The 55,806-nt window shown below is 59.3% G+C and carries 57 protein-coding genes and 3 pseudogenes (1 of these 60 only partly in view); 19 read left to right on the top strand and 41 right to left on the bottom strand.

Translation table 11 applies throughout. From position 1 onward, the window contains the following. Positions 1 to 1,032: the 3' portion of an extracellular solute-binding protein gene (locus IE093_RS00290; RefSeq protein WP_189464742.1), read on the top strand. The gene continues 66 nt to the left of window position 1, outside the view; 1,032 of the gene's 1,098 nt are visible here — the last part of the coding sequence; its start codon lies off the left edge, out of view; the stop codon is at positions 1,030 to 1,032. A gap of 47 nt (positions 1,033 to 1,079) precedes the next feature. Here IE093_RS00290 and IE093_RS00285 read toward each other — a convergent pair whose 3' ends face one another. Both IE093_RS00285 and IE093_RS00280 read right to left on the bottom strand, forming a co-directional pair. After that, a complete protein-coding gene (locus IE093_RS00285; protein WP_189464739.1) occupies positions 1,080 to 2,207 on the bottom strand; it encodes a coiled-coil domain-containing protein in 1,128 nt (375 codons plus the stop codon). Positions 2,208 to 2,325: 118 nt separating this feature from the next. Further along, positions 2,326 to 3,513: a M24 family metallopeptidase gene (locus IE093_RS00280; RefSeq protein WP_189464737.1), complete on the bottom strand. Its 1,188-nt coding sequence runs from the start codon at positions 3,511 to 3,513 to the stop codon at positions 2,326 to 2,328. 150 nt (positions 3,514 to 3,663) lie between these two features. Between IE093_RS00280 and IE093_RS00275 the strand changes: the two genes are divergently transcribed. Together IE093_RS00275 and IE093_RS00270 are read left to right on the top strand one after the other, a co-directional pair. Next, entirely contained in the window at positions 3,664 to 5,049 is a 1,386-nt protein-coding gene (locus IE093_RS00275) for a glycine cleavage T C-terminal barrel domain-containing protein (protein ID WP_189464734.1), read from the top strand. Next, positions 5,036 to 5,980, top strand: a complete 945-nt coding sequence (locus IE093_RS00270; protein WP_189464732.1) for a methylenetetrahydrofolate reductase — start codon at positions 5,036 to 5,038, stop codon at positions 5,978 to 5,980. Before IE093_RS00275 ends, IE093_RS00270 begins: the two co-directional genes overlap by 14 nt. Here IE093_RS00270 and IE093_RS00265 read toward each other — a convergent pair. Genes IE093_RS00265 through IE093_RS00255 form a run of 3 tightly spaced genes read right to left on the bottom strand, consistent with a single transcriptional unit; the run spans position 5,964 to position 7,659 of the window. Beyond that, positions 5,964 to 6,602, bottom strand: a complete 639-nt coding sequence (locus tag IE093_RS00265; protein WP_189464729.1) for a hypothetical protein — start codon at positions 6,600 to 6,602, stop codon at positions 5,964 to 5,966. The genes IE093_RS00270 and IE093_RS00265 overlap by 17 nt on opposite strands. 43 nt (positions 6,603 to 6,645) lie before the next feature. Continuing rightward, the gene (locus IE093_RS00260) at positions 6,646 to 7,209 is read right to left on the bottom strand and encodes a YqhA family protein (protein ID WP_189464726.1); all 564 of its coding nucleotides are present in this window, start codon (positions 7,207 to 7,209) and stop codon (positions 6,646 to 6,648) included. A gap of 42 nt (positions 7,210 to 7,251) precedes the next feature. Beyond that, positions 7,252 to 7,659: a DCC1-like thiol-disulfide oxidoreductase family protein gene (locus IE093_RS00255; RefSeq protein WP_189464724.1), complete on the bottom strand. Its 408-nt coding sequence runs from the start codon at positions 7,657 to 7,659 to the stop codon at positions 7,252 to 7,254. A 126-nt stretch (positions 7,660 to 7,785) separates the two neighbouring features. Here IE093_RS00255 and IE093_RS00250 point away from each other — a divergent pair, with 126 nt between their 5' ends. Then, positions 7,786 to 8,700: a YihY/virulence factor BrkB family protein gene (locus IE093_RS00250; protein ID WP_189464723.1), complete on the top strand. Its 915-nt coding sequence runs from the start codon at positions 7,786 to 7,788 to the stop codon at positions 8,698 to 8,700. Here the strand turns inward: IE093_RS00250 and IE093_RS00245 are convergent. From IE093_RS00245 to IE093_RS00235, 3 genes are read right to left on the bottom strand one after another with little or no spacing between them, the layout of a single operon-like run. Continuing rightward, positions 8,684 to 8,893 (bottom strand): lipopolysaccharide assembly protein LapA domain-containing protein, encoded by a 210-nt coding sequence (locus IE093_RS00245; protein ID WP_189464720.1) that lies wholly within the window; start codon positions 8,891 to 8,893, stop codon positions 8,684 to 8,686. The genes IE093_RS00250 and IE093_RS00245 overlap by 17 nt on opposite strands. A 48-nt stretch (positions 8,894 to 8,941) precedes the next feature. Next, positions 8,942 to 9,541: an exopolysaccharide biosynthesis protein gene (locus IE093_RS00240; protein WP_189465806.1), complete on the bottom strand. Its 600-nt coding sequence runs from the start codon at positions 9,539 to 9,541 to the stop codon at positions 8,942 to 8,944. Next, positions 9,513 to 9,998: a tellurite resistance TerB family protein gene (locus IE093_RS00235; RefSeq protein ID WP_189464717.1), complete on the bottom strand. Its 486-nt coding sequence runs from the start codon at positions 9,996 to 9,998 to the stop codon at positions 9,513 to 9,515. The genes IE093_RS00240 and IE093_RS00235 overlap by 29 nt, the downstream gene beginning before the upstream one ends. 200 nt (positions 9,999 to 10,198) lie before the next feature. On the opposite strand from IE093_RS00235, the gene IE093_RS00230 reads away from it, so the two are divergent. Further along, positions 10,199 to 11,026 (top strand): CmcJ/NvfI family oxidoreductase, encoded by an 828-nt coding sequence (locus IE093_RS00230; RefSeq protein ID WP_229803114.1) that lies wholly within the window; start codon positions 10,199 to 10,201, stop codon positions 11,024 to 11,026. Positions 11,027 to 11,028: 2 nt separating this feature from the next. Here the strand turns inward: IE093_RS00230 and IE093_RS00225 are convergent, their stop codons facing one another. The 4 genes from IE093_RS00225 to IE093_RS00210 all read right to left on the bottom strand — a co-directional run bounded on the left by IE093_RS00225 (position 11,029) and on the right by IE093_RS00210 (position 14,816). Continuing rightward, positions 11,029 to 11,565 (bottom strand): DUF1269 domain-containing protein, encoded by a 537-nt coding sequence (locus tag IE093_RS00225; protein WP_189464715.1) that lies wholly within the window; start codon positions 11,563 to 11,565, stop codon positions 11,029 to 11,031. 210 nt (positions 11,566 to 11,775) lie between these two features. Further along, entirely contained in the window at positions 11,776 to 12,774 is a 999-nt protein-coding gene (gene yejK, locus IE093_RS00220; RefSeq protein WP_189464713.1) for a nucleoid-associated protein YejK, read from the bottom strand. Positions 12,775 to 13,044: 270 nt separating this feature from the next. Then, entirely contained in the window at positions 13,045 to 13,806 is a 762-nt protein-coding gene (locus IE093_RS00215; protein ID WP_189464711.1) for an ABC transporter permease, read from the bottom strand. Continuing rightward, positions 13,803 to 14,816 (bottom strand): ABC transporter ATP-binding protein, encoded by a 1,014-nt coding sequence (locus tag IE093_RS00210; protein ID WP_229803112.1) that lies wholly within the window; start codon positions 14,814 to 14,816, stop codon positions 13,803 to 13,805. Before IE093_RS00210 ends, IE093_RS00215 begins: the two co-directional genes overlap by 4 nt. Positions 14,817 to 14,902: 86 nt before the next feature. Between IE093_RS00210 and soxR the strand changes: the two genes are divergently transcribed. Continuing rightward, on the top strand, positions 14,903 to 15,364 hold the full coding sequence (soxR, locus tag IE093_RS00205) for a redox-sensitive transcriptional activator SoxR (RefSeq protein WP_189464709.1): 462 nt from the start codon (positions 14,903 to 14,905) through the stop codon (positions 15,362 to 15,364). A 19-nt stretch (positions 15,365 to 15,383) separates the two neighbouring features. Here the strand turns inward: soxR and IE093_RS00200 are convergent, their stop codons facing one another. From IE093_RS00200 to IE093_RS00180, 5 genes are all read right to left on the bottom strand, one after another. Then, on the bottom strand, positions 15,384 to 16,376 hold the full coding sequence (locus IE093_RS00200; protein ID WP_189464707.1) for a Vgb family protein: 993 nt from the start codon (positions 16,374 to 16,376) through the stop codon (positions 15,384 to 15,386). A 68-nt stretch (positions 16,377 to 16,444) separates the two neighbouring features. Beyond that, positions 16,445 to 16,651: a DUF6494 family protein gene (locus IE093_RS00195; RefSeq protein ID WP_189464705.1), complete on the bottom strand. Its 207-nt coding sequence runs from the start codon at positions 16,649 to 16,651 to the stop codon at positions 16,445 to 16,447. Positions 16,652 to 16,967: 316 nt separating this feature from the next. Continuing rightward, positions 16,968 to 18,020: a serine hydrolase gene (locus IE093_RS00190; protein WP_189464704.1), complete on the bottom strand. Its 1,053-nt coding sequence runs from the start codon at positions 18,018 to 18,020 to the stop codon at positions 16,968 to 16,970. Continuing rightward, entirely contained in the window at positions 18,017 to 19,156 is a 1,140-nt protein-coding gene (locus IE093_RS00185) for a heparan-alpha-glucosaminide N-acetyltransferase domain-containing protein (protein ID WP_189464702.1), read from the bottom strand. Before IE093_RS00185 ends, IE093_RS00190 begins: the two co-directional genes overlap by 4 nt. Before the next feature lie 121 nt (positions 19,157 to 19,277). Next, positions 19,278 to 19,517, bottom strand: coding sequence for a CDGSH iron-sulfur domain-containing protein (locus IE093_RS00180; RefSeq protein ID WP_189464700.1), 240 nt, complete (start codon positions 19,515 to 19,517; stop codon positions 19,278 to 19,280). Between the two features lie 181 nt (positions 19,518 to 19,698). Between IE093_RS00180 and IE093_RS00175 the strand changes: the two genes are divergently transcribed. From IE093_RS00175 to thiI, 4 genes are all read left to right on the top strand, one after another. Next, positions 19,699 to 20,121 carry a nuclear transport factor 2 family protein gene (locus IE093_RS00175; protein ID WP_189464698.1) on the top strand — a complete coding sequence of 141 codons (423 nt, stop codon included), beginning with the start codon at positions 19,699 to 19,701 and terminating at the stop codon, positions 20,119 to 20,121. A gap of 138 nt (positions 20,122 to 20,259) precedes the next feature. After that, a complete protein-coding gene (locus IE093_RS00170; RefSeq protein ID WP_189464695.1) occupies positions 20,260 to 23,373 on the top strand; it encodes a transglycosylase domain-containing protein in 3,114 nt (1,037 codons plus the stop codon). Between the two features lie 147 nt (positions 23,374 to 23,520). Next, entirely contained in the window at positions 23,521 to 23,991 is a 471-nt protein-coding gene (locus IE093_RS00165) for an aminoacyl-tRNA deacylase (protein ID WP_189464693.1), read from the top strand. 149 nt (positions 23,992 to 24,140) lie between these two features. Next, complete coding sequence (thiI, locus tag IE093_RS00160) at positions 24,141 to 25,634, top strand: tRNA uracil 4-sulfurtransferase ThiI (protein ID WP_189464691.1); 1,494 nt, start codon at positions 24,141 to 24,143, stop codon at positions 25,632 to 25,634. Between the two features lie 66 nt (positions 25,635 to 25,700). Here the strand turns inward: thiI and IE093_RS00155 are convergent, their stop codons facing one another. The 3 genes from IE093_RS00155 to IE093_RS00145 form a co-directional block, all read right to left on the bottom strand. Then, complete coding sequence (locus tag IE093_RS00155; protein WP_189464689.1) at positions 25,701 to 26,240, bottom strand: cytochrome P460 family protein; 540 nt, start codon at positions 26,238 to 26,240, stop codon at positions 25,701 to 25,703. A gap of 131 nt (positions 26,241 to 26,371) precedes the next feature. Beyond that, positions 26,372 to 27,370, bottom strand: coding sequence for an outer membrane protein assembly factor BamB family protein (locus tag IE093_RS00150; RefSeq protein WP_189464688.1), 999 nt, complete (start codon positions 27,368 to 27,370; stop codon positions 26,372 to 26,374). Positions 27,371 to 27,570: 200 nt separating this feature from the next. Continuing rightward, the gene (locus tag IE093_RS00145; RefSeq protein ID WP_189464686.1) at positions 27,571 to 28,986 is read right to left on the bottom strand and encodes an FAD-binding oxidoreductase; all 1,416 of its coding nucleotides are present in this window, start codon (positions 28,984 to 28,986) and stop codon (positions 27,571 to 27,573) included. Between the two features lie 224 nt (positions 28,987 to 29,210). Here IE093_RS00145 and IE093_RS00140 point away from each other — a divergent pair, with 224 nt between their 5' ends. Further along, the gene (locus tag IE093_RS00140) at positions 29,211 to 29,918 is read left to right on the top strand and encodes a winged helix-turn-helix transcriptional regulator (RefSeq protein ID WP_189464684.1); all 708 of its coding nucleotides are present in this window, start codon (positions 29,211 to 29,213) and stop codon (positions 29,916 to 29,918) included. A gap of 107 nt (positions 29,919 to 30,025) precedes the next feature. Here IE093_RS00140 and IE093_RS00135 read toward each other — a convergent pair whose 3' ends face one another. Continuing rightward, a complete protein-coding gene (locus IE093_RS00135) occupies positions 30,026 to 30,754 on the bottom strand; it encodes a hypothetical protein (RefSeq protein ID WP_189464682.1) in 729 nt (242 codons plus the stop codon). Positions 30,755 to 31,107: 353 nt separating this feature from the next. Between IE093_RS00135 and IE093_RS00130 the strand changes: the two genes are divergently transcribed. Continuing rightward, the gene (locus IE093_RS00130; protein ID WP_189464679.1) at positions 31,108 to 32,424 is read left to right on the top strand and encodes a glycerophosphodiester phosphodiesterase family protein; all 1,317 of its coding nucleotides are present in this window, start codon (positions 31,108 to 31,110) and stop codon (positions 32,422 to 32,424) included. Positions 32,425 to 32,488: 64 nt separating this feature from the next. On the opposite strand, the gene IE093_RS00125 is transcribed toward IE093_RS00130, so the two are convergent. Further along, positions 32,489 to 32,986 (bottom strand): VOC family protein, encoded by a 498-nt coding sequence (locus IE093_RS00125; protein WP_189464677.1) that lies wholly within the window; start codon positions 32,984 to 32,986, stop codon positions 32,489 to 32,491. Positions 32,987 to 33,091: 105 nt separating this feature from the next. After that, on the bottom strand, positions 33,092 to 35,104 hold the full coding sequence (locus IE093_RS00120; protein ID WP_189464675.1) for a CocE/NonD family hydrolase: 2,013 nt from the start codon (positions 35,102 to 35,104) through the stop codon (positions 33,092 to 33,094). A gap of 127 nt (positions 35,105 to 35,231) precedes the next feature. On the opposite strand from IE093_RS00120, the gene IE093_RS00115 reads away from it, so the two are divergent. Further along, on the top strand, positions 35,232 to 37,265 hold the full coding sequence (locus tag IE093_RS00115) for a CocE/NonD family hydrolase (RefSeq protein ID WP_189464673.1): 2,034 nt from the start codon (positions 35,232 to 35,234) through the stop codon (positions 37,263 to 37,265). A gap of 33 nt (positions 37,266 to 37,298) precedes the next feature. On the opposite strand, the gene IE093_RS00110 is transcribed toward IE093_RS00115, so the two are convergent. The 3 genes from IE093_RS00110 to IE093_RS00100 form a co-directional block, all read right to left on the bottom strand. Continuing rightward, a complete protein-coding gene (locus tag IE093_RS00110; protein WP_189464671.1) occupies positions 37,299 to 38,324 on the bottom strand; it encodes a D-alanine--D-alanine ligase family protein in 1,026 nt (341 codons plus the stop codon). Between the two features lie 84 nt (positions 38,325 to 38,408). After that, a complete protein-coding gene (locus IE093_RS00105; RefSeq protein WP_189464669.1) occupies positions 38,409 to 38,915 on the bottom strand; it encodes a GNAT family N-acetyltransferase in 507 nt (168 codons plus the stop codon). A gap of 14 nt (positions 38,916 to 38,929) precedes the next feature. Continuing rightward, on the bottom strand, positions 38,930 to 39,400 hold the full coding sequence (locus IE093_RS00100) for a DM13 domain-containing protein (protein WP_189464667.1): 471 nt from the start codon (positions 39,398 to 39,400) through the stop codon (positions 38,930 to 38,932). Positions 39,401 to 39,588: 188 nt separating this feature from the next. Between IE093_RS00100 and IE093_RS00095 the strand changes: the two genes are divergently transcribed. Further along, positions 39,589 to 40,908, top strand: a complete 1,320-nt coding sequence (locus tag IE093_RS00095) for a sialidase family protein (protein WP_189464665.1) — start codon at positions 39,589 to 39,591, stop codon at positions 40,906 to 40,908. A 151-nt stretch (positions 40,909 to 41,059) separates the two neighbouring features. On the opposite strand, the gene tsaA is transcribed toward IE093_RS00095, so the two are convergent. The 3 genes from tsaA to IE093_RS00080 all read right to left on the bottom strand — a co-directional run bounded on the left by tsaA (position 41,060) and on the right by IE093_RS00080 (position 42,516). Continuing rightward, positions 41,060 to 41,512, bottom strand: coding sequence for a tRNA (N6-threonylcarbamoyladenosine(37)-N6)-methyltransferase TrmO (gene tsaA / locus IE093_RS00090; RefSeq protein WP_229803107.1), 453 nt, complete (start codon positions 41,510 to 41,512; stop codon positions 41,060 to 41,062). Positions 41,513 to 41,528: 16 nt separating this feature from the next. Then, positions 41,529 to 41,957 carry an Sbal_3080 family lipoprotein gene (locus IE093_RS00085; protein WP_189464662.1) on the bottom strand — a complete coding sequence of 143 codons (429 nt, stop codon included), beginning with the start codon at positions 41,955 to 41,957 and terminating at the stop codon, positions 41,529 to 41,531. Positions 41,958 to 42,036: 79 nt separating this feature from the next. Further along, the gene (locus IE093_RS00080) at positions 42,037 to 42,516 is read right to left on the bottom strand and encodes a DUF6998 domain-containing protein (RefSeq protein ID WP_189464659.1); all 480 of its coding nucleotides are present in this window, start codon (positions 42,514 to 42,516) and stop codon (positions 42,037 to 42,039) included. A 120-nt stretch (positions 42,517 to 42,636) separates the two neighbouring features. Here IE093_RS00080 and IE093_RS22845 point away from each other — a divergent pair, with 120 nt between their 5' ends. Further along, complete coding sequence (locus IE093_RS22845) at positions 42,637 to 43,038, top strand: PACE efflux transporter (RefSeq protein ID WP_422730953.1); 402 nt, start codon at positions 42,637 to 42,639, stop codon at positions 43,036 to 43,038. A 72-nt stretch (positions 43,039 to 43,110) separates the two neighbouring features. Here IE093_RS22845 and IE093_RS00070 read toward each other — a convergent pair whose 3' ends face one another. Continuing rightward, entirely contained in the window at positions 43,111 to 44,175 is a 1,065-nt protein-coding gene (locus IE093_RS00070) for a calcium/sodium antiporter (protein ID WP_189464658.1), read from the bottom strand. 144 nt (positions 44,176 to 44,319) lie between these two features. Beyond that, positions 44,320 to 45,228 (bottom strand): AraC family transcriptional regulator, encoded by a 909-nt coding sequence (locus tag IE093_RS00065; RefSeq protein ID WP_189465797.1) that lies wholly within the window; start codon positions 45,226 to 45,228, stop codon positions 44,320 to 44,322. A gap of 194 nt (positions 45,229 to 45,422) precedes the next feature. Here IE093_RS00065 and IE093_RS00060 point away from each other — a divergent pair, with 194 nt between their 5' ends. After that, positions 45,423 to 46,487 carry an NAD(P)-dependent alcohol dehydrogenase gene (locus tag IE093_RS00060; RefSeq protein ID WP_189464651.1) on the top strand — a complete coding sequence of 355 codons (1,065 nt, stop codon included), beginning with the start codon at positions 45,423 to 45,425 and terminating at the stop codon, positions 46,485 to 46,487. Between the two features lie 130 nt (positions 46,488 to 46,617). On the opposite strand, the gene IE093_RS00055 is transcribed toward IE093_RS00060, so the two are convergent. From IE093_RS00055 to IE093_RS00020, 9 genes are all read right to left on the bottom strand, one after another. Continuing rightward, the gene (locus IE093_RS00055; RefSeq protein WP_189464649.1) at positions 46,618 to 47,001 is read right to left on the bottom strand and encodes a nuclear transport factor 2 family protein; all 384 of its coding nucleotides are present in this window, start codon (positions 46,999 to 47,001) and stop codon (positions 46,618 to 46,620) included. A 31-nt stretch (positions 47,002 to 47,032) separates the two neighbouring features. Beyond that, entirely contained in the window at positions 47,033 to 47,374 is a 342-nt protein-coding gene (locus IE093_RS00050; protein ID WP_189464648.1) for a YbjQ family protein, read from the bottom strand. 120 nt (positions 47,375 to 47,494) lie between these two features. Further along, positions 47,495 to 47,971, bottom strand: a complete 477-nt coding sequence (locus IE093_RS00045) for an NYN domain-containing protein (RefSeq protein WP_189464645.1) — start codon at positions 47,969 to 47,971, stop codon at positions 47,495 to 47,497. Between the two features lie 150 nt (positions 47,972 to 48,121). Then, the gene (locus IE093_RS22610; protein WP_268247371.1) at positions 48,122 to 48,244 is read right to left on the bottom strand and encodes a hypothetical protein; all 123 of its coding nucleotides are present in this window, start codon (positions 48,242 to 48,244) and stop codon (positions 48,122 to 48,124) included. Positions 48,245 to 48,257: 13 nt separating this feature from the next. Continuing rightward, complete coding sequence (locus tag IE093_RS00040; RefSeq protein WP_189464643.1) at positions 48,258 to 49,772, bottom strand: sodium-dependent transporter; 1,515 nt, start codon at positions 49,770 to 49,772, stop codon at positions 48,258 to 48,260. A gap of 715 nt (positions 49,773 to 50,487) precedes the next feature. Next, on the bottom strand, positions 50,488 to 51,111 hold the full coding sequence (locus IE093_RS00035) for an acyloxyacyl hydrolase (RefSeq protein ID WP_189464641.1): 624 nt from the start codon (positions 51,109 to 51,111) through the stop codon (positions 50,488 to 50,490). Between the two features lie 384 nt (positions 51,112 to 51,495). Continuing rightward, a complete protein-coding gene (locus IE093_RS00030) occupies positions 51,496 to 51,714 on the bottom strand; it encodes a hypothetical protein (RefSeq protein ID WP_189464639.1) in 219 nt (72 codons plus the stop codon). A gap of 188 nt (positions 51,715 to 51,902) precedes the next feature. Then, the gene (locus IE093_RS00025; RefSeq protein ID WP_189464637.1) at positions 51,903 to 52,739 is read right to left on the bottom strand and encodes a DUF3800 domain-containing protein; all 837 of its coding nucleotides are present in this window, start codon (positions 52,737 to 52,739) and stop codon (positions 51,903 to 51,905) included. A gap of 236 nt (positions 52,740 to 52,975) precedes the next feature. After that, positions 52,976 to 54,136 carry a peptidoglycan-binding domain-containing protein gene (locus tag IE093_RS00020; RefSeq protein WP_229803177.1) on the bottom strand — a complete coding sequence of 387 codons (1,161 nt, stop codon included), beginning with the start codon at positions 54,134 to 54,136 and terminating at the stop codon, positions 52,976 to 52,978. 106 nt (positions 54,137 to 54,242) lie between these two features. Between IE093_RS00020 and IE093_RS22840 the strand changes: the two are divergent. Continuing rightward, positions 54,243 to 54,374, top strand: a pseudogene (locus IE093_RS22840) (IS5/IS1182 family transposase); the annotation flags it as partial. 46 nt (positions 54,375 to 54,420) lie between these two features. Continuing rightward, positions 54,421 to 54,540 carry a helix-turn-helix domain-containing protein gene (locus IE093_RS00015; protein WP_229803105.1) on the top strand — a complete coding sequence of 40 codons (120 nt, stop codon included), beginning with the start codon at positions 54,421 to 54,423 and terminating at the stop codon, positions 54,538 to 54,540. Between the two features lie 228 nt (positions 54,541 to 54,768). Here the strand turns inward: IE093_RS00015 and IE093_RS00010 are convergent. Continuing rightward, a pseudogene (locus IE093_RS00010) lies at positions 54,769 to 55,302 on the bottom strand (transposase); the annotation flags it as partial. Positions 55,303 to 55,406: 104 nt separating this feature from the next. On the opposite strand from IE093_RS00010, the pseudogene IE093_RS00005 reads away from it, so the two are divergent. Continuing rightward, positions 55,407 to 55,806 (top strand): annotated as a pseudogene (locus IE093_RS00005) (helix-turn-helix domain-containing protein); the annotation flags it as partial.

Genomic DNA, 55,806 nt, shown 5'->3' with positions numbered 1-55,806 from the left:
GCCACAAGCAACGAGCCGGAAGACGGCCTGACCGTGCTGAGCTGGGGAGGCGCCTACGAACGGGCGCAACAACTGGCGCTATTCGCCCCTTTCAGCGAGGCCACGGGCAAAGTCGTACGGGTGGAACGCTACAATGGCGGGCTCGACGGCTTGCGCCACGCCATCGAAAGCGGTGAGGTTCCCTGGGATGTGATCGATATGACCCGCAGTGACGCCCTTGCCGCTTGCGATGAAGGGCTTCTACAACCCTTGTCCCCGACATTGGTGGACTCGGCACCGGATGGCACCCCGCCGGAGCAGGACTTCATTGACGGCGCCTTCGACCGTTGCAGCATCACGCATACCGTCTTCGCCACCGTAGTCGCCTACCGGCGCGACGCCTTTCCCGGCAAGCGTCCTACCTCGATCGGCGACCTCTTCGATCAGCAGCGCTTTCCCGGACCTCGAGCCTTGCAGCGAACACCGGAAGTGAATCTCGAATGGGCACTGCTCTCCTACCGTGTACCCCGCGAGGAACTCTATGGATTGCTCAGCACCCAGCGTGGCCTTCGCCTGGCACTGAAGCGACTGGATAGCCTCGACAATATCCATTGGTGGGAAGCGGGCGATGTTCCACCCCGGCTGCTCGCCGAGGGCGAAGTGGTGATGGCTTCGGGCTACAACGGCCGCTTCTTCGATGCCATTGTCAATCGCAACCTGCCCATCGAAATTCTGTGGGACGGTCAGGTCCAGGAGCATGAAACCTGGGTGGTGCCACAAGGCGCACCCCATCCCGAACTGGCAAGAAACTTCATCCGTTTCGCCACTACCACGGAGCGACTCGCCGCACTCGCCAGCCGCATTCCTTATGGCCCGGCGCGGCATTCCGCCGCCATGCAGGTCACCACCCATCCGGACAATGGCATGGACATGCGTCTGCACATCCCCACTCACCCACTCAATGCCGAGCGCGCCGTCACCAAGGATGACGATTGGTACGCTCGCACTTATCAGCGAATCAGGGAGCGCTTCGACGAGTGGCTATCGCCCTAGGCGAACCAGCCCACTGTCATACATATTCACAAAGAACGCCAAGAGGCTTATTGCCCCTCCTCGACATCGGCTCCTTCCATGGCAGCCTCACCGGTACCAGCCTCTTTCTCGTCACTGACCTCCATCGCACTCAGTTCATCGCGCCACTTGGTCAGTTGAACCTCGAGGCGATCGAGCTGCTCACGGCGTGCTTGCGTGCGATCGTCGAGCTCGGCCAATCGGGCTTCGGCAGTTTCCAGTTCCTGCTGAGTGGCTTCGTATTCGTTCAAGGCCTGTTCCAGACCATTCTCGACATGGTCGAAGCTGCGCTGGGCAGCCTCGATCTGCGCATCGAGCTCGTCCAGACGGGCCTCACGTTCCGCAATAGCCGCCTCGAGAGACTCGATACGCTCCTGGTAAGTCTCGATTTGCTTCTCCTGTTCCGCCAGGCGCTCCTCGGCTTGGGAGGTCGCTGCCTGAAGTTCATCGATAGAAGCCTGGGCTTCATCACGCGCCTCAACGACCTCACTGGCCTGCTGCTGGAGCGCCTCGAGCTCGGCCATCTGTTCTTCACGCTGCCGTTCGAGCGCCTGCAACTGCTCGCCCCCCTCGTCAAGTTGCGCCTGTTGTTCTTCGAGTTGGGCCTGCAGTTCCTCACGACGCTGGTTCAACTGCGCCTGTTGCTCCTCGTATTCAGTTGCCAGTGTCTCCTGACGCTGCTGGTATTCGCTCTCCAGAGACGCCAACCGCTCCTCGGCTTGCGTCGCTTCCTCATCGAGGTTGGCCAATTCACTCTCGAGCGCTTGCTTCCTCTCTTCCAACGCCTGCAGCTCGGCCTCTGCCTCCTCTATGGAGTCAAAACGCTCGCCCAGCGTCTGCACTTCTTCAGTGAGCGACTGATTCTCACTTCTCAGGGTCTCCACTTCCTCGGTCAGCGACTGATTCTCGCTTCTCAGGGCCTCCACTTCCTCGGTCAGCGACTGGTTCTCGCTCCCCAGAGCCTCCATTTCCTCGGTCAGCGACTGATTCTCGCTTTCCAAGGTCTCGACACGGGTTTGCAATTGGTCACGCTCCTCGCGGGCCGAATTGGCTCCCCCAGTGACGACCACGGCGTAAACGATCGCCACCACCGCAATGGCGCCGAGTACTCGGACACGGTTGTCCTTGGATAGCTCGGACATCGACAGATCTGACATGTGACGTTTCCCTTGCTCGGTTACGATTTGGCACAGCTACGTTTTCAGCATAGTCGGTTAACGAAAACCCGAAAGTTCGTTACAAAGTAGCCATGAATGAACAACCTGATGACATCAGTCATTGACTGCAGCCCAGGGTCCAGGGGTTGGCGGTGATCGGTTCTCCCCCCTGCTCGGTGACACGCACGGTGTCACTACAGCCGATGCCCCACTGGCCAGGCAGGCGTAGGCACAGCGGCAAGTGGAAGACCATGCCGACCTCGAAGCGTCGCATCTGCCCACGCGCGATGAATCCGGTCCCTTCGACCCATGAAGGAGGAAACTGGGCACCGACGGTATAACCGAACACACCGGAAAAGAACGCTTCCGTGGCTATGGGAGCCAGTACCTGTTCGCCAGCTTGCGCAGCATCGTCGAAACGGTGCCCCGGGCGCATCGCATCAAGCAGAGCTGCATATAGAAGGTGGCAGACATCGAATACGGCTTCCATCTTCGCCGAGGGGGCCCCGGCGATCACCGTTCGCATCATCGGCGCGGTATAACGCTTCCAGGCACTGCCGAACTCGAGAAATACCGGTTCACCCTCGGCAATGGTATGACGCTGATGATTGGCATGGATGATACTGCTGCGTCGCCCGACGGTGACGATCGGCTGCATACTCATGAATTCACTGCCGGCCTCGTGCATGACCCGTGCACCGATGGCAGCGATTTCGCTGTCGGTGATACCAGGGCGGACCGCTTGCGCGGCAGCCTCGATTCCCAGGCCAGTGATTCGGGCGCTCTCGGCCAGGCAATCCAGCTCAGCGGCACTCTTGACGATACGCACGCCATCCATCAATGGTCCGGCATCGAGAAAGCGATGCCCGGGCAGTCGCTCGGCCAGACCACTCATCACCCCATGTCGCAGAGAGCCATGCCAGAAGTCGACACCGATGCGCGGGCCGGCCTCGGCCAGCACCTTGGCCAACGGCATCAGCACTTCCTCGACCCCTTCCCAGCGATAGCCGAGGATCTCCTCGACGCGCGTGCAAGCCACCGCCGGACCGGTCTCGATGGAAGGTACCTGCAGCACCATGCGTCGCGGGGTGAAGACCAGCGCCGAATGCACCGACACCTCGAAGGTGTTGTAGCCGGTCAGGTAGTAGATATCCGATGGATCGGTAAGCAGCAGGGCGTCCAGAGACTCGGCCCGCATTGATTCATTGAGCGCCTCACGGCGTCGCTGGAATTCGGACTCCGGGAAAGGGCATTCGCTGCCGGCCGCTGTCTTCTGCAACATGACGCGATAGTCGTGATGGTTCATGGGACCTCCATTGATGTCCTGGCTCCCCACCCATAGTCGCTTTCTGAACATTCACGCCAGGAGAGACGTCGCAAACAGCATGGAGCACGGCAGCGTTCACTTCCACACTACAATCGAGAAAGGAATTCGCTGAGCAGGAGGGTCGCCCCCATGAGCTCCAAGCACCCCACTTCCTCTAACCGCGACAGTGTCATCCCGATGCCTGGTACCGATGCCATCGTGAAAGACTTCAGCACCCATCAATGCCCAACGGTCGGCCAACATGACCGCCGAGTTCCCATCAACCTTCGTCAATCCGGCCCCACGCCGGTAGAAATGCTGATCTCCACCCGGGTGCGCAAATCCCCCTTCTGGCATCTGTCGCACCAAGCGGGCTGCTGGCGGGCCACCGTCTATAACCGGATCTACCATCCGCGCGGCTACGTGAAGCCCGAAGACGGTGGCGCCATGGTCGAATACGACTCCCTGGTCCACGACGTCACGTTGTGGAACGTAGCAGTGGAGCGTCAGATCCAGGTCAAGGGTCCAGACGCCCAGGCCTTCGTCGACCGCGTCATCACCCGCAATGCCTCGGCGATCGCACCGATGCGTGGCAAGTACGTGATCCTGTGCAACGAGGAAGGTGGCATCATCAACGATCCAGTGTTGCTGCGCGTCGCCGAGGACGAGTTCTGGTTCTCGATTTCCGATAGCGATCTCGAACTGTGGCTCAAGGGCGTCAATGTCGGCTTGCGCTACAACGTCAGCATCGGTGAAATCGACGTCGCGCCGGTGCAGATCCAAGGCCCCAAGTCCGAGGCGCTGATGGTCGACCTGGTCGGTGACGCAGTACGGCAGATCCCCTATTACGGGCTGATGGAAGCCAAGATTGGCGGTCGAGACGTGATCGTGTCCCAAACCGGCTTCACCGGCGAAAAGGGCTACGAGATCTATCTCAAGAACGCCACGCTCTACCCCGACGACATGTGGAACGCAGTGCTGGCCGCTGGCGAGAAGCACAACTTGCGGGTCATTGCCCCGGCCCACCATCGGCGCATCGCCGCCGGCATCCTGTCCTGGGGCCAGGACATGGACCAGGAAACCCTGCCCTTCCAGTGCAACTTGGGATACCAGGTCCCTCGCCAGAAGGATGCCGATTACATTGGTCGCGCGGCACTTGAGCGTGTGCGTGCCGAGCTCGACCAGGGGCGATATCCGTTCCGCAACATCCTGGTCGGGATGGTGCTTGGCGGCAAGCCGATCGACGACTATGCGCCCGATTTCTGGCTGATCTCCGACGAAAATGCAGGCGATCCGGTGGGTTATGTGACCTCACCCTGGTACTCTCCCGAACTCGGCACCAATATCGCCATGGGCTATGTGCCGGTGGAACTCAAGGAGATCGGCACTCGGCTCAAGATCTGGCTGCCGGAACATTACGCCGAAACCCCGGGCGTGCCGGTCGATGCCACCGTGGTCGAGATGCCATTCCGTGCCTCGGTCAATCCCAATGCTCGTGAAGTCGCCAAGGCGAGGGGGTTGGATGCTTCAAGCTGATCATGCCACCGGTGAATCGTTCGAATCGCAGAGTGCCGGTTTCGACACGGATTCCCTCGAACGACGGATACAAGGCTTATGCCGTGGCTGGTCGCTGGAGGTCACGCCGAGGACCGCCATTCACCTCGCCAAGGCTGATCCGCCAGTGGCTACCGGCAGCCAGGTATATATCACCCATCTGCCCGGCCAGCCATTCGAGGACGTGATCGCCACCGCGGCCTGGCTCAGATCTCGAGGCTACGACCCCGTGCCCCACCTGGTGGCGCGCAGCGTGCCGAATCATGGCATGCTCGTCGACTGGCTCGAGCGACTGACGCAGGAGGCCAAGGTGGATGCCGTGCTGCTCATCGCGGGCAGCATGGCCACCCATCTCGGCCCCTATCCCGATACTCTGACGCTGCTCGAGGAGGTATCCCTGGCCGAGCATGGCATCCGCCGGCTGGCGGTCGCCGGTCACCCGGAAGGACACCCTCATGCCGACGATGAGGCCCTCGACCAGGCACTGGCGACCAAGCTGACCCACGCCGAACGCGATGGACTCGAGATGTGGCTGGTCACCCAGTTCCTGTTCAATGCCGAGCCGCTGCTCGACTGGCACCAACGACTGACACGTCAAGGCTTCGAATTGCCGATTCGAGTGGGATTACCAGGGCCAGCGAGCCTGGCCACGTTATGGAAGTATGCCATGTCTTGCGGCATTGGGGCGTCGGTGACCACGTTGCAACGGCAAGGCAGCCGCATGCTGCAACTGGCACGCCCCAAGCCGCCGTCGAGCCAGGTACTCGGGCTGGCCAGGCATGCCACTCCACGCCTGGCTCTGCACTTCTACCCGTTCGGCGGTATCGACAAGACATTGGCCTGGTGCCAGGCCCTGGAAGCAGGCCGATTCCGCCTCGATGCACAGCAACGCGAGATCATCGTGGACGGCTGAGGGACGTGCCTACGGGCTCGGGATCTTCCGTCGGCGTCTCGATATGCCAGTTCGATAGCCAGGGGATGCCCGCGACCTCGAATCCCAAACTTTCGAGCCACTGGGCAGTGACCAGGTTCGACTGATGTCCCAGCCAGTAGGGGCGGTGATAAGGTACGAACTCCAGGTCATAGCCTTCGTGGTAGTGCACTTGATCGCTACCAGCGTCGAACGCGCGGTCCAGTTCGCGCTGAAGCTGCTCCACTCGCGCCGCTTCCGCCTGCAAGGAAAACACCTCTTCGACGCCTTCCGGGGCGACCCAAGTGGGGAAAGGAGATATCGCGAGATCGGGAAAGATGCGCCGTCCCAGCGCCCCACGGGTCGGCCACAACATCGCTGACATCCCTGCCAGAGTGCCGCGTCGCCCCATCACGTACCAGCCCCATTCCCCGTAGGCATAACGCACCAGCCCCTGCCCACGTGGCAGAACCAGGCTGGAATGGCGCCCATGATCGACCAGGTAGACATCGACCGGCTCATGCAACACAACCGGAGGCGTCACTCGCCCGGCACAACCGGTGAGCAGCAGAAAAGCCAGCATGAAAACGACACCGTACCAAGCGGTGCCAGGAATCCTGTGCACATCCAACTCCTTCGACCAGCAGCAAGCTCAACAGTCAACGGGATCATTCGCCCCGATGGGCCAGACTCATCAGATAAAGCGCTGCAGCCAGGGCCAGTACGGAAAGGGCCAGGTAGATGGCATCCAAAGGGTTGGCGAAACTGATCCCCACCACCGCGCGGAAGAACTCGATGATCACGGCCAGAATCACCACCCGGGCGATCTTGTCCTTGAGCTGGTCGAGTGACTGGACATTGAAGGGATGCGGGGAATCGCGCTGTTCGGCCAGCTCGAGACGCGACACGAACAACTTGTAGACGCCCGTGCCGAAAATCATCAACACGATGGCGATCAGGTACATGTCCACCGCGACGATGACGTCTGTGACCACGGTATCGTGGATGTCCTCGCTGCCTCCCGCCACGTAATACACCCACGCATCGATCACCACCTCGAGAATGTCGAGGGTGGCGATGATGAACAGCGCCAATGCCCCCAACAGACTCGGTACCACCGCCAACAGCACCATGAACCGCGAGTACCAAAGAAATCGCTCGAAGCCTTCCTCCAGTCTTGTTTGCTTCCGTGATAGCGGATCGGAAGGATCCTGCTTTCGACTGTGTGGCATAAGCTCCCCGTCCATGATCCCCCACGTCACCGTCTGCGCCATTCAGAAGTGCGTGTTGTCCGGCCGTGAAAGGTTGTTGATTTTAGTCTTGCCTAATAGCTTTAGCAGAAAATTACGACAGCCGCGCAGCATCGGATACAACAACCGCGCACGTTTTGCCGAGCGGAAGGCCCAGAAATTCAGGCGATTGAAAACACTGGAACGACTACTCAACAGTGCCAGGACATGAATGGCATCGTCGCCGTAGTAAAGCCGACCATCCATCTTCAACACCATCCCCTGGTCGATATCGAGCCCGGCTTCGGTAATCTCGTCCATCACCTCGGTGTCTTCGCGAGCGTCGACCAAGATGAGCGAGCCCACGGACTCTCGCAGGCGCACCAATCGACAATAATGATCACAGAACGGACACTGCTTATCGTAGATCAGCATGATCTCTTGTCTGGACATCGGCCAAGAACTCCCTGAGAGATGCATTTGAGCCGACATGGTATCGCATCATGCCGCGGGCTTATCATCGTCAAGAATGCCACGCTTGGAGGAAAAGGCTATTAGGAAGACAGACGAGAAACGTCCATGAACAAGCACTACCAGCCACCCACCACGCTGACGGGGCGCACTCTGCATTTCACCTTCCGCGTGCTGGCGGCTTTCCTGCGCAATCGCGGCATCCTGCTGGCAGGCGGGCTAGGCTACAACATCCTGCTGTCGATCGTGCCGCTCTTCGCCCTCACCTGTGTGCTCCTGACCCACGTGGTCGACGAACACCAGTTGCTCTCGGTAATGGCAATTCAGGCACGGCACCTGGCACCGGCGCACGCTGACCTGTTGCTCGACGCGGTTCGCACCGTGCTGGAAACCCGCGATGTGATCGGTTTGGTCGGCACCCTCGTGCTGCTGGTATTCAGCTCGTTCGCCTTTCGCATGCTCGAAGACGCCATGGCGATCATCTTCCATCAACCCGACGACCCGGCCAGGCGTAGTATCTGGGTGTCGGCGCTGCTGCCCTATCTCTTCATGCTGGTACTGGCAACGGGGCTACTGACGCTGACGCTGCTGGTGTCGCTGGCCGGCGCCGCCAATGAGTTGGTCATCACGATCACTGGACGCAGCCTGCCCTTCGCCGGCGCCTCGACGGCGCTTCTCAACCTGATGAGTTTCATTGGCATGTTCGTGCTGTTCAGTGCCGTCTACAAGGTGTTGCCAGTCGTGAAGATCTCGTTGTGGCGCGCGCTGGTGGGAGGCTTCGTGGCAGCTCTCATGTGGGAGGTAGTACGGCTATTGCTGGTGGTCTATTTCGCCCATGTTTCCTTCGTCAACGCCGTCTACGGCTCGTTGGCGACCATCATCATCGTGCTGTTGAGTCTGGAAACCGGCGCCATCATCCTGTTGCTGGGCGGCCAGGTGATCGCCGAACTGGAACGCAACGCCCGAGCCGGTTTGCCCTGGTACATCGACCCACGACGCCAGCCGGTTACCCACGTCGACTAAGGAGTTGCCAAAGCGCCATCACCCCCCTTCCGCTGACCATGCCAAGCACGTAGATCACTATCAGCAATAGCGCCAATGGCAGCGACAAGCTCCAGACCAGAAAGTTGACTTCCACGACACGGATGTTCTGTACGAACAGAATCGCCACGACAAGGGCGATAACGATCTTAAGTCCCAGATAGACCTTGTCCATCGCTTGCTCTCCTTTCCCCATCGAGTCCCAAGAGGCGGTCAGGGCTGGTCAGAACAGATTGAACGCTACCACGGTGACAGTCGCATACGTCACCACCAAAGCCAGCAGGGCCATCAAGCCATCCTTGGCGATCAGTGCCAGACCGAAGCCCGTCAGTGCCAGGCCCGCACCATTGGCCGTAAACGGCACCAACTCCATGGGCGGCATGGCCAAGGCAATCAAGGCACACGAAACAGCGATAACCGATACGCCGACCTCGCCCATGAACAGGGAGAGTCTGGCTTGCAGCAGGCGATCGATATGGTGTGCAGGCTTGCGTAACCAGTCGATGGCCTTGTCCAGCGACTGGCGTGATACCGAACGCTCGAGCAGCCAGTTGGGCAGCCAGAAGTGCTCTCGACGCAACAGCAATTGCACGGCAACCAGCAATACCATGCTGGCCATCAAAGTTGGAATGCCGGGAATGTCGCCAATGACCGGCGCCAGTGTCACCAATCCGGCTAACAACAAGAGCGGGCCGAACGAACGCCGCCCCACGGCATCGAAAAGATCGCCCAACGAGACACGGTCCCCATCATGCTCGATCTGCCGCAGGCACTCGATGAGCTGGCCCAGGCTATCAGGTTGATGGTCCTCGCTCACACCCATCATTCCTCGACTGCGACTGGACATCCAGTTTGGCACGAATGAAATCCTGGTGACTGACGTACAACAACTCGGCCAGCCGCCGGATGCGATGTTCCTCGAGCGGATCGAGCTCGCCATCGGCATAAGCCAGGGACCACATCAGGCGCACCAGTTCCGCCCGCTCGTCATAACCGTAATGGGCCTTGATCAAGCTGACGAACTGGTAGTGATCGACCGCCTCCTCGACCTCCTGGCTCGCCAGATCCATCAACTCCTGCACGGCCTTGCCGCTCAGTTGGTAGCGACGCGACAGCATTTCCCTGAGTGTCGCCAGTTCGTCCTCGCCGGTCCGATAGTCGGCACGCACCACCTCACACAGCAGTGCGGCAGTGGCTAGCTCCAGCGTCAGCGTGCGGTCCGCACTGGCGTCGGGATTGGCCAGTGTCTGACTGAAAAACCGTTGTATGGCATCGAGCATCGACCGTGATCTCCTTATACATTCACCCGCATCCGACACTGCTCCCCGCATGACGGTTCACTGGCACGGGATACAACACGTCTCGAGGACGTTACTACAAGCCAGCCAGTTCCTGATTTGCAAGTAACGCGCACTGCCCATATACCATAGAAGCAAGAGGCATTGACGACGTTCCCGTCAACCGTATCTGGAGGCGATGCATGAACACGAACCGGACGCATGAGTCCCCGGACACCGTAACCGCGACGCTCATCTTCATGATCAAGGATGACATCAAGCCCTATATACACACCGAGGCACTGACCGGTGCCAGTGAACCGCACTACTTTGCCAAGCTGGAGGAGCGCGAGGTCACGATACACGATGGCCGCCCCCTGGCAGCGAACCTGTCGCTGGACAAACAAGGTTTCGAACTTCACAAACGGGATACGGCGGTTGCCGATCTCCACGACGACAAAGCGGTCAAGCGCGACTACTATCCCGAAGTCGAGGCGCTGATCAAGGAAGCGACCGGTGCCCAACGCGTGGTCATCTTCGATCACACACGGCGCACCGACGCCCCTGAGCGCAGTATCCGCGGTCCCGCCAGTCGCGTGCATAACGACTATACCGAGCGCTCCGGGCCACAACGCATCCGTGACGTACTGGGTGAGGCGGAAGCCGAAGCCGTCAAGGATATTCCCGTTGCCCAGATCAACCTCTGGCGCCCGATTCGCGGGCCGGTAAAACGCTCTCCCCTGGCGCTGTTGAACGCCGCGTCACTCGGCGCCGGCGATCTGCTTGCCACCGACATGATCTATCCCAACCGGACCGGGGAAATCTATCATCTCGCCTATAACCCCAACCATCGTTGGTATTATTTCCCCGACATGCGCCGCGAGGAAGTATTGCTGATCAAGGGCTATGACTCACGCCGTGACGGCAGGGCTCGCTTTACGCCGCATACTGCCTTCCACGACCCGAACACTCCCGACGCAGCTCCCCCGCGCGAGAGCATCGAGATTCGTGCCTTGGCATTCTTCGGCTAAGGTCAGGCGCCCGCCCCCCAGTGATGCCTCTTCTCCTGGGGGGTGACCTTATCAATGACCACTTCCGGGTGATGGCGATGGATAGCCGAATAGATCTCGCGCTCACGGTCGTTGGGCACATCCACCATCATCAGGAAGGCACCTTTGTTGATCTCACGCTCGAACTTGTCGACCTTCACGTCGTGGACCGACACCCCGATCATGGTACTCGTCCAGACGCCGAACAAACCACCGAACACTCCCATGCCGACGGTGAGTGCGACGACACCCACGCTACCGGTGGCTTCACCAAGGATGGCGTAAACCAGCAGCCCCAACACGCCGCCAAGGGGAACACCGTACTTGAGTCCACGCATCGCGGCATTGACGACATCCGATGTCTGCCGCAAGGTGGCATTGTTGACGCCCCGCTCTTCGAGATGTTTCCAGTCCCTGCCCATGACATGCACTTCGTCCTTCGTCAGGTTCAGGTCGCTCAACTCGTGGGCGATGTTGACCGTCGTATCCAAATCAGGGCTCAGGAAATACAACCGTTGCATGTGACGCCCTCCCATGACGCAGCGGGGGCATCGACGTGACAAGGCCAATCCTTACTGTCAGAACGTTCCCTTCTCCGTTACAAGCCTTGCGACGTAGCGATGTCCCAAACCGCTTGACGAGCAGCCAGTCGTCTCGAACTGGCGCAAGAAGGTACTCTTTACCAAGGTTGTCGATATTCTCTCTGTCAGCAAGTATCGATTACCATTTCATCATTCCCGACGCCGCTTGATCTGATCGCGAATTTGCGTCGGGACCTTCTTGATGATCAGCCGATCGCGTTCCTCGTCGTATTCGACTCCCGAACCCAGCAGGTGCGAGTCGAAACTGATCGAGACACCACCTGCACGACCGGCAAAACGCCGAAACTGATGGAGAATCCGCTTGTCCGGAGGAATCTCGGCGGACAATCCGTAATCCTGATGGCGGATATAGTTGTAGAAGGCCTTGGGTTGCTGCTCATCGATCAGTTCTGACAACTCATCCAACGTGATCGGCTCCCCACGACGTGCCTGGTCGTTGGCGTAGTCGACCAGCGCATCGGTTTTCTCGCGAGCCTGCTCTTCGGCAAGTTCCTCGCTCTCGACGTAATCACTGAAAGCCTTCAGCAACGTCCGCGTTTCACTCGTGGCATCAATGCCTTCGCGACATCCCAACCATTCGCCGAACCGCTCGGAAAGCTGCTTACCACCGCGATCCTTGATGAATGACAGGTACTGTTGGGAAGGAGAGTCATCACGCCACTGCGTCAGGTTGATACGCGCCGCCAACGTCAGTTGCCCAAGATTCAGCTGCGGTGCAGCAACCGCTTCCAACGCTTCGTTGATGCCCACCCCTTCGCGCTGGTGCAACAGCGCCATGGTCAAATACTGGACATCGCCTTGCTGGTAATGAGCAATCAGCAGATAGCCACCCACCGACAACTGATCATCGATCAGCGCTATGAAACCTTCCGCTAGCCGGTGCGAAAAGACCACGAAGTCACTCGCATTCTCCACATAGGCCGTCAACCATTCGACAAAAGAACCGGCCTCGGTATCCGCGAAATGCCCCCAGGCCTTGGGCTTGGTGTTGTAGCGATCATTGATGGCAGCCAGCAAGCTGCCCATGGCTTCCGAATTGGCCGGCTCGGCCTCGGCCAGCCGCAATACGGCCGACTGTTCGTCGGAAGTTTTGTCGATGCGGTGAACGATACTATGCAGAATCGGCATGGACGCCTCTTGGCTCGATAAGGAACAGTGGCAACGCGGCCGCGAGGCGTCATGGTAACGGATAATGAGGTTTATCGCGGCCCAGTGACATCATCTTCCGGTGGGAGCGCAGATTTTCTGCGCGATCCGGCCATCAGGCCGGCATTCACTGTGGAACCGAACTCATCGCGCAGCGGAGCTGCGCTCCCACGACAGTCCTTTTAACACCCTTGTGGCATTACCCTAAGGTGGGAGCGCAGATTTTCTGCGCGATCCGGCCGTCAGGCCGGTCTATGGCTTAAGCCGATAGCCAGTCTTGAATATCCAACTCACCACCGCCAGGCAGATCCCCAGGAACAGCAGGATCATGAACAGGCTTGCCCCCACGCTCACGTCGCTGATCCCGTAGAAGCTCCAGCGGAAGCCGCTGACCAGATAAAGCACCGGGTTGAACAGAGTCACGGCCTGCCAGAACGGCGGCAACATGTCGATGGAATAGAAGCTGCCACCGAGGAAGGTCAGCGGCGTAATCACCAGCAGCGGTACGAGTTGCAGCTTCTCGAAGCCATCGGCCCAGATCCCGATGATGAAGCCCAACAGGCTGAAGGTCACTGCGGTGAGCACCAGGAACAGCAGCATCCAGAAGGGATGGGCCACCGACAGCGGCACGAAAAAGCCGGCCGTGGCCAGGATGATCAAGCCCAGCACAAGCGACTTGGTTGCCGCCGCCCCCACATAGCCCACCACGATCTCGAAATACGATACCGGGGCCGACAGCAGTTCATAGATGGTTCCCGTGAACTTGGGGAAGAAAATGCCGAAGGAAGCGTTGGAAACGCTTTGGGTCAGCAGCATCAGCATGATCAAGCCCGGAACCAGGAAAGCGCCGTAGCTGACGCCTTCGATCTCGGCGATGCGTGTGCCGATCGCTGCTCCGAAGACGACGAAATACAACGACGTGGAAATCACCGGCGACACCACGCTCTGCAACAAGGTGCGCCAGGCACGGGCCATTTCGAACGTGTAGATTGCGCGAACGGCGTAAAGATTCATCGGCGCTCCCTCACCAGACTGACGAAAATTTCCTCCAGCGAACTTTGTTTGGTGTGGAGGTCCTTGAAGCGAATGCCCGCTGCATCCAGGTCACTTAGCAAGGCGGCGATGCCAGAAGCCTCGTCACCCCCCTCATCATGGTCGCCGACGAGATTGGCGTCGTAGTGATAGATCAGTTCCTTGCCGCCGGCCGCCAATTCGAGGCGATAGCCCGCAAGCCGTTCCGGAACCGTCTCGAGCGGATGCCGAAGGTGCAGCGTCAACTGCTTGCTGCCGAGTTTGCGCATCAACTCCCGCTTTTCCTCCACCAGGATGATCTCACCGTGGTTGATCACCCCGATGCGGTCGGCCATCTCTTCAGCCTCCTCGATGTAATGGGTGGTGAGAATGATGGTGACTCCACTGTCACGTAGCCGGCGCACCACTTCCCACATCTCGCGTCGCAGCTCTACATCTACACCCGCGGTGGGCTCGTCGAGAAACAGGATCTTCGGTTCGTGAGACAGCGCCTTGGCGATCAACACGCGCCGCTTCATGCCGCCCGAAAGCGTGATCAGCTTGTTGTTGCGCTTGTCCCACAGCGTCAGCGACTTGAGCACCCGTTCGATATGCTCCGGATCAGGTGGCTTGCCGAATAGTCCGCGGCTGAAGCTGACCGTAGCCCATACCGTCTCGAAGGCCTCGTTGGTCAGCTCTTGAGGCACCAGGCCAATACGCGAGCGAGCTTCCCGATAGTCGCTGACGATATCGAAGCCATCGGCCAATACGCGTCCTTCACTAGCATTGACCAGCCCACAGATGATGCTGATCAGCGTTGTCTTGCCCGCTCCATTGGGACCGAGCAGCGCGAAGATCTCGCCGCGACGGATCTCCAGATCGATATTCTTGAGGGCATGGAAGCCGGAAGCGTAGGTCTTGGAAAGGTTCTCCACCACAACGACCGGTGGCACGACCGTCCGTTCCGGCTCTCGTTCCGCACGCCGTAGCGGCGCTTCGATATTACTGGTCATCGTTACCTTGTCCCTGGGGGTTGCCGACCGAGGCTAGCTAGCGTAAAACCTCAAGCAAGCTTGAGGTCAAGATGAGAGGGATGACAATGTCGAGAATCGATCCCAGTCGTCTACATAAGGAACTCAGTGTAGGCGAAGTGGCGAAACGCAGCGGCCTTGCCGTCTCGGCCATCCACTTCTACGAGGCCAAGGGATTGATCAAAAGCCGCCGCAATGCCGGCAACCAGCGGCGCTATACCCGCGACGTACTGCGGCGCGTGGCCATCATCAAGGTCGCCCAACGCACCGGCATTCCCCTGGCCTCGATCCGCGATGCGCTGCAAACGCTCCCAGACGAGCGTACCCCGAATAGCGACGACTGGCGCCAGCTATCGGCGCAGTGGAAGGCGGACCTGGACGACCGTATCGCACGATTGACCAAGCTCCGCGACCAGCTCAGCGGCTGTATCGGTTGCGGCTGCCTATCGCTCGATGACTGTCCGTTGCGCAACCCCTGGGACGAACTGTCCGAGGAAGGTCCAGGGCCGCGGCTGCTCGATCCGGAATGACGCCGGCCGTACACGGAACTCATTCGACCAGGCGTGCCCGACCGATGGTGTTGGCATCGGTCCCGAACCAGAAACTCCGACTTTCGGCATCGAAAACCATGTGGCGCACCGTACCACCGCCACTGCCGATCTCGACTGGCTCGCTGAAGGTTTCGGTTTCCGGATCGAAGCCCACGAAACGGTTGGGCATCACACCGGTTTCCACGAACCACGGGCGCCCTCTATCGTCCGAGGCCATCGCATAGGGCCTTGAATCAGCGGCTGCCGGTGCTCGCCACTCGTCGATGTCACCGCTATCAGGGTCCAGACGCCCCAGATAGCCACCGGCATAATCCACGTACCAGACGGAGCCGTCGTCGGTCACCGCCAGACGCCTGGGCCTAGCCCCTTCTCGTGGCAGTTCGATCTCTTTCACTTCACCGTCGTTCACCGTCGCCAGCTTGTGGGTGCCGAATAGGGTTGCCCAAGGGCGACCGTCGCTGCCCACGACCATGGCATAGGGGTACGCTCCCAGAGTCGGAACCTCGTGCAACGTCACTTCCCTGCTGGCAGTGTCCAGAAAGCCAAGCTGATTGCCCCTGGCTACGGTAAACCAGATATCCCCCTGCTGAGTGAAATCCATGGTGTGTACATCTCCGGGTTCCGGCAGCATGATCTTCTCGATGTCTCCGCTAGCGGGATCCAACCACCCGATATGCCGTGCACGGTTGCCGGAATACCAGACACCGCGCTCGTCGGCGATAACATTATGCGGCCCGGTTCCCGCCTCGAGATCGTAACGCTGGAAATCGCTGCCCTGGGGATCGAGAGTCGCGACATAGTCGCCTTGCTGGCCGACGAACCAGACCCGTCCCCGGCCGGCAACCCACGGGTCGCGCGGCCGCGATGCCTCCCAGGGCACACGCCACTCAGTGATCTCGAGCTCGCCCCAGGAGTCCGCGTGCGAGGTCCCCGGCATGGCCAGCAGGCCACCGGCCAGCAACGCCACTGCCCAGGACGCCATGCCTTTCATTACTTCCCCCTTCATCGCAACCAGGCCATGGTGTGACACCATGGCCCGACGATGCATGACAGCAATGGCTATTCGAGCTGAATCTTGCCGTCGAACTCGACCTTCAGGTTGAGCCCGTCGACCTCGAGGGTCATGACGGCGGGAAAACTCTCCGTCCCCTCAAGGGTCCCTGCCTCCACTGCTTTGTCCACGGCATGCTCGATCTCGCGCTGGGAACTGACGCCGACGTGTTTCAGGAACTTGCGGATACTGAGGTTGAAGGTTTCTTCGTTCATCTGAGCCTCCGAGTTCTGTCGCTGGCCAGTCTCGACATGGCCGAAAGCGCCCCTTGATCGACTATGGAGGCCATGAGCGATATCTCTCACCATGGCAGGCAACTTCTCGGCACCCCCAGTATAGGTCACGCCAGTTCCGTTGCCGTGATCCAACATTCTTTGTGAAACCCAACTCATCGCGCAGCGGAGCTGCGCTCCCACGACAGTCCTCCCATAGCAATCCCGTGAACATCTTTCTTCAGTGGGAGCGCAGATTTTCTGCGCGATCCGGCCGTTAGGCCAGCCAAGGGCTATCTGAAAAGTCGGAGAGCAAGAATTATTCCAGTACTCCCGAAGCGGCGACAGCAGCGCCAACCGCTGCCAGTGCCGATTCGGCCTGCTCCTCCTCCAGACTACCGCGGGCGCAGGCAACGATGATCACCCCTCGCGCGGGCTCTCTCGGGTCGCGGTTGGCAATTCCGGCATCGCATGCCCGACGATGCTGGGTGCCAGTCTTGTGGGCGAAGCTCAATCCCGACGGCAACCCCGCCTTGAGCCGCTGCTCGCCGGTAGTGACTCGACGCAGCATCGCCAGCAGATACGCCGTGTATTCGGACGACAATACCCGCCCTTCGGCCAGTGCTTCGAGCAGCCGACCATAGGCGCTCAGCCAGCCGGCATTGAGATGCGAGGTATAGTAGGCAGCGAAAGCCCTATCCAGATCGTCGACTCTCAGCTCATGCCGGGGCAGTCCCAGCAGTTTGCGGAAGACCTCGACGCGCCGTTCATCGTCATCAGCCTTGTACAAGGTAATGAACACCATGCCATCGAGTTCGAGGGCACGCGGATGCAGGTAACGGTATATATGACGGCGCACATCAATCAGGGTGGTGATGGGGCCAAGCCCTTCCGGCACCACTGCCTGAGTCAGGCGGTTGACCTCTTCGAGGCCGACATGCCGCATTAACATGTCGGCAGCGGTATTGTCGCTGGCGGTCAACATCTGTTCGAGCAGGAAGTCGATGCGCAAGTCGCTGCCCGGCTCTTGCCAGTTGGTCGCCCCCGCTCCATCCACATAATCGGACACTTCCAGTCGCAGGGTGGAATCCAGTGCCAACTCGCCCCGTTCAACCTGGCGCAGCAGGGCCATCGCCACCGCTACCTTGACCAACGAGGCCAGGTACCACACCTCGTCAGCGCGCAACGAGAACGTCTCGCCGCTGTCCATTTCCTTCACATACACGCCCAGTTCGCCGGGGAAATCGGCGTCGAGTATCGCCAGACGTTCGCGCAAGTCGGCGCGCCAATCGGATGGGTCCGCCGATGCGGTGGCAGTCACGGCAAACCACAGCATCGAGACCAAGCCGACACGTCGCCACACCATCATCATGACTTGACCTTGATCCAGGTGGTCAACCGAATCCACAGCCCCGTAACCACGATCAACGCCAGGCTGATCCCTAGCACCTGCGGATAACTGAAGACCTGCCACATCTCGAACAGGTAGCGCATGACCAGGAAGATCGCCACGATATGGAAGATGAAGGCCTTGAGCGCATCCGTGCCAACCAACGTGATCGGTCGCAGCCAGCTTGCCAGACGCTCGCCACCCAACAGGGCTAGAGCCAGGATCACCAACGCCCCACCGACGCTGAACAGCATGAACATCAGCTCCGGCGGGTGCTTGCCGACATTGCGCGCCACCGCCATCAACTGCTCGCCCAGTGCCGGTGCCGCCAGCGCGAAGAACGTCAGCAACAGTACACCTCCGGCACCAGCCAGCATTTTCACCAGCCGCCACCGCAGATCGGGCTTCCAGTAACAGCGCAACACCGCTTCGCCGATCAGCAAACCCACCAACACCAACGGCCCGCGACTCAACTGCCCCCAGGTGTAATGATCGTCGTGTTCGATCAGCAGGGCCTGGAGCGGCTCGTTGTCGCCGAAAACGCTATAGCGCCCCAACAGGTATGCCAGCAGAGCCATCAGTACCGGACTGGCCAAACGGCCCCATAGCGGTGCGCGTTTCCATACCGGCAGGATCAGCGGCACCCAGAGCAAGGCAATGGCATAGAAGCCAAGGATCTCCACCCAGATCGGGAAGCGCCGATAGAGCAGCGTATCGACGATATCCTGCGGCTGATAGAGCGGCAGCATCTCGACGACGGTCAGGATCTTGTACCAGAACAGCACCACCAACGCGCGCAACCACAGCTTCATGCGCCGCCGCGGCCAGTCCTCGGCATCCGCATGCGGCAGGAAAGCCACCGCCAGGGCGATACCGAACACCAGAATGAACAACGACGACGAGAACTTGGTGATCAGGTGGATGGGTACCATCCCCCAGTCGGGCACCTGGCGAATGCCTAGCAACCCCGAAACGCCATGGCTCAGGATCATCAGTCCAATGGCGATCCCGCGAGCCAGATCGATGGCTTCGATTCGCCCACCGCCGGTCGGCAAATAAGGACGCGCCCGAAGTGCCGCCCGAAGGCGATCGCTACGTCCCGCTTGCTGCTTTGCCATGCCATCTTTTCCCTGCCTTGCCATGTCAGGCACTGTCTGTCCTCGTCAAGCGGCACCTGACACTGCAATAGGCAGATCCGGGGCGCGTCCTGTCTCAAGTGATATCAGGAAGGAATTATGCCTAGAGAGTGTTATGGGTACCGTCACACAACGGTGGCGTCGAGGTCTGCTTGCAACCACAGAAATACACGGTGCCGTCCTTCTCCGCCTTGTAGACCACCGGCCTGAGATCGGTGGTCTTGTGAGAGCCATCGCAGTATGGCTGGCTCCCGCTACGCCCACAGGCACACCAGGTATAGCGTTTCCCTGCTTCGACCTTGACGGCGTAGGGACCCTTTTGTGCCACGAGCGCTTCGCTCATATAAACCTCTCATCACCATTTCGGGAATTCTCATATCAGCGTAGCCGAATACCTCTTGCCATCAGGCGCCTTGGGGGATTTCAGCGCCGCAACCGGGCAAGCTCGCTTCATCGAACTTACCCTACCATCATGAACACAAACATTTATTCGATGTTCCCTTCACACAAAGGATGGTGATTCGATGACCTCCCAAGACCTGATTCAAGCCTATTACGCGGCTTTCAACGCTGGCGACATGGATGCTTTCCTCGCGCTGCTCGACGACGAGGTCGTTCATGACATCAACCAGGGCGAACGCCAGGTCGGCAAGGGCGCCTTTGCCGACTTCATGGCCCATATGAACCGCTGCTACCGGGAACGGTTGAGCGACATGGTGATCATGGTCAACGACGACGGCAGCCGTGGCGCCGCCGAGTTCGTGGTCCATGGCGAATACCTGGCCACCGACGAGGGCCTGCCTGAAGCCGAGGGGCAGACTTATGAACTGCCTGCCGGTGCTTTCTTCGAGATCCGCCAGGGCAAGGTGGCTCGTGTCACTAACTACTACAATCTCAACGACTGGATCGCCCAAGTCGTGGGCCAGGAAGGGCCTCCTACCGTGTAAAGAAATTGTGCTGGCCCCTCTCCTTCTTTCCGCGTCGTCCGTCTACTCTTGAATTAGGGAAGCGCTGAATAAGCCGCGCAGGCATTTATTCAGCGCTTCCCGGAGGTCATGTAGCGGTACGCGCTGGGAGAAGTAGAGATGGGCGCATTCGAATATCCAACGCACCAGAGCACCGATCTCTCAGCACAAGAGGCATATCGTCCTCCACAGCCTACCTCGGCTCGTGCCAAACCCCACTGGCGGCTAAAAGTCGTAATACCTTGGGTATTGCTGTCGCTGGCCGCCGTCCTGTCTTCCCTGTTGGTAGCCGAGGCGCGCACATCGCGGCTGCAGGCCAAGGAACTGTCGCGTTATGCCAGCACCCTGACATTCTCGCTCGAACCTGGGCCCAGCAACCAGATCGTCTTCCCGCAACACGGCCCTTTCGACACCCGCCTTGGCTATACATTGCTACCTGCGCTGCAGCAACGACTCACGCACCGGGATTACCTCGTCGAGCACCAGGCCCAGTTCTCCTCGTCGCTGCTTGACTATGCCCAACGTGGCTTCTTCGTTCCCTATCAAGAAAAGACCCGGGCCGGCCTGACCATCGCCGAGTGTCGTGGTGAGCCACTCTACGAATTCCGCCACCCACAGCGACATTACCCACATTTCGATGCGATTCCTCCCCTAGTGCTGCAAACATTGCTGTTCATCGAGAATCGCGAACTGCTCGACGACACCCACCCTTTCGCCAACCCCGCGGTGGACTGGCCACGCTTCGCCAAGGCCGCGATGTCCCAGGTGGGCAAGGCATTGGACATGCAGGAACAATCCACCGGCGGCAGTACCCTGGCCACCCAAGTGGAAAAGTATCGCCACTCGCCCAGCGGCCTGACGGTTTCGGCAATGGAAAAGCTGCGCCAGATGATCTCGGCCAGCGTGCGCAGTTACCAGCAAGGCCCGCAGACTATAGGGGCACGCCGTGACGTTGCCCTGGAATATCTCAACACGGTTCCGCTTTCGGCAGCTCCTGGCTATGGAGAAGTCCATGGTCTCGGCGATGGCCTGTGGGTCTGGTACGGCGCCGACTTCGACACCGTCAACCGCCTGTTGGTCCCGGCCTTCAATGATGACAGCACGATAGCGGCACAAGGGTTGGCTTTGAGACAGGTGGTATCGCTGATGATCGCCCAACGCCGCCCTTCCTATTACCTGTCACAGGGTCGTCAGTCCCTGGAGCAGCTCACCGACAGCTATCTGCGCCTGTTGGTCGAAGCAGGGGTAATCGACACCGCCCTACGCGATGCTGCGTTGTCCCAAGCCCTCGGGTTCCGCCACTTCCCCCAGGATCCGGCACGTATCCATATCGAGAGCGACAAGGGCATCCAGGTGGCACGCAGCCGGCTTGCCAGTCTGATGGGACTTTCCTACTATGATCTCGACCGGCTCGATCTCTCAGCCACCACCACGCTGCATGGCGACCTGCAACGGCAGGTATCCGACTATCTGCAGCGCCTGGCCGACCCGGAATTCGCCAACGAAATCGGATTGTTCGGCGAGCGCCTGTTGTCCCCGGAAAAAACCGGCGAGGTACGCTACAGCTTTACCCTGTTCGAGCGTGGCAACGAGGGCTTCCAGGTTCGGGTGCAGACCGACAATACCAACCAACCGTTCGACATCAACGAAGGCAGTAAACTGGAGCTCGGCTCGACCGCCAAACTGCGGGTGCTCGCCACCTACCTGGAAGTGATCGCCGAGTTGCACCAGCGCTACGCAGCGGAATCGGCCGACGCCCTACGCCAAGTCGAGATCGACCGTCAGGATACGCTCAGCCGCTGGGCACTGGACTACTTGATCGCCAATCCCGAGCGCGACCTGACCGCCATGCTGCACGCCGCCATGGAACGTCGTTACTCGGCGAGCCCACACGAAGCCTTCTTCACCGGCGGCGGCCGCCATACTTTCAGTAATTTCCGGCGCGAGGACAACGGCCGCTACCCAACCCTCAACGACGCCCTGCGCGAATCGATCAACCTGGCCTTCGTGCGCCTGCTGCGCGACATCGTGCGTTACACCACTTACCAGAACGTCAACCGCACCCAGTTGCTCGAAGACGACAATGACCCACGCCGCGTGGAGTACCTGCGCCGCTTCGCCGACCGCGAAGGGCGCGTCTTCCTGCTGCGTTTCTGGCGCAAGTACCAGGACAAGGACAACCCGCAACGCCTCGACACCTTCCTCGATGGCCTGCGCACTACCCCGGCACGGCTGGCTGCGGTGCATCGCTATCTGATACCGGAAGCTGACCTCGACACCTTCTCAGCCTTTCTTGACGAGCGCCTGCCAGGAGCGTCGCTCAGCGACAAACGTATCGACGATCTCTATCACAGCTACGGCCCCGGTGCCTACGACCTCTCCGACCAGGGTTACATCGCCCGAGTGCACCCGCTGGAACTGTGGTTGCTCGGTTACCTGCTCGATAATCCCGATGCCAGCTTCCATGACGCCGTGGCCGCCAGCCACGACGAACGCCAGGAAGTCTATGGCTGGCTGTTCAAGACACGTCACCGCAGCGCTCGTGACATCCGCATTCGCACCATGCTGGAAGTCGAGGCCTTCCTGGATATCCACCAGCGCTGGAAGCGTCTGGGCTACCCCTTCGAGCACCTGGTACCGTCGCTGGCCACCGCCATCGGCAGTTCCGGCGACCGACCCGCGGCTCTGGCCGAACTGATGGGCATCATTCTCAACGACGGCGTACGCCTGCCCACACAACGCATCGACACCCTGCAGTTCGCCGCTGGCACCCCCTACGAAACACACTTCGTTCGTACGCCCACGAACGGCGAACGCGTGATGGCTCCGGAAGTTGCCGCTGTGCTGCGTGAAGCGCTGTCGCAGGTGGTGGAAGGTGGAACCGCTCGACGCCTGCAGGGCAGCTTTACCCTGGAGGATGGCACGCCGTTGACCTTGGGCGGCAAGACCGGCACCGGTGATAACCGTATCGAAACCGTGACCCGCTTCGGTCATGTCATCGACTCTCGAGCCCTCAACCGCACCGCCACCTTCGTGTTCTACCTTGGCGAGCATCACTTCGGTACGCTCACCGCCTATGTGGCCGGCAGCCAGTCGGACAACTTCCGCTTCACTTCCGCCCTGCCGGTCCAGGTGCTCAAGGGCATGGAGCCCATCTTGCGGCCGTACCTGCAACCCGGCGGTCAAAGCCTCTGCCGTCCATCCTCTCCCGTCTTGCAGGTCGCCGGCGGTTGATCGGGAGCTTTCGCGAACGGGCGGCATCCGCCACGCACTCCAACTATCATTATGGGTAAGCGTGGGCGCCGCCCAAGCGATGGAAAGTGCCGCAAGGACGCCTCGCTGCTAACCATACCGGCCCTTATGGCCGTAGGAGGACGTGTCATGGCCATGGCAATGACAATGCGGGAGTACCTCAGGTCGCAAGACATCGACTTCGAAGAGGTCAAGCACCCCCGCGAAGTGACCGCCAACCGCATTGCCCAGCAAGCACACATCACCGGCAACCAACTGGCCAAGGCGATACTGCTGCATGGCGATTCCGGCTACCGGGTTGCTGTATTACCCGGCAGTTGTGAAGCGGATTTGGGCATGCTGTCGAACATGCTCCACGAGCGCATTGAGCTGGCATCGGAAGACGAGATCCGGCAGAGCTTCGAAGACTGCGATCCAGGCGCCTTGACCCCCGTGGGCCAGGCTTATGGCCTGCAGGTCTTCGTCGATGACGAACTACGCCAGCAGTCGGATATCTACTTCGAAGCCGGTGACCACGAAACCCTGATCCACATGAGTGGGCGGGAGTTCGATCGCTTGATGCGCGAAGCCGGGCATGGCCACTTCAGCCGCCACGTATAAGCCGAACGGGTGGGCACAACACACTTCCGTCGCCGGCTGGGAGCATGCTCCATTGGCGAGCCCCGCCTTATCGCACAGCCCCCTCGATTGCTCGTGTCGTAGGGGGCTGTTATTATAATAAATAATTGTTTTTAAATAATTTTGCCTTCATGAAGTATCTACTGAAATTATTCCCGGAAATTACCATCAAATCGCGATCGGTACGCAAGGAGATGGTACGTTGCCTGCGCGCCAACGTTCGCAACACCCTGTACCGTTACGATGCCGGGGTGCATGTGGCGGGCAAATGGGATGCACTGGAAGTGCAACCCAGTACCGACCTGCCGGCGGATCGCCTGGCCACGATCGAAGCGATGATGACCCGCATTCCCGGGATTCATGAAGTGCTGACCATCGAGGATCGGCAGTTCCACTCCTTCGAAGACACGACCGAACAGCTCCTGCCATTGTGGGTACCGTACATCGCCCACAAAAGCTTTTGCGTGCGCGTAAAACGTCGTGGCGAGCATGAGTTCCGCTCCGACGACCTCGAACGCCATTTGGGCGCTGCCCTGGTGTCCGCCGCTCCCGGGGCTCGCGTCGACCTGGAACACCCCGATGTCGTGGTATCGCTCGAACTCAAGGGCAAGCGGCTGCTGTTGATCACCCAACGACGCCCGGGTTTGGGCGGCTACCCCCTAGGTACTCAAGGGTCCGCCTTGGCGCTGATCTCGGGCGGATTCGACTCGCCGGTGGCCGCCTACCGCATGATTCGCCGTGGCATCAAGACCCATTTCCTGTTCTTCAACCTGGGCGGCCCCGCTCACGAAGCCGGCGTACGCGAGGTCACCCACCATCTGTGGCAACGCTACAGCACCTCGCATCATGTGGACTTCATTTCCGTGCCTTTCGAAGGCGTGGTCAACGAGATCCTCACCAAGATCCCCGACGGACTGATGGGGGTGGTGCTCAAACGCATGATGATGCGCGCCGCGGACAAGATCGCTGCAAAGGGTCGGATCCCGGCGCTGGTCACCGGCGATGCCATCGCCCAGGTCTCGAGCCAGAGCCTGACCAACCTGAGCCTGATCGACAGCCTCGCCGAGCGCCCGATCCTGCGCCCGCTGGTAGCCAGCGACAAGCAGGACATCATCGCCGAAGCCCGCCGCATCGGCACTGCCGAATTCGCCGAGCGCATGCCTGAATACTGCGGTGTGACGTCCCGCCGCCCCAACACCCGCGCTCGCCGCGACCGGGTGGAAACCGCGGAAGCCGAGTTCGACTTCGAGGTGCTGGATCGCGCCATCGACCAGGCCAGCAAGACCCGGGTGAACAAGCTGATCGAAACCGCGCCGGTGCTCGCCGAGGTCAAGGTCGTCGATTCGCCGGAAGCCCTGGCCGCCCAGCCGGACTGCAGCGTGATCGATATCCGTCACCCCAGCGAGCGCGACGAGGCACCTCTGCGGATACCCAACAAGGTCGAACTGCTGGAAATCCCCTTCTACGAGTTGCAGGAAGAAGCCAAGACGCTGCCCAGCGACCGTCATTATCTGCTCTACTGCGATCAGGGTGTGATGAGCAAGATGCAGGCGCTGCATCTCGCCGACCAGGGGCTGACCAATTTTGGTGTATATCGGGGGGAAGAGCAGGAGGTGGCCGTCTAGGGCTACTTTCCACGCTTGCTCTCGGCAAAAAACGGGCGCCACATGGGCGCCCGCGCTATCGTTGGGTCATTGGAAGCGGTCGTGACCGAACACCAGATCGTCGCCCGAAGCAGTGGAATGACAGGCAATACATCCCTGCTCCATTCCCTTGGCGACTCTACCGGCCAATGGCCTGCCTTCCGGGTTCGTGTCAAGGCTACCGTCCGGCAAATACTTGGCCCAGAACCAGTCATTGTTGTCCGGATCATAACCTTCGCGTTGGAACATTACGGTCACGGACCCCAGGTACTGATCGGGATCGTTCCAGACGGCCTCCCTGGATACGCCCTCACCGCCATAGTTGCGCTTGACGATCACCGGCCCTGTGGTGCCTTCTACTGTGATCTCCCCATCCATGGTGTCGAGAATGGCGCCATGCGGATGCTGCCCCGTATAAGGGGCAGACATGGTGCGTTTTTCACCCACCAGGTTGGTGTCTTTCATGGTTTCCCACAATGCTTCGGCGTAAGCGATATCTTCCTCGCCACCAAAGGGCGGCTGTGCCCATGCCATTAGACTGGTCGCAATAAGCCCAATGCCGATAGACCCCAGAAGCGTTGTTTTCATGGTTACCTCCTCCTTCCGTGTCGTTGGCGGCTTTCAAGCTCCATTTCTTTAGTTGCGGGTATCGTCGCGACCTTACACTCCTTCGCTATGCGAGATGCCGACATGGAGGTGCATCCGTGAGCTCCTGCGAGTCAGCGGATCCCTGGGTCTTGCGAAAGGGCAAAGGTATACCGGCGATACCCGGGACCGGCGATGGCCACCTCCTCGTGCTCGAACCAGGGACTGGCCAGCGGGGGAGTCAACAACCTAGCCTGCCATGCGATCTCGAAACTCTCGGTGTCCAGTACGGTAACCAGACGCTCCCTATCAGCCACTGCGATCCTGCCATCGCCCACATGAGGTGGGCGTAGCGGCCCCTGACCCAATTGCTGCCGGTATCGCAACTCTCCCGTCGTCTGATCGAGGACCTGAAGAACGCCGTCGAACCGCCCCAGATAGATGAAGCGGTCATCCACCGCCGGGCTGGTGCTTACCCTGTCATCATGAAAACGCCAGCGGATGCTGCCGTCGGTAGGGTTCAAGGCCAGCAATTCGCCGGCGAAGGTCGTCACGTACACCAGAGTCTTGCCGGCGATGGGCCGATAAACGAGTTCCTGTTGAAGGGCTATCTCCCATACGCTGGTTCCAGTCACCGGCTCCAAGGCCCATAACCTGGCATCCTGCCCTCCGGTGATGAGAACGCCGTCCTGAACGGCTGGCGGATAGACCCAGCCGTCGAACTGGCGTGTCCAACGTACCTCTCCGCTCGGCAGGTCGAGAGCGCGCAGGCGACCGTCCCGTCCGGCTATGAAGGCCAGGTTGTCGGCCACGCTCGGCGAGAACACGACTTCGTCGGTGAACCGCCGCCATATCACTTCACCGCTCTCTGGTGACAACGCCACGAGTCCGGAGCTGGTGCCGGCAAGCAGCCAACCGGCCGCGATGACCGGTTCGAACGTCTGTTCTCCCGTCAGCGCCGTCCATACCGTTTCACCGGTCCGGCGATCGATTCGGGCAATGCCCTCATGGGAGACGAAGACGGCATGCTCGGAGAGCAGGGGGTTACTAGGGTACAGAGTGCCCCCGCTCACCGCAGAGGAGCCAACCACCATCAGGACTCCACACACCAAGGCGACCGCGAACTTGAACATGCCCCCTCCGCCATTGGTCGCTATCATTCTGTCCGCGGCTAGTCGCTCGGGCCATCCACGAGGCCGGAAGTCATGAGCCCCGAGCCGCCAATCCCGTAAAGCAGGCTAGCAACGAGGTAGGTTTCTCGCTAACTCGATTAAGTCGTGGCGCCTTTCCCGAACCTTACACCTGAACCACATGGCGACGCCGCTGCTAGTGATCAAATGGGTTTGACGTTGCGGTTGATGCGAAACACGTTCTGCGGATCCCAGCGAGTCTTGATCTCGGCGAGCCGCTGGAGGGCCGAGCCAAGCGCCGCCTCGATACGCTCCTGCCCTTCGTCCTCGGTCAGGAAGTTGATGTAGGTACCTCCGGTGGAAAACGCCTTCATGTCGTGCCACGCATTGCGCGCCCATTCGATGTTCGCCTGGTCGTCGTCCGGCTGCTCCCATGAGCCCGCCACGTTGAACACGTAGCGCGCGTCGCGGTTGCCGACAGGCGAGTGGTCGTAGTCGAGTTGGTTCAAGGCACCGCTCATCTGGAACAGTATCACCGACGAATGTGGCGAACGGACATTTGCCGCGTGCTCGATCGCCTTCTCACAGAATGCCGGCTCGATACTCGACAGGTACTCGCTTTTCCAGTAGTAACGCCGCCCCTTGGGTTGGGTCGCATCGAGCAGTGTCTGCAACTGAGCATAAGGACGGCGCACGAGCACATCGCCAATGGGGGCGCCAAACGACTTGATCGGTGCCACCACCTTCTCGCCTTCATCCGGATCCCCACTGTAGCAGGCAAGCAGTGCCACGACCGGCGTGCCATGCCGTTCCGGCGGCAGCCAAGGCGCGGGCGGTGCCCTGCGCATGAGCGCCACCAGGGTGAGTTCGGGCGGCGCCTGCTCGGCGAGCGTCCGATACAGCTCGAGCACGCCGGCGGCCTCGCTGGCAGGCCAGGCCACGAGGCCGCCGACTACCTCGGGGCCAACGTCATGGAGCCTGTAGTCGAAGCCGGTCACGACCCCGAAGTTGCCGCCACCGCCGCACAGGCCCCAGAACAGATCCGCATACTCATCGCGGCTTGCATGTACCAGCCGGCCATCGGCGGTCACCACATCCATCCCCGTCACGTTGTCCGCGGTCCACCCCCAGCGTCGCGTCAGATAGCCAAACCCACCGCCCAGGGTGAGGCCGGCAATACCGGTGGTCGATATGAAACCGAGTACGGCAGCGAGCCCATGCACTTGGGTTTCACGATCCACATCACCAAGGATGCACCCGGCCTGCGCATGGGCAATCCGTCTCTCGCGGTCGACCCACACGCCGCGCATCAGCGACAGATCGAGCATCAGCGCCCCGTCGGCCGCGGCCAGTCCGGCGATGTTATGTCCCCCGCCCTTGATACACAGCAGCAGGTTGTGTTCGCGTGCAAAGCGCACGCACGCCATTACATCAGCCGTGCCAAGGCAGCGCGCGACAACGGCCGGCTTTCTGTCGATCATTGCGTTCCACAGGCTACGTGACTCCTCATAGCCTGCGTCACCTGGCATATACAGCAGCCCCTGTAACTGCATTTTCAAACCATTGACCGTCTCCGGTTTCAAGTCGATATCGAGGCCATCCAATGTTTTCGCTTTCATGGTCAAGGCTCCTCTCGAAGGCCCCCTCTCAAGTGGCGACGGCTTCGCATGCGTGTCCCTGCAACGGGTGTCTAGCCACTCGGGGGAAGTGATATAGTCAACGGTAGCAGCGTTGTTCGATGGCCATGAATTCACCATCTGTACCGCCCTCGCGCTGCGCATGACACTCTCTCTCGCGGTGCCGGTGCGATAGCGATTCCGGTAGCGATTAGGGAGGAGACACAATGGCTGATTGGGGATATGGGCAATTCTGCCCGGTGGCCATGGCCTCGGAGGTGCTGGGAACCCGCTGGACCATCCTGGTCGTGCGCGAGCTCCTGTGCGGAAGTCACCGTTTCAACGACTTACGCCGGGGATTACCCCACATCTCACCCGCCTTGCTATCGAAACGGCTACGCGAGCTGGAAGCGCTGGGAGTCGTGAGACGCCAGGCCGATCCCAATACCGGCACGCCACTCTACGAGCTCACCGAAGCCGGTGAAGAACTTCGCCCCGTGATCATGTCGATGGGAAGCTGGGGGCAGCGCTGGCTGGAGTCGCAGCTCTCCATGAAGAACCTCGACCCATCGCTGCTGATGTGGGACATGCGACGCAACCTGAACCCCACACCACTGCCACGACACAGGGTTACGATTCAGTTTTTGTACCACGATGTGACGCGTGGTCAGGCGAAGTGGTGGCTTGTCATCGACAATACGTCCGAAGAAGGCTCGGTCGACCTCTGCAAGAAGGATCCCGGCCACGATGTCGATCTGTACGTGGTCTGCGATCTGCGTAGCATGACTGCCATCTGGATGGGCCTGATGACCGTGCGGGAGGCCATCGACAGTGGCAGGCTCAAGCTGACCGGCGACCGAAAACTGCAGGCCAGCATTCAAACCTGGCTGGGACTGAGCGCCTTCGCTGCGGAAACCAAGCAGGTAAGTGCCTGAACCGGTACCGTCAATGGGATGCCGACAAAACTTTCGGCCATATTCCGTCGCCCGCATGGCCGAGCGAGCGGGGCTGAAGGCCCGCGCCTTCAACCCCGAGGTTCCTCCTACTGCTGCAAGGTCGCAGACTGGGTCAGGATGCAGTCGTTGGGGCCTGGTTCGCCATCGGCGAGCGCGGTGTCGGGGAAGCTATCGGGGAACGGCGAGTCATCGCTGCAGCCACCCCGGTAGGTGTGCATCATCCCCGGCATCAGCTCGGCGACAAGCGGGCCGTGGTCGTTGACGACGAAGTGGTGCTCGGCGCCCCACAGGTTGGTGAACTCCTGATCAGGCAGCCAGCCCCCTTCGATCGGACCGGGCGTGAAGTGGGCACTGAAGGTTGCCTTGCCGTCGTCGGTGGCGACGTTGCCGTCGGCGTAGCTAACCTGCGCCTCGGCGGGGTTGCCATCGGCGAGGACGTCTCCAGCGGTGCAAGGTTCGGGGTACGCCTCGCAGGCCTCGGGGTTATTCACTACGACCCACCACAGCGTGTAGACATGCCCCGGCTCAAGGCCAGCCGCCTCGAAGTGGACGGAGCTGCCCCACTCGGTGGTGTACAACGTGGCCCCCGCGCCGGCGACCTCGCCTTCGTTGCCCGACTGAGCATGCCACTTCACCGCGGCGGTATGCTGGGCGTGCTCCTTGTCCTTATCGCCTGCCTGCACCTGGGGAGGCAGGATAAAGGCGGCGGCTACCACGGTTGCTGCCAGAACGCCTACAGGACCGAGCCGCGGAACGACTGCCTGCGGCATCCCGGTGCCACGATGCGCCAGGGTGTTGCGGATCATCTCGTACATGGTTGACCTCCTTGAGTTGCGGGCATTGCCACTTCAAGGCCCTCTCAACTCGACTGGAGATGGAGGTGGGCGACTGTCTCCTTGTCTGAGACTCTTTGCTGGATTGGCGTCGATGGCGTCCCTGCCCGGACTGCATGGGTCGCAGGCCGTGTCACTCAGAGGAAGTGGTACTATGAAAATATAGCCGTACCACCCTCTGTCGGTAAGATCATCGGCTGGGAGTGAGCCCTTTCGGAGGAGAAATCAAGCGGATGACACCGTGTCTCCCTGGGCATCACGACCCTGTAACACGCCTCCGGCCATACTCAGGGGTTCCGTACCCGGTTTTCAGGAAGAAAACAGCGAGACTCCCCATGAACACGAAAAAGACGATTGCGACACTCCCCACCTTCTGCCTGCTTGCGATGCTTGCGCTCTCCCCCACGGCATGGGCTGCGCAGGAACAGGACGACGCCGTGATCTCCGCCGCCGATACCGTGACTCTCGGCCCCCGCCCGCTGTTCCTGGTCCAGGACATGGACGACGACTCGCAACGCGAACGCGAACTCAAGGCGGACCTGCTGCGCTGTGCCACCAGCAAACATGCCTGGCGCAAGACTGACTTCTCCATCGGCCATCGCGGCGCGGCAATGCAGTTCCCCGAGCACACCCGCGAATCCTACATTGCCGGGGCGCAGATGGGCGCCGGCATCCTGGAATGCGACGTGACCTTCACCGCCGATCAGGAACTCGTATGCCGGCACTCGCAATGCGACCTGCATGCCACCACCAACATCCTCGAAACGGATCTGGCCCAGAAATGCCGTGTCCCGCCTGAATTCGACCCGAATAGCGGCGAACTGGTGAACGCGGCAGATATCCAGTGCTGCACCAGCGACATCACACTGGCAGAGTTCCAAACGCTTGAGGGCAAGATGGAAGGCGCCAACAGCGAAGCGCGCAGCATCGAAGACTACCTGAACGGCACCCCCGGCTGGCGCACTGACCTCTACGCCTCGCGCGGCACGCTGATGACCCACGCCGAAAGCATCGCGCTGTTCAAGGCGCTTGGCGTGAAGATGACTCCCGAGCTGAAGGCGCCCAGCGTGGAGATGCCCTTCGACGGCATGAGCCAGGAAGACTACGCGCAGAAGATGATCGATGAATACAAGGCCGCCGACGTGTCGCCTCGCTATGTCTACCCTCAATCGTTCAACCTAGACGACGTACGCTATTGGCTGGACAACGAGCCCGAGTTCGGCGAACAAGCGGTGTTTCTCGACGGCCGTTACGACGTCGAGGGCTTCGACCACACCAACCCCGACACCTGGTCACCGAGCATGGAGGAATTGGTGGAGCAAGGCGTGCAAATCATCGCGCCGCCGATGTGGATGCTGCTCGCCGCCAATCCCGAGGCCAGCGATACCGGCAACCGAATCGTGCCCTCGGTCTACGCCGAACGCGCCAAGGATGCCGGCCTCGACATCATTACCTGGACCTTCGAGCGCTCGGGACCGCTGAACCATGATGGCGAGTGGTACCACCAGACCACCGACAACGCGATCGACAACGACGGCGACAAGCTGCTCACGCTCGATGTCCTGGCGCGGGACGTCGGCATCAACGGCCTGTTCTCCGACTGGCCGGCTACCGTGACTTTCTACGACAACTGCATGAAGCCGAGGGCTTGAGCCACAACCAAGCGGGCCGCGCATTTGCGCGGCCCGCATTCATTCTGCCAACCATAGCGATCGATCAGCCGGCATAGGCACGTTCCAGTTCGGCAATCTCGATCTTCTTCATGCCCAGCATCGCCTGGAACACACGCTGCGATTTCTCATAATCGGGATCGCTAAGCATTTCGATCAACACTCGGGGCACCACCTGCCACGACAGGCCGTATTTGTCCTTTAGCCAGCCGCACTGTTGAGCTTTCTCGTCACCGCCCTCGGAAAGCGTCACCCAGTAGTGGTCCACCTCTTCCTGTGACTGGCAATCGATCTGCAATGAGATCGCCTCGTTGAACTGAAACACCGGGCCGCCATTGAGCGCGGTGAACGCCTGCCCATCGAGTTCGAAGGCCACGACCATGACGCTTCCCGGCGGCTTGCCGTGGACCTCCTTGCCCGCTTCACCGTAGCGGGAGATATGCACGATCCGGGAATTTGGAAAGATAACGGTATAAAAATTGGCCGCTTCCTCGGCCTGGTCGTCGAACCACAAGCACGGGGTAATTCTCTGGATGGCTGGCATGCCGCGTCTCCTCGTAAGGACTCATAACGCCGGAAAAAGGATAGCCTTTCCCCTCTTGGTCGAACGCAGAAGTTCAGAATCGACATTGCCCTGCTGACCAACATCTCAGATGTTGTCCCGCGGTACGCTCTCGTTCCAGGTGCGGGAGAAGATGCGCACATCGTCTTCGTAGGCATCGACGGTGGCATCCAGGTGGAAATGGGTTGGCGTCGAGGTCAACTGTGTGCGAGTGGCCACGACGACGTGCCAGTCGCCCCGTTCGAAGCTGCGGCTATTGACCACTTCGCCTCTCAACGTGGCGTAATCGTCGTTGGCATAGCGATAGCGCTCGGTGACGTCGTAGCCAATGGTGAGGCCCAACTCGTCAAGCCGCCACTGGCCATCGTTATCGATGACTTGCAGGGTGGCCTCGTTGGTGGCCAGGTTGAACAGTACCGTCCATTCGCGATGCGCCGGCACCAGTAGCGTCGTCGTCGGCCCCAGCGCCACTCGTTGCACGCCGAGGTCGTGCAGGTCGGCATCCGCCTCCCGCAACGGACGCGAAGGAAGCAATAGCCGACCGCCGGGGTGAAGCGTCAGAGTCACGGGAACCGGCGACGGCCAGGCCAGCGGCCAGTAGGAAGACGAGATGGCCAGCCGGATACGATTGCCCGCCGGAAACCGCTGGGCGACGTGATTCAGCCGCACCGAAACCCGATACCGCTCACCGGGGCGAACCGGCTCAGGCCGGGCATGCCCGCCACGATGACTGAGGTTCAGAAGGCCGTAGGTGACGAGCGTCACCGTGCCTTCGGAGCCGATATCGGACAGCCGGACGGTGACCATCGCCTGCGGCTGGTCCGCCGACAGTTCGAGTTCGACCACAGGCTGCCCCAGGATTTCGACGGCTTCCTCGAGCGGCTGCGTATCGAAACACAGCGAACCGCCATCCTCCAAGCGCTGGTCGGTGGGTAGATCGGTGCTTTCCGAGTAGCTGCACCACTTGCCGGCGAACATCCCCACGCTTAGCGGGCTGCGGATCTCGAGCGGAGGCGCATTAGTGACGACGTTGTCACCACCTGGTTCGAGCCGCCCCGGGGTCAAGCCATAGACCCGCGTCTGAAGGCGCCGACTCGGCCATTCGTCCTCGGCCACCCAGCGCCCGGGGCGGTCGTCACTGATGGGCGATACGCTGTCCTGCATCCAGGCCCTCAGCATCGGCTCGGCGTCGACACCGTTATCGATGTCCTTCAACCAGCGGTCCCACCAGCGCACGCACTCGCCGAGGAAATCGATGGAGGGACCGGGACCGCCCATGTGCGGATACTTGTGGCCCCAAGGGCCCACCAGGCCCTTGCGCGGCACGTCGAGATGGTGGATCAGCCGGAATACGGTGTTGCAATAACCGTCGGCCCAGCCGCTGACCGCGAACACCGGACACCGAATCGCCTTGAAGTCCTCGCAGACGGAAGCATGCTGCCAGAACGCATCGCGCCGCTGGTGTTCCAGCCAGGTCTTGAGCCATAGTCCGCTTTCCTCGAGGCGCTGGAACCACAAATCTCGCCAGCGTTCGCCGACGATGGCCGGATCCGGCGGACAGGCGTTATAGGACAACATCACCGACGCCCACGACAGGTTGTCCGTCAGCAGACAGCCGCCCATGTAATGCACATCGTCGGTATAGCGGTCGTCGGACGAGCAGACGGTGATCACGGCCTGCAACTCGGGCGGTTGCAAGGCGGCGATCTGCAGACCGTTGAAACCGCCCCAGGAGATACCGATCATCCCCACACGGCCGTTGCACCACGGCTGGGCGGCGATCCAGCGGATCACCTCGACGCCGTCGGCCAGTTCCTGGGGCAGGTACTCGTCGTGAAGTACGCCATCAGAGTCGCCGCTGCCGCGCAGGTCCACGCGCACGCCGGCATAGCCGTGACGAGCGAAGAAACCGTGGACTTCACTGTCGCGCACGGCCTTGAAATCGCGCTTGCGATAGGGAATGTATTCAAGGATCGCGGGAACCGGATGATCCGTGGCATCCGCGGGAAGCCATATCTTGGCGGCCAGGCGGCAACCGTCGGGCATGGGGATCCAGCTATTCTCGATGACCGTCACCTCGGTCGCGTGCCCATCGTTCATTTCGCGTCCCCCCCGACTATGGGGCCGGCACCGATGCCGGGCCAGTGGAAGCCTTTTTATCGTATATCATTAGGACATGCATCGCCGTTGCGGCGCACTTTCCCCCACAGGCCCCACAGAGGGTGCCATGAAAATCGTCCATGACTTTCCGCGCGAAGTCCGGGTCATAGAAAACGTTTGGATTCCCATGTCCGATGGCATCCGGCTGGCGGCTCGCGTCTGGCTACCCACCGACGCGGAGCATAGCCCCGTGCCGGCCATCCTGGAGTACATGCCCTATCGCAAGCGCGATTTCACGCGCCTGCGCGACGAACCACTGCATCGCTACTTCGCCGGGCATGGCTATGCCTGTATCCGGCTCGACCTACGCGGCAGCGGCGATTCCGACGGGCTGCTGCTGGACGAATACCTGCAGCAGGAACTCGATGACGCCGTCGACGCCATCGACTGGCTGGTCGCCCAGCCGTGGTGCAACGGCGAGGTCGGCATGATGGGCATCTCCTGGGGCGGCTTCAACGCGCTCCAGGTCGCCGCCATGCGCCCCGCGCCGCTCAAGGCCATCATCACCATGTGCTCCACCGACGACCGCTACAGTGACGACGTGCACTACCAGGGCGGTTGCCTGCTCAATGAGAACCTCGGCTGGGGCTCGGTCCTGCTGTCCTGCGCCACCACGCCCCCCGACCCCGACATCGTGGGTGGCGACTGGCATGCAAAGTGGCGCCACCGGATCGACAACGCGCCGTTCTACCCGTTGGTGTGGATGCGCCACCCGCACCGTGACGAATATTGGAAGCATGGTTCGATCTGCGAGGACTTCGACGCAATCGCCTGTCCCGTCTACGCGGTGGGTGGATGGGCCGACGGCTACGTGGATGCCATTCCGCGCCTTATGGCCGGCCTGAAGGTACCGCGCAAGGCATTGATCGGACCATGGTCGCACGCCTTTCCCCACGCCGCCCTGCCCGGCCCGGCCATCGGTTTCTTCCAGGAGGCGCTGCGCTGGTGGGATCACTGGCTGAAGGGAATCGACAGCGGGCTCATGGACGAACCCATGCTGCGGGTATGGATGGAGGAATACGTGCCGCCCGCCCCGATGCACGCGGAGCGTCCCGGGCGCTGGGTAGCGGAGGAAACCTGGCCATCGGGACGCCTGCAACCGCACACCTTCTACCTCAACGTGCTGTCGCTGGGCGAACGCCCCGACAGCGAAGACCGGATGCGGATCGCTTCCCCGCAAACCACCGGGCTGGCGGCTGGGGACTGGTACGGCTTCGGAGCGGAAGGCGAATCGCCCACGGACCAGCGTGAGGACGACGGCAAGTCGTTGGTCTTCGACTCCGACCCCCTGACGGAGCGCCTGGAAATTCTCGGCGCTCCCATCGCCTCACTGGAACTGGCAGCCGACCGCACTGTCGCCTACGTTATCGTACGCCTCAATGATGTCGCCCCCGACGGCGCGTCCGACCGGGTCAGCTACGGCATTCTCAACCTGACCCAGCGCGACAGTCGCGAACATCCCGAACCGCTGGAGCCCGGGCACCGCTATCGTGTGACGGTGAAGCTGAACGACATCGCCTATGCCTTCGCCCCCGGACACACCATCCGCCTGGCGATCTCGACCAGCTACTGGCCAGTGATCTGGCCGGCACCGGAGCCCGTCAACCTGACCCTCTACACCGGTACCAGCCAACTGCAGCTTCCGGCACGACCGCCGCGCTCGGAAGACGCCGAGCTGCGGGCCTTCGAACCGCCGGAGCGCGCTCCCATGCCCGAGATGACGACGCTCACCGTCGCGCCCCTCCGCCGTCAGGTCGAGCGGGACCTGACCACCGGCATGACGATCTACCGCATCTCGACCACCGGCGGAGACTTCGGCGACGCTGCCCTCGCCCGGATCGAGGATATCGACCTGACCGTCGGCTACACCATCACCAAGACCTACCGCATTTACGACTACAACCCGGAGTTGGCCGAATCGACGGTCGAGCAGACCACCACGCATCGACGTGGCGACTGGTCCACGCGACTGGAGTGCCGCACGCAACTCACCGCAACACCGCAGAGCTTTCGCATCCGCGGCATACTGAAAGCCTACGAAGGCGACACGCTATTCGCCCGCCGCGACTGGGACGAGGAAGTCGCCCGCGAGCTGCTGTGAATGGCCCATACGGCTCCGTGGTGTGCCGCCGGGTCAGGACGTCCCGCCGAGTTCGTAGCGCGCTGCCGCCGCCTCGAGGATCAAGCTCAGCAACTCGTGATAAGGGTAGCCGGCCCACTCGGCCATCAGCGCCAGCTTGCCGTCCCAGTTCCAGGTTGGATTGGTGTTGGCATCGAGCAGCCGGGGTTGCCCATCCTCGCCCTCGCGGAAGTCGAAGCGGGCGTAATCACGCAGACCCAGCCGACGGAACAGCTTCACGGAATAATCGACCAACTGGCTCCACTTGACGTCGTCGATCTTCGCGCGACGGAAACTCAGCTTCTTCCAGTACGGCGAGTCAGGGTCGGCTTTCGAGCCGTAAGTGAGGATCGGCGGCAGAACGGGGTCGAGAGCGCTATAGTCGATCTCCAACGGCGGTAGCACCGTGAAGCCTGTCTGGGGATTGCCGACCAGCCCCACGGTATACTCCGGGCCGGTCAGGAAGTCCTGGATCAGCGCATCCATGACCGCAAGCTCCTCAGCCAGCCAGCACAGATAGGCCTCCGCCTCGCTGGCATCATGCACCACGCAGTCTCGCGTGATGCCGAAGCTTCCACCACTGCTGTTCGGCTTGATCAGGCAGGGATAGATGCTCGGCAGTACCAGCGGATCGGCGGACAGCTCCACGTAGGTCTCGTTGGGCACGGGAATGCCCTGCCCGGCCACCAGCGCGCGAACCAAGGCCTTGTCGGTGGTCAGGCTGATGCTCATTGGATCGGCGCCGGTATAGGGGATATCCAGGATTTCCAGCAATGCCGGAATATTACGCTCCAGCTCCCAATCGTTGCGGAATCCCGTATCGCAGAAGTTCAACGCCAGATCGGGGGGATGAGTACGCAGTTCATCGATCAGCCTGGCATGGTCATCAAGGTAGCTGAAGCGATACCCCGATAGGCGCTCCAAGGCACTGCGCAGTTGCTCGACCGCCTCGAACTCCTCGGCACCGAACACCCCATCGACGGCATAGGCATACGGTAGGCGGGGGTCGCCGAGCAGCACGGTCACGTTCAGGCGTTGCATCCGATATTCCTTCCACCCGCTCTGCCATTTCGTGCAGGGTAAAGAAAGTATATGCCATGAGCCGGAGCAACCCCGTACGGATAATCAGCCCTGGGTATCGAACGCCTCATGAAAGGAAACGAGGCCAACGGGCACCGCACCACGAAACATCAACGCCTGAAAATACGCGGGTGGAACACCGGGAAGAACGAGTGACGGCTCGGCCTTGAAGCCAAAACGAGAATAGTAGTTCGGGTCTCCCACCAGAACGCAGCCAGCGGCCCCCTTCTCTCGCAACACGGTCAGCGCTTTTTCCATGAGCTTGGTGCCGATCCCCTGCCCCTGACGCTCCGGCGTGACGGATATTGGCCCCAGGCCATACCACCCGGCACTGCCATCCGAGAGGGTCACCGGCGATACCGCGACATGCCCGACGATGCCATCGTAGTTCTCGGCAACCAGCGAAACCGACAACTGTCCGGCCTTGCGCAACTCGTTGACGATGAACTGCTCGGTGTGGCTCACATGCGGAGCATCGAGGAATGCCAAGGCGGTCAAGGCTTCGATGGCCTCGATGTCTCGTGGCTCTTCGTTGCGTATCTTGATGCGCATCGCCATGCTTTTCCTTATCGATAACGAGCGGCGGTGATGAACTGGGCAAACGATTCGCACCACACGATGACGGTGTTGTAGTCATCCGGATCCACCGACTCCGGTACGGCGACGAGGAAATTCTCGAAGGTCCTGACATCGCCAACCCGCACCATCCGATCTTTCAAGCGCTCGAACGCCTCGCCGGTTTCGACGAACTCGGGCGATAGGTAGAGCTTGTAGTCCGGCCCCGGCGCAAGCTTGCCGACGAAGGTGATGCTTTGCCGCCCGATCGACACGCTGCCTTCGCCCCAGTGCAGCATGTCGCTTCCCTCGAGATCCCGACGGAACTCTGCCATGTATAGGGCCTGCTCGCTGTGTGTCTCCAGTTCCTGCGCCGACGGCGAAGGGGGGGCGATCAGAATCGGCAGCGTGTAGATACCGATGGCGAACCCCACCACCCCAACCAGCAAATGCGAAAGAACGAGCAATAGAATTTTTTTCATTCGTCGATCGTCCGAGCCATGACAACTACAGAATAGTCGAATCTACTGCCCCCACCGGAATGAGCTTCATGGCAACGCTACACTTGAATCAGCACCCAATTCCTTGTCTACATGCCGGGTAAGCAACGATGCAGGAAAATCAGAACCAGCATCGGAAAACGGCTTCGTCTTCACTTCGCGGAAGAGCGGTGCTGGCCACTACTCGAGTTGTCATCGTACTGGCACTCGCCCTGTCGTCGCCGATGGCGGGCTCTGAAGAAAACGCTGGCATCGTCTGGCGGGATGCACTGGAAGTGGCCACGGGTGAAGCCCATATGGGCCCCTGGCGCATGAACGAGTCGGACTTCCGTTATGTGGATGACGCCTCGATAGCGTTACACCAAGACGGCATGGCAGCGGTCGTCTGGGCCGACCAGACTCGGCAGGATGTGTTCCTTCAGCGCTACGACCGCAATGGAGAACCGCAACTGGATGCACCGGCCAACGTCTCGCGTAGCGGCGATACGTTCTCCTGGCTTCCACGCGTGGTCATGACCGCCGACGAACCGGATACCATCTACGTGCTCTGGCAGGAAATCATCTTTTCCGGCGGCAGCCACGGCGGCGAAATCCTCTTCGCCCATTCGCGCGACGGCGGCGAAACATTCAGCGAGCCGGTCAATCTCTCCAACACGCGGAATGGAGCGGGCAAGGGACGCCTGACGGCCCAGCGTTGGGATAACGGCAGCCTGGACCTGGCGGAAGGGCCCGACGGTGAGGTGTGGGCGGCCTGGACGGAGTATGAAGGCAGGCTGCGGATCAGTCGCTCAAGCGATGGCGGCCGTACGTTCTCGGAGCCGAAGCATATCGCCGGTAACGATGCCCTCCCCGCTCGCGCACCGAGCATCGCCGTGGATGGCAACGGACGACTACACGTGGCGTGGACCGTCGGCGAAGACTCGGCAGCCGATATCCACTACACGGTTTCCGACAGCCAGAGCGAAACCTTCGACAGGCCTCGCACCGTCGACGAGACGGATGGCCATTCGGACGCGCCGAAACTCGCGGTGGACGACGACGAAGTCATGCACCTGGTGTACGCCGAAAGCCCGGAAGGCATGTGGCGACAAGCGCATATTCGCTATACCCAGGCACGCCCTGGCGAGAGCTTCCGCCCAACGCAGGACATCTCGACTGCACATGCGGAACGCTTCGACAGCGTTGGCTTCCCGTCGCTCGCCGTTTCAGGCGATAACGTATACGTGCTGTGGGAACTGTTCCCTCGACTTGGCTATCGTGGCAGGGGATTGGGTATGACGTACTCGACAGATGGCGGTGAACAGTTCGCGCTGCCAGAGATCGTGCCGCACAGCACCGAAACGGCTTCAGGCTTCAACGGCAGCCTGCAGGGGCTGTTGATGCGCAAGCTCGCCGTGAACGATGCCGGAGACATCGCCGTGGTGAACAGTACCTTCCGGCAAGGTGAAGAGAGTTTCGTGCGATTGATTCGCGGACACCACGAACGCTAAGGTTTGTCTGAAAAGTCGCCGAGCGATGGCCAGACAAGGCAAAAATCAGCGAAAAAGCGGAGTATACGTGGTTGTAAATGAGCATTTTGAGCTGATTTTTAACGCCGTATGGGCGAGCGCAGGCAGTTTTCGGACAAAGCCGAGATACCACTCACCTCTCATCAATATTCCTCAGTACGGCCTTGATATCGACGATCGGCGTGCCATCGATCGCCTCCATGGCGGCCACCCTCAGCCGCTGCCCGGCAATCTCCAGCACCGAAACCCGATGCAGCCCCACAGGATTAGGACGATCCGGCGAGCGTGTCGCGAATACACCGATCAACGACGACTCGACCCTGTTGCGCGGATGCACCTTGAGTACATCGCGGTGAGCATGATGCAGCCAGGTCAGCACGATAATCTCGTCGCCAACCTCGATGCCATCGAGCCCTTCCGTCACCGAATCGGAAAGCTCCAGCCACGCCTGCGGCGCGCCCTCGTCCGCCTGACGAGGCGCCTCCTTGCGACTCGTCAGTGGCGAATGCACCACCCCAATGGGCTCAAGTGTGTAGTCGGTTTCGCTCATACCGTTGCTGCTCAAGTCGTCAACTGTTTCTACCATGACTAGCGCCCAACCATCAGCCCCGCCCGCTCAATAGCTCATCAATGACAGGATCCATCTTCGACTTCGTACTTCCCCATTTATTCAGAGAAAAACCACCCTTTCCTCTCAGATGATACTCTGCATAGGCAATTTGCCGACCGTCATGCTCGATACGAAGCTCGGCGTGAGAAAGGTAGGTCGCAAAATCCCATGACCTCAGTGCAGTATATGTCAACACATACTGGCATTGCTCGGGAATGCTCCCGGAAAACACTTCCGAGGAAACGCCATGCCAATAGAAACGATCCCGAACGACCGGCACAAAATCCGATACGATGACCTTTGGATTATCTTGAATGCAGATGTGATCTAGTCTCTCCGCCGTATCGACGGGTTTGACAGTGACGGCAGTACATCCAGAAAGAGCGACTGCTGCTGCAGCAACAACGAAATTATTTTTCATTATCCAGTTCCCTATTATGTTTTTGGATATAGCCAATTAAAAACAAAAACACAAACCAACAGACTTTTTACATTTTATTTTACATACAACTGCTCACAGCATCCTTAATACACCTAACTCTTTTATCTTTCAATATCGCCCCTTGTAGAATTAAAATATGAGCATTGACATACTCCCTATATGAAGCATACTCTTTCACAACTTCATGAGGAATGAGCAACGCCTCTATCACATCAAAACTCTCGTCATAAATTACTGCCACCAGCACATCGAAGTCCCTTTCATCATAATTCCTGATGGCGCTCAACTGACGTGACTTACTGGTTTTGGTAATTCGACGTCCTTTTATTTGAACCCGGACTCCATTCTTATAGATCCCATCATACCCAGACTTCGAGTTAGGTTGTAACTCCAAGCCTAGCGCTTTTGCCACTAGCCACTCTGTGTAATCACCAATCGGATTGTTTTTAGTGCGAACAATCTTTCTCTCCATAAGCTCATCAGTAATCGATGACTGGAGGCGCAGTAGCTCTATTGTTCCCAAATCCTTGAGATTCATTTTTTTCCTCGCAGATAGCCAACGACGCAACATGTTCTTGAATATCGTCTAACGGATGACCGGAGTCCAGTATAGCTGTGCAAGATCAGACATGATTGGCTCCGTCTACGTCCTGTACCGTTGATTCAGAGGGGACACCAAAAGAAAAAGTCAACTTTTCAGCAGGTTAGCCTGATCAGTTGCATTATTTATTCCACAGCTCTTTCATTCGTGATATCTAGTGTCGCTGTGACTTGGAACATGCTCTACAACTCAATATTTGAGTTCTGGGAAGTTCGACAAGCGCACCGAACCAGGACGTTTCTGAGGAGAGCGATACATTCGATAGGATTCGAGGGAGGGTTGACTCTTATTCTTCTCCCCATAGTCGCACTCTGGCTTGACATAAGCTGGTGGGCCGCTCTCCTTATGAACATTGGGCTCTTTGCATTCTTCTTCATTTATTCCTTTGTCTTCCATTGGGCGTTTGACAAAATATTTGATGTGCCCCATTCAGCCAAAGAAGCACATGGCCCGAAATAGATATTTCCGTCATGCAGCGACGGATCTCCTCCGGGAAGTGATCGTGCTCCAACGACTCACGACCGGGTTTCTTCATGACAATTTCCTGCGACGCGTCTCCTGATAAGAGAGCACGATCAGGGTGAGCGCGGTGATCGGCAGCACGAAATAAAGCATGGCCGTACTGAAGCCCGACAGAGCATCGTGCTGCGAGGCGGCCAGAATCAGATAGAGCGTGTAGGCGACGTAATAGGCCAGCAGCACGCCCCCTTCCCAGCGGCTGATCACGCCACCAGTGAAACAAATCGGCAAGCAAGCCAGTGCTACCGCGATCATCACCGGAATGTCGAACCCGACCATCGCCTCGGATACGGCGATGCCCGAGGGAGCCAGCAGGCCGGTCAGCCCCAGCACGCCCATGATGTTGAAGATGTTGCTGCCCACCACATTGCCCACGGCGATATCGCGTTCGCCACGCAGGGCTGCGATGATCGAGGTCACCACCTCGGGAAGCGAGGTCCCCGCGGCGACGATCGTCAACCCGATGATCTGGTCGCTTACGCCGAGGTAGGCCGCGAAGGCTATGGCGCCATCGACGAACCAGCGCGATCCCAACACCAGCAGCGCCAACCCACCAACCACCAGGCCCAGGTTCAGTGCCCAGTGCGTCTCAGTGGCAGGCGCTTCCTGGGTGCCGGTCGCTTCTTCGGCCTTTACCCGCCGGTTCTGGTAAAGCAGAAAGGCGGTATAAGCGACGAGACCGGCAACCAGCAGCAAGCCATCGAGAAAGCCGATGTGCCGATCCAACACCAGCAACATCAGCACCACCGACAGCAGAATCATCAGGGGAATATCGAAGCGCACCAGTTGCTGCGCCACGATCAGTGGTACGATCAGCGCCGAAACGCCGAGAATGAACAGTACGTTGAAGATGTTACTGCCGACGACGTTACCGATGGCGATACCCGCCTGGTCGGCCAACGCCGACTTGATGCTCACCGCCAGCTCCGGCGAACTCGTGCCGAAGGCAACCACCGTAAGGCCAATGATCAAGGATGAAATGCCCATCCTGGCCGCCAGGCGCGAAGCGCCGCGCACCAGCCCCTCTGCCCCAACGATCAGCAGTACCAATCCCGCCACGAAACCGATGATGGTCATATCGTCCTCGATACGATGAATTCCCCTGCCCGCCTGCCGGCCAAGGGCATGGATGAAGCCTACCTGACAGGAGCCCAGCTTCTCAGCGCGATTGAAAAGCCCCTACCCGCCAATGGCAAGATAATTGTAGGAGCGGCCGGCCCCTCAAACCTCAGCGACATCTATCTCCTGCCATTGGCGACGATGCCGCAACGGCGACATTCCAAAGCAACGTTTATAGTCGCGACTGAATTGCGGCACGCTGCGATAGCCGACAGCGAAGGCCGCCTGATTGACGTTGCACGCATCCTGGACGAGTAGCTGTTGCGCCTTGATCAGGCGTAGCCGTTTGAGGTACTGGACGGGAGAGGTCCGAGTGATCTGTTTGAAGTACTGATGAAAGGTCGACAGGCTCATGTTCGCTTGGCGCGCCAACGCCTCCACCGAGTGCTCGGCAGCAAAATCGGTATTCAGCCGGGAAAGCACCTGAACGATACGCGAGTAATGACCTTGACCAAGCACCAGCGCCCGCAGTGCCGGGCCTTGGTCGCCCTTCAATGCCTCGAAAATCACGTCACGTACCCGGAGAATGCCCATCACCGCCGTTTCCCGCGTGTCGTGAAGCGTCCTCAGCAACCGCACCACGGCCTCATGCATGCCTTGTGTCATAGCCACCGAAGCCATCGGCAAGGGATCGCGGTGGGCATCCAAGCGAGGATCGGCTCCCATGGCGGTCACCATTTCACTGAGCAGTGCAGGGTCGATACCCACCGATATCGCCATCAACGGCGCCTGATCGGAGGCATGAGTCTCGCACTCGAACGGCAGCGGCAACGTCTGGACCAAGTACTGTCCAGGGTCGTAATGGATGACCCGATCACCGAGATAGCCCACTTTGCGCCCCTGGGCCACGATGATCAGGCACGGCTCATAAATCAGCGGTCTGCGCTCCTCCTGCTGCTGAAATGAGAACAGCGATACCGCCGGCAACGCAGTAGAGGTAACGCCTTCCCTGGCGACCAGTGGCGTCATCAGCCCCAGCAGTTCGGAAGCAAGCTCGTTCGAGGTAGACATCATCGGTTACCGTTTCGTCGACTGCGTCAAATAATGACGATTTTCGCGGCAATGTCGCTGCCTTGGAAAGCATTCTCGGAGGAATGAGCAAAAATGCCGCAGGATCGTCAATCGCAGCCCCGACCTGGCGCCCCCACAATGGATGGGTCCCCTCCAATAGCGGAGGAGAAACCGATCAAAAGGAGAGCGTTACCATGAGCCAAGCCAGCGCCTATGCTGCTTACTCCGCCGATACACCGCTTGCCCCATTCACCTTCCAGCGTCGTGAGCCGCGCCCCGACGATGTGGCCATCGAGATCCTCTACTGTGGCGTGTGCCACAGCGACCTGCACTTCGCACGCAACGATTGGGGCATGACCCGCTACCCGATCGTGCCCGGGCACGAGATCGTCGGGCGGGTGACTGCCGTGGGTTCGGAGGTCACACGCTTCCAGGCCGGCGACCTGGTGGGGGTCGGTTGTATGGTCGACTCCTGCCGCCAATGCCAGGCCTGCCGGGACGGCGTCGAGCAGTTCTGCCTCGAAGGCTTCACCATGACCTACGGCAGCGACGACCGGCAAGATGGCACCTTCACCCAAGGCGGCTATTCCGACTCGATCGTGGTCAGCGAGCACTTCGTGCTGCGCATGCCCGAAGGTATCGACCTCGCCTCTGCCGCACCGATCCTGTGTGCCGGCATCACCACCTATTCACCGCTCAAGCGCCACGGCGTGAAAGCGGGTCACAAGGTTGGGGTGATCGGCATGGGCGGCCTCGGTCATATGGGCGTCAAGCTGGCCAAGGCGCTCGGTGCCGAGGTCACTGTCTTCACCCGCTCCGCGGCCAAGGTGGACGAAACCAAGCGCAACGGCGCCGATCATGTGGTGGTCTCCACCAACGCGACACAGATGGAAGCCGTTGCCGAGAGCTTCGACTTCATGCTCGATACCGTGCCGGTGCAGCACGACCTCAACCCGTACCTGGCGGTACTGAAGTATGACGGCACCCACATCCTCGTCGGCTTGCTCGACCCCATCGAACCGACCATCGAAGCCTTCAACCTGGTGTTCAAGCGCCGTGTGCTGGCCGGCTCGCTGATCGGCGGCATCGAGGAAACCCAGGAACTGCTCGACTTCTGTGCCGAACATGGCATTACCTGCGACGTCGAGATGCTAGACATCAAGAACATCAACGAGGCCTACGAGCGAATGGAAAAGGGCGACGTACGCTACCGTTTCGTCATCGACATGGCCACGTTGAAGGGAAACGCTGCGGGCTGATTTCTTAAGGCCCACCAACCATCGGCCGGCTGCCCGCCCCTGGCGGGCAGTCATGCCTTTGTCTCTACCAACCCGCCAATGGCAAGATCACCCCACCCGCCAAAGGCAAAACCGGCTTGAACAAGCTCTATCAGCTCCCAGCAACAGGGGTCAAATGGGTGAGAACGCATATCCAGCGCCCTTCCGTTTTCACATAGACATCCGTCACCCACTCGTCGGCACTGATGGGGGCTCCCTTGAACATCCCTGTGTTGCGACCACGACCTGTCACTACCGCAACATTGCCGTATACGCGGACGCGATCTATATCCTTGCTCATGCTGGAATGACTAAGAACGCCTTCCCCCACGGCTTTCAGGAACCCTTCTCGGGATACCGGCCCCGCCTCTGGTGTCACCAGGACCCAATCGTCCGCGATACATGCCGAGATCTCGGCTACGTCATTCGAGACGACCGCTTGATTGAAGGCGTCTTCAACCGCTTCGAGTTCCTTGAACAAGCTCTCATCCGTCATATCGCCTTACCTCTTGGCCAGAAGCCACAGCTCAGGCCTTGGCTACCTTCACGGCGGTCCCAGTGGCCACAAGGAACAGCATGGACTTGCCGCCGCCCGAAATTTCGCTGTAATCGAGATCCACGCCAATCACCGCATTGGCACCCATCGACTCGGCCTCACGGCGCAGCTCGTTCAAGCAGGCAACCCTGGCCTCACGAAGCGCATCCTGGGATGACTTGTTGCGTCCACCGAAGAAGTCGCGAAAGCTCGAGAACATATCCTTCAGCACGTTCATGCCGAACACGCATTCCGCCGAGACGATGTCGATATGATCGGTGACGCGGTAGCCTTCCAGATGCGAGGAAGTGGTGAGAATGAGGCGGTCAGCCATGTGAAGTCCTCTTATGCCCTATGGGTGAAATCGACTCGGTTAGGTATGCTCGGAACCTGCTGGGCAGCGGCGCGTAGCGACGTCCCGTTGAACGACTTGTTATGCTGCTTTATAGCCAATTTAAACCAACAGAAGCTCTTTATCTATAGCGATAAACTCACTGGCCTCGCTCATTAGTGAAGATGCTGTTAACTGAGGAACGCCATAGACTTCAACTTTTCTCCCATACACAACACGAATTTTATTTACTAGAAGGTCAAAGTCTCCATCGCCCGATACCAACACTACGACATCTGACTGTTCAGCGTATTCCATTGCATCGAGAGTGATGCCAACATCCCAATCACCTTTTGCGGAGCCATCCGATCTTTGAATAAAAGGTTTCAGCTTTACCTCAAAACCAATAGCCCTAAGTATATTTTGAAACTCTCGTTGCTTTTGGTCACCTTTATCTATTGCATAGGCACAAGCTTTCACGACTTCTCTACCAGCGGTTACTTCTGACCAAAACTTGTTGTAATCAAAGTTACTCTTATATGCTTCCCGCACCGTGTAATATACGTTTTGAACGTCAACAAATATCGCAACCTTTACCATGCTATGAACTCATTTTTTGCATAACAGTGATTAGACCGCATGCTCTGTAATTGGATGAACGTGCCACCACATCGGCCAAGTGCGAGGCATCTGGGCCGGGTGAGCGCTATCGCAAGCGGTACAGCTCAGTTGAATTGAGGCGGCCAGACCTTAGTCCTCGTCGGTGAGACGTGCGGCCTTCTCGCGGTCCTTCTTGACTGCCCAGGCCAGCAAGAAGATCAGGATGAGCAGGTCGCCGCCAAGGAAGATCAGCGTCCAGATCACGACGTCCATACCAGACCTCCTCTCACTTGTCGCTCTGGGCCGAGATCGGCTCGGTCGTCATCGTCATCGGGCCCACCGACACCCGGTTCGCCAGCCAGTTGTTCAGCAGCACCATGACGATGAACAGCGCGAACCACTGCACCAGCAACGTCATCAGGCTGAACGGCTCGAAGGGATTGAACCAGGCGTCCGGCGCGAACACGGTGACCGTCTGCTGGATCCACCAGCCGAACAGCAGGACGAAGACCAGCGGGAAGATCCGGATCAGCCAGGTCCACCACCAGGTGACCCGGAAGTCGCTGTCCGCGTCGATCTCGGCGCGGGCACGCTCGACGCCGAACTTCATCATCGCGATGGCACAGAACAGGCCGGCGATGAGCAAGCCGACGCCCCACACGAAGTCCTGGTTGGCCAGGAAGTCCAGGCTGATCGCGGACGGAATTCCGGCCACGAAGGCGACGAGGACGATCCAGGGAACGGCGCGGCGCCGTGGTAGGCCCAGGTCCTCGACGTTGCGGGTGGTGAGTTCCATCATCGCGATCAGGCTGGACACGCCGGCCATCGACAGCACGAGGAAGAACACCGGCGCGAAGATCCATGTTCCGCCTGGCATCTCCCCGAACAGCTCCGAGAAGAAGATGAACGCCAGCCCTTCGTTGCCGGATTCCGCTGCTTCGATGGCGAACTCGCGGGTCCGCAGCGCGAAGATGGTGCCCATGACGGCGACGGCGGCGAGCAGCGACGCCAGCATGTTGGCCGCACATACTGTCGAGGCGTTGAGGGCGAAGTCTTCGCGGCGCCGCAGGTAGACGGAGTAGGTGAGGTACAGGCCCCAACCGGCCCCGGTCGAGAACGCCATCTGGGTGAACGCCCGCAGCCACAGCTCCGCGCTGGCGAGCTGATCCCATTGAGGGACGAACAGGAAGCGCAGTCCTTCGGAGGCCCCCGGGAGCGTCATCGCGCGCACCGCGAGTATGACGAGCAGGAAGAACAGCAACGGGATCGTGTACTTCAGGATCATCTCGAACCCGCGCTTGAGGCCGCGGTAGACGATGAGCCCGACGAGGGCGATCGCGATCGCGTGGAACAGGATCGTTTGCCAAGGCGTGCCGGTGAACCCGTCCCAGAGTGCTTGGGTGTCGGTGCCGGGCTGGAATTGTCCGGTGATCGCGTACACGAAGTACCGGATCGACCAGCCGCAGACGACCGAGTAGTAGAACATGATCCCCACGGTCAGGAACCCCATGAATCCACCCATCCAGGTGAACCTGCGGCCCATGAAGTCGCGGAAGGCGCCGACCGTACCGAGCCGTGACCGGGATCCCAGGTGCGACTCCGCCATCAAGATCGGAATCGCCCAGACCAGGTTGGCCACGACGAGTGCGATCAGGAAGGCGCCGCCGCCATTCAGGCCGGCTTCACGCGGGAACCGCCAGATGTTTCCGGTGCCGACGGCCATGCCGATGGCTGCCGCGACGAAGGTGAACCGGCTGGCGAAGACTTCCTTCTGAATGGTCTGAGATCCTTCATTTGCCATGACGAACCCTCACTTCTTCGTTGCGGTGCTCGGCGTGGAGAGACCGTGCCGCTTGCGGTCGGCGGTGGCAACCGGTAGTCAACGGATGACACTGTCCATTCGCATCAAACGATATGAAGTATAGGTAGGAAATGCCCTACTTATCCAAGTCCAGCGGTAATTCTCTGCGATCGCCCCGCCCAGTCGCCGTTCGTTAGTCCTGAATTTGGCTGAATTGCACTGCTACTGCCGCTGCCACTTCATGAGCGAAGCCTAAAGTTATCTGTCCGGCCACGTCCTGCCACAGAAGCAAGAACGAAGCCTCCTGTTGGAGCTGCTGTAGCTGCGATGGGGAGGTGGGGATAGCCATTTATGTGACAGGTTGTCTCAGGAGATGCAAAAGAAGACGCAAGCTAATCAAGAAACTTATGACATGCCACAAGCGGCCAGAAGCAGTCTTACAGCGAAAGCCAATGTAGCACTGAAGCTCGGCCTTGGCGGGACCATCGGCTGCAGCAAATGCTTGGGAGAGTGCCGCTAATCGGGAGAGGAAATTGGGGTCCATCCCCGATAAACATTTGTTTATTTACGATGCTTGAGCCTTAATACTGACACCAACAGTATAATCACTCCAGCCTTTTAATAACACAAGCACTTGCTCATTTGGAGGTCTTCCTAGTTTGTGAGAGAGCTCTTAGCAATAGAAAATAACTACAACTGATCTAATCGACGATGATCAAAGTCTATGGCTGAACTCAATCATGTGGAAATCTGCCCCGGTCGTGTCAGATCCATTAACGCCGGCATCGGAATAGTGAAGAAACCGATAGCCTAGCCCCAGATTTTTATATAACGGAACACCGACGCCCAAGGTCAGGGCAAACTGGAAAGGCCCGCCAAAATCCTGCGTCCCAAAGCGATGCCTACTGAACAGTGCTCCACCTGCTCCCAAATCCAGGGTGAACCGCCCGTCTTCACTCCCCAGGGTCAATTCGGGGATAAGAGAAACGACGAGAGCATTTTTCCCCGATCCCCGCAAAATTCCGGTGCTCCCCATCAAACGCGTGCCCATACCCCAGCCTGAAGTGGAGTAGCTCTTCCATGGTAACCCGAAGTTCGCCGACACGTCGTACTCCTCAAAATCCTCCGGCGCATCTTCTCCAAGTAAGGTCTTCTCTGAAAGGCGTACGCGCATGCTGAGACTCTGTAATCTCAGGTTTTCAGAGTAGCTCAGGTTGGGAGCGAGAAGGAAACATATAATAATCAGCAACAGCCCGAAAGAAATGAAGTGGTGAGGAAAACCGATTGCTGGCAGCATATTCTCGCCTAAAAGAAAGGTTTTTATTCCAGCTATGCTCATGTTCACTTAACGCTTGCATAACCGATTGCTTTGGATCGCCAGCTGCCGAACTCCATTCATCAGCATAGACTAACATTCCTCATTCGGCCAGAAGCCGTCAATCGGATATAGTTAATATAATGCCAGAACTAGTCGTCTCTTGGCGCGCCAGGGCAAGACGTTCTGCTTGATTGACCTATTAGGCACAGCAAAGACTGAACGGTCTTGCAGGACCGACAGCATGAAGCGAACCGCGTTTAAGCGCCGTCCGCTTGCAGATGACGGGTGGCCAGTCGTTGGTCTGAGCGCAGATTGTATCGCCGCCAAGAACTGACGTAATTGCGTCGACCCGCACGCTGGCCTAGTCAGCCAAGTCGAGAGCGGGAATAAAGGTTAGAGCAGCTATCAACTTAGCTTTCTAGTAACCGTGCAGTGGCACACATCACCGTCGATGCTATCAATGCGAACAACAACTGGTCGATCCTCGGCCGGGTCTTCGGTAAACAGGAGCCAAGTATTGGAGTCGAGCGCCCGGACATACTCCCTGCCCACCTCAGGCTCCTTCACCTGATCCGTGCCAATCTTTGTGGCCATGCCAACCTCAAGTCGTCTTATATCTTGCATGGACTTCTCCTATGTCAAGGAAAACTGAATTACCACCTGCAAGGTGTCCGCTCTGGTGCATAAAAGCTGCTTTATCCATACCATCAGGGTAGACTAACGTTCTCCATTCGGCCAAGAGCTGACTTTCAGCATGAGCTGATATAACTTCATAAGCATCGGAGCCGAAGGCACAAGAGCGCCATTTCTTGTTAAATGGATAATTCCCGATCAACAAAATCGCGAATTTCCTTCCTAAAGTCATGCCTGCCACTTGCTAGGCTTATCCCTCTACCCACGATGCTGGCAGGATACCCACGATATTTGGCTCTTATTTCCTTACAGAAATCTACCCCAAACCCAGAGGGTTTCTTGCCAATGGCGCATTCAATGACTTCCCGGTTGGCGCCTAGGACCATGTCTGCAAACTGAAGCAAAGTGGAATGGTGCATATTGACATAAGCGGCACAGTCGTCGAACCCAAGGGCATTTAAGGGGCCTGAGTGATAAACAACATGCCTCTCGCCTGTTTTTCCTTCGTTATAAGCAGCTCTGTATTCCAGGTCGAATGGTTTAGAATCACCTCGGTCCGGCCAATCGAGAATCACTTGAGCATAGTTTGGTCGCTCATCCTGGACATGTAATGCGAATCGCATAAGCCCATTACTAAATGCGTAACGCACTAGGTTCGGCTTGCAACCAGTGAGAGTTTTTTTCACGATGCTATGGCCCTCAATTACTGAAACGACTATTCGGTAATCGAATGCCAAAGATTCTCTAGCGATTTCTGACCTCCAGGCCTTTGATGTCTTAAGCAGGCCCTCATAAAGAGTGCCTAATCCCTGCTTTTTATATAGCGATCGAAGATCCTTAAAGTTCCATTTCACAGGAGCACGGGGGTGGCCATACTTGGCCTTAACATTTTCAATAGATTGTCGCAAACTGGCTTCATCATTTTGGTTTACCACAACACCACCAAACATAAGAATGTCTGGTATAGTAGAACCCCGAACACCATTCAACTCCGAGTTATCAGCATACCAACGCATAATTATCCATATAATAGTTATTAGACTGCACGTTCTATTATTGTATTTCATCGTGCCGACAGTATTTGCTGGCAAATCCGCGGTGGGGCGTAAACTGCCGCAGGTGCCCCATCAGCATAGTCTGAAGTACTCAATTCGGCCAAGAGCGGACGTTGGGCATACTTTAACGACAGGCATATCCGGACGCAAAAAGCAGAGCGCAGCGGCGCTTTTTTCGGTCCGATTTTATGCGCTTGTTAGCTACCAGCGGCCGCCCGCAGTTTGTCGAGTAGCGATTCCGACGGCTCGCCATTGGCTGGAAGCGATTGCTGTTGCTGGAAGCGCTTGATAGCGCCACGTGTCCTATCACCGATTATTCCGTCCTCCGGCCCAGCATCAAATCCGAGCTGGTTCAAATGTTTTTGAGTTTCTAGAACCAAATCAGACCATTGTGAGGCTCGTCTAGAGCTGGCCCCGTGTGGGCTATAACCCAGCTCTGCAAATGAGAAAGATTTATTTGATGACGAACCGTCTGAAAAGCGATCTTCGACGTGGACCTTACCCTGCGCAACTTGATAAAACACCTTAGAATCGGCCGAGTGCACCCGCCAGCGTCCAACCTTGTTTCCCCAATGAATTCTGTTTCCTTCGATTTTGCATTTATACGTGTACGAATTTCCGTCGTCACGGGTGTAGGAGATATAAGTTATTTCTCCTGCGCTTTGTGCGTTCATAATGCGAGGGTTGCGACCCATGATGGTTGCGATTCCAGCCTTGCACAAACTACTATTCGGTACCATCGTCTCCTGCGCAGTTAGATGTGGCTCGGCGGCTGCGGTGGCCTTCTCCTCCGGTGTTTGATAGAACAGCGCGAAATGGCCGCCTATCCCGAACGCGCCGGTCAGCGTGATTGTCAGCAACGCCGCCCGCGCCGCGCTGGCGTTGCTGGCGCTGAACTCGTCAGCGTTCAGCGCTTTCCAAGTGATCTTAGCCGGCTCTTCCGGCGCGCCGGCGCGCAGGGCAGTCAGGGTCGCGTCCCAGTCCTCGGCCACGGTCTTGCCGATCACCGAGTAGGCATGCCGCGGCCGTTCGGGGCTGTTGAGTGTCACGGTGAGCGTGTAGACGGTCGCATCCGAGCCTTTCTTGTCGGGTTTGCCAGTGGACAGCATGTGCTTGAGGATCGCGCTCGGCGGGATCTCGGCGTAAACGCCGCTGTTGTCCTCGCGCTGGAGGATACCCACCGCGCTCGCCGTGCGGTCGACGGCCATGACCCCGGTTGACGAATAGGCAACCAGGTCGCAATGAGAAAAGCGCTTGCGTAGGGCGGCCTCGTGGCCTGAGCTCATCTTTCTCTCGTATACCAGATACGCAGCGACGGCTACCACGAAGAGGACGCCGATCCAGTAAAGCACGATCATGCTCAAACGCTACGTCAAGGTCTCCCTATTTCTTCTAGCTCAATTATGTATTATTAACAATAATTAATGTAGAGTTATCTTATGTAGCATAGGAGAATGTGGGTGAATGATGACCCGACTAATACTAAGTGATGACCAGTGGGAGAGGATTGACCCTCTTCTCCCCCTATGGCGTGACTGCCAAGGACAACCGCCTCTTCATTTCCTTGAAGCGGTGCTTTGGATTGCCCGCACGGGTGCTCCCTGGCGTGGAAAATGGGGTCTGTCACTGAGGAATCCCGAAAGTGGAAAGCATCGCCATGATCCTGGGCTACAGCAGCGCCTCGGCATTCATCGCCATGTTCCGACGCCTGACGCATATGACACCGGATGAATACCGCAGAGACACCATGTCGAAAGGCTAAACAACGAGGCAGGTAAATTGGCAGATTTCGGCCGAGGCTGTGTGAAAACACAAAACACCGCCGTCTATGCCTGGATCTGGCGGTGAAGCCACCCTCAGCGGCCAACGAGACGCCTCTTAGCGCTTCCATCATCGCCACATCCGAGGTTATTCACAATAATGCTCCCCGAGAAAGCTTCTCTGAAGAGCGTCAGAGGCCGCTATAGAAGCGACAAGGGCGGCAGGTACATTATGTCCGCATCGACTGAATCAAACGCTTGGTGCCGAGAATGTTCATGACGCGTTTCATGTTGTAGGCCAGCACGTGAAGGCTCATTTCCGTGCTGACGTTCTTGAGGGTTTTGGTTAGAAAATGCGTTGCCCCCATCCAGGCCTTCAGGGTTCCGAACGGGTGCTCGACTGTCTGGCGCCTGAGACGCATCATTTCCGGCTTCTGATCCAGTCGACATTGCGCCGACTCAAGCACACTCTCATGCTCCCAACGCTTGATTCGTCGATATATGCCCGTAGTGCATTGTAGCTTCCTTGAACAGCTCGGGCAGGCTGAACTCCAGTAGCAATGTAGCACCTGTCCCTTTTCGACGTTCTTGAAACGCCAGATCAAGCGCTCTCCCGCCGGACAGCGATATTCGTTCCTTTCAGGCACGTACCGGAATGCCTCTCTGGGAAACAGCCCTCGTGCCTGACTCGGCGAGGTCTTCGGTTTGGGGAGATAGGTGGTGATACCGGCCTCGTGGCATGCGAGTACCTCTTCACCCTTAAAGTTGTCGACGCCGGAGCTATAAGTCCGTAAATCATCAAAACAGATTGTCCCCCCGACCCGCATGACCTTTCCTTGCTGGTGACCAAACCTGTAAGGATCGCGCCATGCTGAGCCGAGAGGACTTTCTCATGATAAAGCAACTTCGCCAGCGAGGCGCTCACCTCGTGGACATCGCCCACCAGATCGGCTGCTCCGAACGCACCGTGCGGCGCTACCTGGCCCGCGAGGCCGCGCCGACCGGGCGGCCGGCACAGCCCCGGCCCAGCAAGCTGGATCCCTACAAGCCGATCATCGACCAACTGCTGGCCGATAACGTCTGGAACGCCGAGGTGATCTTCCAGCTGATCCGGGAACAGGGCTATCCCGGCGGCAGCACTATGGTGCGGCGGTACATCCAGCCCAAGCGGGCGCTGCGGCCCAGCAAACGGACGGTGCGTTTCGAGACCCAGCCCGGTTTCCAACTCCAGCACGACTGGGGCGAGATCGAGACGGTGGTCGCCGGCC

Source organism: Litchfieldella qijiaojingensis (genome assembly GCF_014651875.1).
GTDB lineage: Bacteria > Pseudomonadota > Gammaproteobacteria > Pseudomonadales > Halomonadaceae > Litchfieldella > Litchfieldella qijiaojingensis.
Note: the sequence above shows the minus strand (reverse complement) of the source record. Positions and strands in the feature narration are given on the sequence as shown.

Bases quoted from the DNA above. Each gene is read 5' to 3' on its own strand.
- IE093_RS00285 (WP_189464739.1), bottom strand. From the start codon at position 2,207: ATGTCAGATCTGTCGATGTCCGAGCTATCCAAGGACAACCGTGTCCGA.
- IE093_RS00280 (WP_189464737.1), bottom strand. From the start codon at position 3,513: ATGAACCATCACGACTATCGCGTCATGTTGCAGAAGACAGCGGCCGGC.
- IE093_RS00275 (WP_189464734.1), top strand. From the start codon at position 3,664: ATGAGCTCCAAGCACCCCACTTCCTCTAACCGCGACAGTGTCATCCCG.
- IE093_RS00270 (WP_189464732.1), top strand. From the start codon at position 5,036: ATGCTTCAAGCTGATCATGCCACCGGTGAATCGTTCGAATCGCAGAGT.
- IE093_RS00260 (WP_189464726.1), bottom strand. From the start codon at position 7,209: ATGCCACACAGTCGAAAGCAGGATCCTTCCGATCCGCTATCACGGAAG.
- IE093_RS00255 (WP_189464724.1), bottom strand. From the start codon at position 7,659: ATGTCCAGACAAGAGATCATGCTGATCTACGATAAGCAGTGTCCGTTC.
- IE093_RS00250 (WP_189464723.1), top strand. From the start codon at position 7,786: ATGAACAAGCACTACCAGCCACCCACCACGCTGACGGGGCGCACTCTG.
- IE093_RS00245 (WP_189464720.1), bottom strand. From the start codon at position 8,893: ATGGACAAGGTCTATCTGGGACTTAAGATCGTTATCGCCCTTGTCGTG.
- IE093_RS00240 (WP_189465806.1), bottom strand. From the start codon at position 9,541: ATGGGTGTGAGCGAGGACCATCAACCTGATAGCCTGGGCCAGCTCATC.
- IE093_RS00235 (WP_189464717.1), bottom strand. From the start codon at position 9,998: ATGCTCGATGCCATACAACGGTTTTTCAGTCAGACACTGGCCAATCCC.
- IE093_RS00230 (WP_229803114.1), top strand. From the start codon at position 10,199: ATGAACACGAACCGGACGCATGAGTCCCCGGACACCGTAACCGCGACG.
- IE093_RS00225 (WP_189464715.1), bottom strand. From the start codon at position 11,565: ATGCAACGGTTGTATTTCCTGAGCCCTGATTTGGATACGACGGTCAAC.
- yejK (WP_189464713.1), bottom strand. From the start codon at position 12,774: ATGCCGATTCTGCATAGTATCGTTCACCGCATCGACAAAACTTCCGAC.
- IE093_RS00215 (WP_189464711.1), bottom strand. From the start codon at position 13,806: ATGAATCTTTACGCCGTTCGCGCAATCTACACGTTCGAAATGGCCCGT.
- IE093_RS00210 (WP_229803112.1), bottom strand. From the start codon at position 14,816: ATGACCAGTAATATCGAAGCGCCGCTACGGCGTGCGGAACGAGAGCCG.
- soxR (WP_189464709.1), top strand. From the start codon at position 14,903: ATGTCGAGAATCGATCCCAGTCGTCTACATAAGGAACTCAGTGTAGGC.
- IE093_RS00200 (WP_189464707.1), bottom strand. From the start codon at position 16,376: ATGAAAGGCATGGCGTCCTGGGCAGTGGCGTTGCTGGCCGGTGGCCTG.
- IE093_RS00195 (WP_189464705.1), bottom strand. From the start codon at position 16,651: ATGAACGAAGAAACCTTCAACCTCAGTATCCGCAAGTTCCTGAAACAC.
- IE093_RS00190 (WP_189464704.1), bottom strand. From the start codon at position 18,020: ATGATGATGGTGTGGCGACGTGTCGGCTTGGTCTCGATGCTGTGGTTT.
- IE093_RS00185 (WP_189464702.1), bottom strand. From the start codon at position 19,156: ATGGCAAAGCAGCAAGCGGGACGTAGCGATCGCCTTCGGGCGGCACTT.
- IE093_RS00180 (WP_189464700.1), bottom strand. From the start codon at position 19,517: ATGAGCGAAGCGCTCGTGGCACAAAAGGGTCCCTACGCCGTCAAGGTC.
- IE093_RS00175 (WP_189464698.1), top strand. From the start codon at position 19,699: ATGACCTCCCAAGACCTGATTCAAGCCTATTACGCGGCTTTCAACGCT.
- IE093_RS00170 (WP_189464695.1), top strand. From the start codon at position 20,260: ATGGGCGCATTCGAATATCCAACGCACCAGAGCACCGATCTCTCAGCA.
- IE093_RS00165 (WP_189464693.1), top strand. From the start codon at position 23,521: ATGGCCATGGCAATGACAATGCGGGAGTACCTCAGGTCGCAAGACATC.
- thiI (WP_189464691.1), top strand. From the start codon at position 24,141: ATGAAGTATCTACTGAAATTATTCCCGGAAATTACCATCAAATCGCGA.
- IE093_RS00155 (WP_189464689.1), bottom strand. From the start codon at position 26,240: ATGAAAACAACGCTTCTGGGGTCTATCGGCATTGGGCTTATTGCGACC.
- IE093_RS00150 (WP_189464688.1), bottom strand. From the start codon at position 27,370: ATGTTCAAGTTCGCGGTCGCCTTGGTGTGTGGAGTCCTGATGGTGGTT.
- IE093_RS00145 (WP_189464686.1), bottom strand. From the start codon at position 28,986: ATGAAAGCGAAAACATTGGATGGCCTCGATATCGACTTGAAACCGGAG.
- IE093_RS00140 (WP_189464684.1), top strand. From the start codon at position 29,211: ATGGCTGATTGGGGATATGGGCAATTCTGCCCGGTGGCCATGGCCTCG.
- IE093_RS00135 (WP_189464682.1), bottom strand. From the start codon at position 30,754: ATGTACGAGATGATCCGCAACACCCTGGCGCATCGTGGCACCGGGATG.
- IE093_RS00130 (WP_189464679.1), top strand. From the start codon at position 31,108: ATGAACACGAAAAAGACGATTGCGACACTCCCCACCTTCTGCCTGCTT.
- IE093_RS00125 (WP_189464677.1), bottom strand. From the start codon at position 32,986: ATGCCAGCCATCCAGAGAATTACCCCGTGCTTGTGGTTCGACGACCAG.
- IE093_RS00120 (WP_189464675.1), bottom strand. From the start codon at position 35,104: ATGAACGATGGGCACGCGACCGAGGTGACGGTCATCGAGAATAGCTGG.
- IE093_RS00115 (WP_189464673.1), top strand. From the start codon at position 35,232: ATGAAAATCGTCCATGACTTTCCGCGCGAAGTCCGGGTCATAGAAAAC.
- IE093_RS00110 (WP_189464671.1), bottom strand. From the start codon at position 38,324: ATGCAACGCCTGAACGTGACCGTGCTGCTCGGCGACCCCCGCCTACCG.
- IE093_RS00105 (WP_189464669.1), bottom strand. From the start codon at position 38,915: ATGCGCATCAAGATACGCAACGAAGAGCCACGAGACATCGAGGCCATC.
- IE093_RS00100 (WP_189464667.1), bottom strand. From the start codon at position 39,400: ATGAAAAAAATTCTATTGCTCGTTCTTTCGCATTTGCTGGTTGGGGTG.
- tsaA (WP_229803107.1), bottom strand. From the start codon at position 41,512: ATGGTAGAAACAGTTGACGACTTGAGCAGCAACGGTATGAGCGAAACC.
- IE093_RS00085 (WP_189464662.1), bottom strand. From the start codon at position 41,957: ATGAAAAATAATTTCGTTGTTGCTGCAGCAGCAGTCGCTCTTTCTGGA.
- IE093_RS00080 (WP_189464659.1), bottom strand. From the start codon at position 42,516: ATGAATCTCAAGGATTTGGGAACAATAGAGCTACTGCGCCTCCAGTCA.
- IE093_RS00070 (WP_189464658.1), bottom strand. From the start codon at position 44,175: ATGACCATCATCGGTTTCGTGGCGGGATTGGTACTGCTGATCGTTGGG.
- IE093_RS00065 (WP_189465797.1), bottom strand. From the start codon at position 45,228: ATGTCTACCTCGAACGAGCTTGCTTCCGAACTGCTGGGGCTGATGACG.
- IE093_RS00060 (WP_189464651.1), top strand. From the start codon at position 45,423: ATGAGCCAAGCCAGCGCCTATGCTGCTTACTCCGCCGATACACCGCTT.
- IE093_RS00055 (WP_189464649.1), bottom strand. From the start codon at position 47,001: ATGACGGATGAGAGCTTGTTCAAGGAACTCGAAGCGGTTGAAGACGCC.
- IE093_RS00050 (WP_189464648.1), bottom strand. From the start codon at position 47,374: ATGGCTGACCGCCTCATTCTCACCACTTCCTCGCATCTGGAAGGCTAC.
- IE093_RS00045 (WP_189464645.1), bottom strand. From the start codon at position 47,971: ATGGTAAAGGTTGCGATATTTGTTGACGTTCAAAACGTATATTACACG.
- IE093_RS22610 (WP_268247371.1), bottom strand. From the start codon at position 48,244: ATGGACGTCGTGATCTGGACGCTGATCTTCCTTGGCGGCGACCTGCTC.
- IE093_RS00040 (WP_189464643.1), bottom strand. From the start codon at position 49,772: ATGGCAAATGAAGGATCTCAGACCATTCAGAAGGAAGTCTTCGCCAGC.
- IE093_RS00035 (WP_189464641.1), bottom strand. From the start codon at position 51,111: ATGAGCATAGCTGGAATAAAAACCTTTCTTTTAGGCGAGAATATGCTG.
- IE093_RS00030 (WP_189464639.1), bottom strand. From the start codon at position 51,714: ATGCAAGATATAAGACGACTTGAGGTTGGCATGGCCACAAAGATTGGC.
- IE093_RS00025 (WP_189464637.1), bottom strand. From the start codon at position 52,739: ATGCGTTGGTATGCTGATAACTCGGAGTTGAATGGTGTTCGGGGTTCT.
- IE093_RS00020 (WP_229803177.1), bottom strand. From the start codon at position 54,136: ATGATCGTGCTTTACTGGATCGGCGTCCTCTTCGTGGTAGCCGTCGCT.